At 71.9% G+C, this 55489-nt stretch carries 47 protein-coding genes, 1 tRNA gene and 1 pseudogene; 33 read left to right on the forward strand and 16 right to left on the reverse strand.

Annotation, left to right across the window (positions count from 1 at the left end; genetic code table 11):
• Window positions 1-356: 356 nt before the first annotated feature.
• Window positions 357-614: a cell division protein CrgA gene (crgA, locus tag AB0J21_RS09520; RefSeq protein WP_363145288.1), complete on the reverse strand. Its 258-nt coding sequence runs from the start codon at window positions 612-614 to the stop codon at window positions 357-359.
• Window positions 615-769: 155 nt separating this feature from the next.
• Between crgA and AB0J21_RS09525 the strand changes: the two genes are divergently transcribed.
• From AB0J21_RS09525 to AB0J21_RS09545, 5 genes are all read left to right on the forward strand, one after another.
• Window positions 770-1552 carry a DUF881 domain-containing protein gene (locus AB0J21_RS09525; RefSeq protein ID WP_363145289.1) on the forward strand — a complete coding sequence of 261 codons (783 nt, stop codon included), beginning with the start codon at window positions 770-772 and terminating at the stop codon, window positions 1550-1552.
• A 157-nt stretch (window positions 1553-1709) separates the two neighbouring features.
• On the forward strand, window positions 1710-1886 hold the full coding sequence (locus tag AB0J21_RS09530; protein WP_363145290.1) for a hypothetical protein: 177 nt from the start codon (window positions 1710-1712) through the stop codon (window positions 1884-1886).
• Entirely contained in the window at window positions 1883-2536 is a 654-nt protein-coding gene (locus AB0J21_RS09535; protein WP_363145291.1) for an aminodeoxychorismate/anthranilate synthase component II, read from the forward strand. Before AB0J21_RS09530 ends, AB0J21_RS09535 begins: the two co-directional genes overlap by 4 nt.
• Window positions 2533-3537, forward strand: coding sequence for a class E sortase (locus tag AB0J21_RS09540; protein ID WP_363145292.1), 1005 nt, complete (start codon window positions 2533-2535; stop codon window positions 3535-3537). The genes AB0J21_RS09535 and AB0J21_RS09540 overlap by 4 nt, the downstream gene beginning before the upstream one ends.
• 120 nt (window positions 3538-3657) lie before the next feature.
• Window positions 3658-4308, forward strand: a complete 651-nt coding sequence (locus AB0J21_RS09545; protein ID WP_363145724.1) for a class E sortase — start codon at window positions 3658-3660, stop codon at window positions 4306-4308.
• Between the two features lie 201 nt (window positions 4309-4509).
• Here AB0J21_RS09545 and pknB read toward each other — a convergent pair whose 3' ends face one another.
• The 6 genes from pknB to AB0J21_RS09575 form a co-directional block, all read right to left on the reverse strand.
• Window positions 4510-6486: a Stk1 family PASTA domain-containing Ser/Thr kinase gene (pknB, locus tag AB0J21_RS09550; RefSeq protein ID WP_363145293.1), complete on the reverse strand. Its 1977-nt coding sequence runs from the start codon at window positions 6484-6486 to the stop codon at window positions 4510-4512.
• 271 nt (window positions 6487-6757) lie between these two features.
• Entirely contained in the window at window positions 6758-8221 is a 1464-nt protein-coding gene (locus AB0J21_RS09555; protein ID WP_363145294.1) for a penicillin-binding protein 2, read from the reverse strand.
• Window positions 8218-9657: an FtsW/RodA/SpoVE family cell cycle protein gene (locus AB0J21_RS09560; RefSeq protein ID WP_363145295.1), complete on the reverse strand. Its 1440-nt coding sequence runs from the start codon at window positions 9655-9657 to the stop codon at window positions 8218-8220. Before AB0J21_RS09560 ends, AB0J21_RS09555 begins: the two co-directional genes overlap by 4 nt.
• 26 nt (window positions 9658-9683) lie before the next feature.
• Window positions 9684-11171 carry a protein phosphatase 2C domain-containing protein gene (locus AB0J21_RS09565; RefSeq protein ID WP_363145725.1) on the reverse strand — a complete coding sequence of 496 codons (1488 nt, stop codon included), beginning with the start codon at window positions 11169-11171 and terminating at the stop codon, window positions 9684-9686.
• 135 nt (window positions 11172-11306) lie between these two features.
• Window positions 11307-11825 carry an FHA domain-containing protein gene (locus AB0J21_RS09570; RefSeq protein WP_363145296.1) on the reverse strand — a complete coding sequence of 173 codons (519 nt, stop codon included), beginning with the start codon at window positions 11823-11825 and terminating at the stop codon, window positions 11307-11309.
• 10 nt (window positions 11826-11835) lie between these two features.
• Complete coding sequence (locus tag AB0J21_RS09575; RefSeq protein WP_363145297.1) at window positions 11836-12672, reverse strand: FhaA domain-containing protein; 837 nt, start codon at window positions 12670-12672, stop codon at window positions 11836-11838.
• Between the two features lie 472 nt (window positions 12673-13144).
• On the opposite strand from AB0J21_RS09575, the gene AB0J21_RS09580 reads away from it, so the two are divergent.
• Window positions 13145-13228, forward strand: a tRNA-Leu gene (locus AB0J21_RS09580).
• A gap of 336 nt (window positions 13229-13564) precedes the next feature.
• Here AB0J21_RS09580 and AB0J21_RS09585 read toward each other — a convergent pair.
• Window positions 13565-14212: an NAD(P)H-dependent oxidoreductase gene (locus AB0J21_RS09585; RefSeq protein ID WP_363145298.1), complete on the reverse strand. Its 648-nt coding sequence runs from the start codon at window positions 14210-14212 to the stop codon at window positions 13565-13567.
• A 132-nt stretch (window positions 14213-14344) separates the two neighbouring features.
• Here AB0J21_RS09585 and AB0J21_RS09590 point away from each other — a divergent pair, with 132 nt between their 5' ends.
• From AB0J21_RS09590 to AB0J21_RS09625, 8 genes and pseudogenes are all read left to right on the forward strand, one after another.
• Window positions 14345-14800 (forward strand): helix-turn-helix domain-containing protein, encoded by a 456-nt coding sequence (locus AB0J21_RS09590; RefSeq protein WP_363145299.1) that lies wholly within the window; start codon window positions 14345-14347, stop codon window positions 14798-14800.
• A 355-nt stretch (window positions 14801-15155) separates the two neighbouring features.
• The gene (locus tag AB0J21_RS09595) at window positions 15156-16544 is read left to right on the forward strand and encodes a DUF2252 domain-containing protein (protein WP_363145726.1); all 1389 of its coding nucleotides are present in this window, start codon (window positions 15156-15158) and stop codon (window positions 16542-16544) included.
• Window positions 16545-16650: 106 nt separating this feature from the next.
• On the forward strand, window positions 16651-17589 hold the full coding sequence (locus tag AB0J21_RS09600; protein WP_363145300.1) for a hypothetical protein: 939 nt from the start codon (window positions 16651-16653) through the stop codon (window positions 17587-17589).
• 66 nt (window positions 17590-17655) lie between these two features.
• Entirely contained in the window at window positions 17656-18000 is a 345-nt protein-coding gene (locus AB0J21_RS09605; RefSeq protein WP_363145301.1) for a rhodanese-like domain-containing protein, read from the forward strand.
• A 491-nt stretch (window positions 18001-18491) separates the two neighbouring features.
• A pseudogene (locus AB0J21_RS09610) lies at window positions 18492-19184 on the forward strand (DUF5819 family protein); the annotation flags it as partial.
• A gap of 128 nt (window positions 19185-19312) precedes the next feature.
• Complete coding sequence (locus AB0J21_RS09615) at window positions 19313-20539, forward strand: HTTM domain-containing protein (RefSeq protein ID WP_363145727.1); 1227 nt, start codon at window positions 19313-19315, stop codon at window positions 20537-20539.
• Window positions 20536-21345 carry a TrmH family RNA methyltransferase gene (locus AB0J21_RS09620; protein ID WP_363145302.1) on the forward strand — a complete coding sequence of 270 codons (810 nt, stop codon included), beginning with the start codon at window positions 20536-20538 and terminating at the stop codon, window positions 21343-21345. The genes AB0J21_RS09615 and AB0J21_RS09620 overlap by 4 nt, the downstream gene beginning before the upstream one ends.
• 187 nt (window positions 21346-21532) lie before the next feature.
• On the forward strand, window positions 21533-22174 hold the full coding sequence (locus AB0J21_RS09625; RefSeq protein WP_363145303.1) for a TetR/AcrR family transcriptional regulator: 642 nt from the start codon (window positions 21533-21535) through the stop codon (window positions 22172-22174).
• A 135-nt stretch (window positions 22175-22309) separates the two neighbouring features.
• Here the strand turns inward: AB0J21_RS09625 and AB0J21_RS09630 are convergent, their stop codons facing one another.
• On the reverse strand, window positions 22310-22771 hold the full coding sequence (locus AB0J21_RS09630; RefSeq protein WP_363145728.1) for an Lrp/AsnC family transcriptional regulator: 462 nt from the start codon (window positions 22769-22771) through the stop codon (window positions 22310-22312).
• A 600-nt stretch (window positions 22772-23371) separates the two neighbouring features.
• Here AB0J21_RS09630 and pdhA (AB0J21_RS09635) point away from each other — a divergent pair.
• The 9 genes from pdhA (AB0J21_RS09635) (at window position 23372) to AB0J21_RS09675 (ending at window position 33945) form a co-directional block, all read left to right on the forward strand.
• The gene (gene pdhA, locus AB0J21_RS09635; protein WP_363145729.1) at window positions 23372-24589 is read left to right on the forward strand and encodes a pyruvate dehydrogenase (acetyl-transferring) E1 component subunit alpha; all 1218 of its coding nucleotides are present in this window, start codon (window positions 23372-23374) and stop codon (window positions 24587-24589) included.
• Entirely contained in the window at window positions 24586-25620 is a 1035-nt protein-coding gene (locus tag AB0J21_RS09640) for an alpha-ketoacid dehydrogenase subunit beta (RefSeq protein ID WP_363145304.1), read from the forward strand. Before pdhA (AB0J21_RS09635) ends, AB0J21_RS09640 begins: the two co-directional genes overlap by 4 nt.
• Complete coding sequence (locus AB0J21_RS09645) at window positions 25620-27185, forward strand: dihydrolipoamide acetyltransferase family protein (protein ID WP_363145305.1); 1566 nt, start codon at window positions 25620-25622, stop codon at window positions 27183-27185. The genes AB0J21_RS09640 and AB0J21_RS09645 overlap by 1 nt, the downstream gene beginning before the upstream one ends.
• A gap of 322 nt (window positions 27186-27507) precedes the next feature.
• Window positions 27508-28371, forward strand: coding sequence for an NTP transferase domain-containing protein (locus AB0J21_RS09650; protein ID WP_363145306.1), 864 nt, complete (start codon window positions 27508-27510; stop codon window positions 28369-28371).
• Window positions 28368-29996 (forward strand): molybdopterin-binding protein, encoded by a 1629-nt coding sequence (locus AB0J21_RS09655; protein WP_363145307.1) that lies wholly within the window; start codon window positions 28368-28370, stop codon window positions 29994-29996. The genes AB0J21_RS09650 and AB0J21_RS09655 overlap by 4 nt, the downstream gene beginning before the upstream one ends.
• A gap of 142 nt (window positions 29997-30138) precedes the next feature.
• Complete coding sequence (locus AB0J21_RS09660; protein WP_363145308.1) at window positions 30139-31239, forward strand: potassium channel family protein; 1101 nt, start codon at window positions 30139-30141, stop codon at window positions 31237-31239.
• A 72-nt stretch (window positions 31240-31311) separates the two neighbouring features.
• Window positions 31312-32292 (forward strand): NAD(P)H-quinone oxidoreductase, encoded by a 981-nt coding sequence (locus tag AB0J21_RS09665; protein WP_363145309.1) that lies wholly within the window; start codon window positions 31312-31314, stop codon window positions 32290-32292.
• Window positions 32293-32552: 260 nt separating this feature from the next.
• Window positions 32553-33341: a hypothetical protein gene (locus AB0J21_RS09670; protein WP_363145310.1), complete on the forward strand. Its 789-nt coding sequence runs from the start codon at window positions 32553-32555 to the stop codon at window positions 33339-33341.
• A gap of 64 nt (window positions 33342-33405) precedes the next feature.
• On the forward strand, window positions 33406-33945 hold the full coding sequence (locus AB0J21_RS09675; RefSeq protein ID WP_363145311.1) for a bacterial proteasome activator family protein: 540 nt from the start codon (window positions 33406-33408) through the stop codon (window positions 33943-33945).
• Between the two features lie 119 nt (window positions 33946-34064).
• Here the strand turns inward: AB0J21_RS09675 and AB0J21_RS09680 are convergent, their stop codons facing one another.
• Window positions 34065-35693, reverse strand: a complete 1629-nt coding sequence (locus tag AB0J21_RS09680) for a protein kinase (RefSeq protein ID WP_363145312.1) — start codon at window positions 35691-35693, stop codon at window positions 34065-34067.
• Window positions 35694-36141: 448 nt separating this feature from the next.
• On the opposite strand from AB0J21_RS09680, the gene AB0J21_RS09685 reads away from it, so the two are divergent.
• From AB0J21_RS09685 to AB0J21_RS09705, 5 genes are all read left to right on the forward strand, one after another.
• Window positions 36142-37797, forward strand: a complete 1656-nt coding sequence (locus AB0J21_RS09685; protein ID WP_363145313.1) for a protein kinase — start codon at window positions 36142-36144, stop codon at window positions 37795-37797.
• Window positions 37798-38110: 313 nt separating this feature from the next.
• Window positions 38111-38716, forward strand: a complete 606-nt coding sequence (locus AB0J21_RS09690; RefSeq protein WP_363145314.1) for a dihydrofolate reductase family protein — start codon at window positions 38111-38113, stop codon at window positions 38714-38716.
• Between the two features lie 687 nt (window positions 38717-39403).
• Window positions 39404-40702: a pyruvate dehydrogenase (acetyl-transferring) E1 component subunit alpha gene (pdhA, locus tag AB0J21_RS09695; protein WP_363145315.1), complete on the forward strand. Its 1299-nt coding sequence runs from the start codon at window positions 39404-39406 to the stop codon at window positions 40700-40702.
• Window positions 40703-40704: 2 nt separating this feature from the next.
• Complete coding sequence (locus AB0J21_RS09700; protein ID WP_363145730.1) at window positions 40705-41685, forward strand: alpha-ketoacid dehydrogenase subunit beta; 981 nt, start codon at window positions 40705-40707, stop codon at window positions 41683-41685.
• A gap of 17 nt (window positions 41686-41702) precedes the next feature.
• A complete protein-coding gene (locus AB0J21_RS09705; RefSeq protein ID WP_363145316.1) occupies window positions 41703-43232 on the forward strand; it encodes a 2-oxo acid dehydrogenase subunit E2 in 1530 nt (509 codons plus the stop codon).
• A gap of 212 nt (window positions 43233-43444) precedes the next feature.
• Here the strand turns inward: AB0J21_RS09705 and AB0J21_RS09710 are convergent, their stop codons facing one another.
• On the reverse strand, window positions 43445-44374 hold the full coding sequence (locus tag AB0J21_RS09710; RefSeq protein ID WP_363145317.1) for a serine hydrolase: 930 nt from the start codon (window positions 44372-44374) through the stop codon (window positions 43445-43447).
• Window positions 44375-45031: 657 nt separating this feature from the next.
• Here AB0J21_RS09710 and AB0J21_RS09715 point away from each other — a divergent pair.
• Window positions 45032-46543 (forward strand): hypothetical protein, encoded by a 1512-nt coding sequence (locus tag AB0J21_RS09715; protein WP_363145318.1) that lies wholly within the window; start codon window positions 45032-45034, stop codon window positions 46541-46543.
• 283 nt (window positions 46544-46826) lie between these two features.
• Here the strand turns inward: AB0J21_RS09715 and AB0J21_RS09720 are convergent, their stop codons facing one another.
• Window positions 46827-47018, reverse strand: a complete 192-nt coding sequence (locus tag AB0J21_RS09720; protein WP_363145319.1) for a CsbD family protein — start codon at window positions 47016-47018, stop codon at window positions 46827-46829.
• Between the two features lie 239 nt (window positions 47019-47257).
• On the opposite strand from AB0J21_RS09720, the gene AB0J21_RS09725 reads away from it, so the two are divergent.
• Entirely contained in the window at window positions 47258-47911 is a 654-nt protein-coding gene (locus AB0J21_RS09725) for a GntR family transcriptional regulator (protein WP_363145320.1), read from the forward strand.
• Window positions 47908-49233 (forward strand): MFS transporter, encoded by a 1326-nt coding sequence (locus AB0J21_RS09730; RefSeq protein ID WP_363145321.1) that lies wholly within the window; start codon window positions 47908-47910, stop codon window positions 49231-49233. The genes AB0J21_RS09725 and AB0J21_RS09730 overlap by 4 nt, the downstream gene beginning before the upstream one ends.
• A gap of 147 nt (window positions 49234-49380) precedes the next feature.
• On the opposite strand, the gene AB0J21_RS09735 is transcribed toward AB0J21_RS09730, so the two are convergent.
• On the reverse strand, window positions 49381-50205 hold the full coding sequence (locus AB0J21_RS09735; protein WP_363145322.1) for a maleylpyruvate isomerase family mycothiol-dependent enzyme: 825 nt from the start codon (window positions 50203-50205) through the stop codon (window positions 49381-49383).
• Between the two features lie 326 nt (window positions 50206-50531).
• On the opposite strand from AB0J21_RS09735, the gene AB0J21_RS09740 reads away from it, so the two are divergent.
• On the forward strand, window positions 50532-50918 hold the full coding sequence (locus AB0J21_RS09740) for a VOC family protein (RefSeq protein WP_363145323.1): 387 nt from the start codon (window positions 50532-50534) through the stop codon (window positions 50916-50918).
• A gap of 68 nt (window positions 50919-50986) precedes the next feature.
• On the opposite strand, the gene AB0J21_RS09745 is transcribed toward AB0J21_RS09740, so the two are convergent.
• Window positions 50987-51481, reverse strand: a complete 495-nt coding sequence (locus AB0J21_RS09745) for an LURP-one-related family protein (RefSeq protein WP_363145324.1) — start codon at window positions 51479-51481, stop codon at window positions 50987-50989.
• 152 nt (window positions 51482-51633) lie between these two features.
• On the opposite strand from AB0J21_RS09745, the gene AB0J21_RS09750 reads away from it, so the two are divergent.
• Window positions 51634-53502 (forward strand): NHL domain-containing thioredoxin family protein, encoded by a 1869-nt coding sequence (locus AB0J21_RS09750; protein WP_363145325.1) that lies wholly within the window; start codon window positions 51634-51636, stop codon window positions 53500-53502.
• 209 nt (window positions 53503-53711) lie between these two features.
• Here AB0J21_RS09750 and AB0J21_RS09755 read toward each other — a convergent pair whose 3' ends face one another.
• Together AB0J21_RS09755 and AB0J21_RS09760 are read right to left on the reverse strand one after the other, a co-directional pair.
• Window positions 53712-53963 (reverse strand): DUF6458 family protein, encoded by a 252-nt coding sequence (locus AB0J21_RS09755; RefSeq protein WP_363145326.1) that lies wholly within the window; start codon window positions 53961-53963, stop codon window positions 53712-53714.
• Window positions 53964-54040: 77 nt separating this feature from the next.
• Window positions 54041-55336 carry a M18 family aminopeptidase gene (locus AB0J21_RS09760; RefSeq protein WP_363145327.1) on the reverse strand — a complete coding sequence of 432 codons (1296 nt, stop codon included), beginning with the start codon at window positions 55334-55336 and terminating at the stop codon, window positions 54041-54043.
• Window positions 55337-55489: the final 153 nt, after the last annotated feature.

The raw sequence follows: 55489 nt of genomic DNA on the forward strand, positions 1-55489 counted from the left end.
ATGAGCCGCGCAGGAGCGGCGGAGCGCGCCGCGGATATGCACAGGTGTTCGATTGGGGGCGGTAGTTGTCCACAGACTGCCCGGCCCTCGTCGCCCTCAGTGTCCGGGCGGCTGGGGAACAGCGCGACCCCTGCCGCTGACCTGCTGGTTTCGCAGGTGGACAGGGGTCGAACAAGGGTCCGCCTCCTGGGTGGGGGCCGGTCCTTCAGTCACACCGGCGTCAACCGCAGATGAGTTATCCACAGATCGTCTGACCTTTTCCCCAGTGTGGATAGCGCTGTGGATAACTCAGGGCAGGGCTTGCGTTCCGGCCGCACACGCCCCGGTCGCCGACGCTGCGCGCGCGGCGGGCAGGGCTACTTCCAGCGGGTGGAGACGGCGAAGCCCGCGGCGATGAAGCCGAAGCCGACGACGATGTTCCAGTTGTCGAAGGAGTCCACCGGGAGGCTGCCGTCCGTGACGTAGAAGACGACGATCCAGGCCAGACCGATCGCGAACATCGCGAGCATGAGCGGGGCGACCCAGCTGCTGTTGGTCAGCTTGATGTTCGCCGTCTGCTTCGCGGCCGGGGGCGGCGTGTAGTCGGCCTTCTTGCGGATACGGGACTTCGGCACGAGGGGGCTCTCCTGTCGATGCGCTGTTCGGTGCACTGCCGGTCGGCGGCACACAGAACGGGGCGGGGCGCCGGATGACGCTCGGGCGGACCCCGGGGCCCTCCGGGCGTCCGTTAGCGTAGTGCTTCCGCGGCGCCGAAGGAGATCAGGGTACGTTGAGCAATTCTGCCGACTCCCCCACGAACGGTTCCAGCCCTGACCGGCCCCGGTTTTCCTGGCGGCCCGTGCGACTGCTCACGCTGGCCGTCTTCGCCCTCGCCGGACTGATCTTCTTCACCAGCTTCAACACGGCCAAGGGGACCAATATCCGCACGGATGCCTCGATGCTGAAGCTGTCGGACCTGATCAAGGAGCGCAGCGACAAGAACGGCGAGGCCGAGAAGACCAACGGCGTCCTGCGCCGGAAGGTCGAGTCCTTCGCCGCCCGTGACGACGGGCGCACCGACGCCGAGGACGCGCAGCTCAAGAGCCTCGAACGGCAGGCCGGCACTCAGAAGGTGCGCGGAAAGGCGATCTCGGTGACCCTCACCGACGCGCCTCCCGGCGCCGGCCCGAAGCTGCCCGGCTATCCCGAGCCCCAGCCCAACGACCTCGTCATCCACCAGCAGGACCTCCAGGCCGTGGTCAACGCCCTGTGGAAGGGCGGTGCGAAGGGCATCGAGGTCATGGGGCAGCGGCTCATCTCCACGAGCGCCGTCCGCTGCGTCGGCAACACCCTGATCCTCCAGGGCCGCGTCTACTCCCCGCCCTACAAGGTCACCGCCGTGGGAGACCCCGACGACCTGCGCGACGCCCTGTCCAACTCGCCGGCGATCCAGAACTACATGCTGTACGTCAACGCCTACGGGCTCGGCTGGGACGTCGCCGACCAGGGCACGTACACGATGCCGGGCTACACCGGTACCGTCGACCTGCACTACGCGCGGCCCGCCGGCTGATCGCGGCGCCCGCGCCGCGCGAGGCCCCCCGGGGCACCCCCGCCGGGTAAAGAACAGCCGTGCGCCGCCCCAAGGCTTTGCGCGGGCGCGCCACGAACGACCCCCCGCCGCCTTTAGTCTGGAGCGGCACACTTCGGCAACGGCAAGTAGGGGCGGCATGTACGGGTGGATCTGGCGGCATCTGCCGGGGAACGTGTGGATCAAGGCCCTGCTCTCCCTGGTCCTCGCCTGCGCGGTGGTCTACCTCCTCTTCCAGTACGTCTTTCCCTGGGCGGAGCCGCTGCTCCCGTTCAACGACGTGACCGTCGACCAGGGGATGGGAGCCGTCCGATGAACAGCGCCACCCCCGCCCGCATCCTGGTCGTGGACAACTACGACAGCTTCGTCTTCAACCTCGTCCAGTACCTCTACCAGCTCGGCGCCGAGTGCGAGGTGCTCAGGAACGACGAGGTGAGCGTCGCCGACGCGCGCCGCGAGCGTTTCGGCGGGGTGCTGCTCTCCCCCGGCCCCGGCACCCCCGAGCGAGCCGGGGTCTGCGTGGACATGGTGCGGCACTGCGCCGACTCCGGGCTTCCGGTCTTCGGGGTCTGCCTCGGCATGCAGTCGATGGTCGTGGCGTACGGCGGAGTCGTCGACCGCGCCCCCGAGCTGCTGCACGGGAAGACCTCCGAGGTGCTCCACGAGGAGAAGGGCGTGTTCGCCGGCCTTCCCTCGCCGTTCACCGCCACGCGCTACCACTCGCTGGCCGCCGACCCGGCCGGGATCCCGGCCGCGCTGGAGGTCACCGCGCGTACCGGTGACGGGATCATCATGGGTGTCCGGCACCGTGATCTGCCGGTCGAGGGCGTCCAGTTCCACCCCGAGTCCGTGCTCACCGAGCACGGGCACCTCATGCTCGCCAACTGGCTCGCCGGCTGCGGGGACGACAGGGCGGTCGCACGCTCCGCGGGGCTCGCGCCGGTGGTGGGCAAGGCTACGGCGTGACCGCGCTGCGGCCCGAGCGTGACGCGGGCCAGGAAGTGCTGCCACTCCTCCCCGCCGACGACGAGACGGTGGCCCTGCGGACCGCGGACCTCCGCCGTGCGGTCGGCGGTACGGCGTCCGGCGCCGGGCCCCTCGTCCCCGGGCAGGGCCGTGCCGCCCGCCGCAAGGCCGCGCAGGGCCGGGGTGGCCGTCGAGGTGCCCGGGGCGGCTCGGGCGGGCGCAGAAGGGCCGCAGGGCGTCCCCGCGGGCCGGAGGAGGGCTCGTCCTCTCCGGAGACGGCCCAGACCCCGCTCAGCCGGGTCGAGGCGCGGCGGGCCGCGCGGGCCCGCAGGCCGAGCACCGGCGCACGGATCAGCGCGGTCCTCGGCGAGCTGTTCATCACGCTCGGGGTGGTGATGCTCCTCTTCGTCACCTACCAGCTGTGGTGGACGAACGTCCGGGCCCATCAGCAGGCCAACGGCGCGACCCACCACCTCCAGGACGAGTGGGCCGACGGGAAGCGCACCCCGGGGGCCTTCCGCCCCGGGCAGGGCTTCGCGATCATGACGCTGCCGACCCTCGACGTGGTCGTCCCGATCGCCGAGGGCATCGACAAGCACAGCGTCCTGGACAAGGGGATGGTCGGGCACTACGGGGAGGACGGCCTGAAGACCGCGATGCCCGAGGACAAGCTGGGGAACTTCGCCGTCGCCGGGCACCGCAACACCCACGGGGAGCCCTTCCGGTACATCAACCGGCTCAAACCGGGCGATCCGATCGTGGTCGAGACGCAGGACACCTACTACGTCTACCGGATGACCAGCATCCTTCCGCAGACTTCGCCCGCGAACACGGCGGTCCTGCGTCCGGTGCCGACCGGCTCGGGCTTCACGAAGCCGGGCCGCTACATCACGCTGACGACCTGCACCCCGGAATTCACCAGTACGTATCGAATGATCGTCTGGGGCAAGATGGTCGAGGAACGGCCGCGCAGCAAGGGAAAGCCGGATGCGCTGCTGTAGCGCACGGCGCGAAGGAACGGGGCACACACGGTGGTAGCGACCAGGGACCACGAAGACGAGACCGAGGTTCTTCCGTCGGGCGGCGGCCGTCCGTCCGGGCGCGGCAGGGTCGCCGGGTTCATCAGCTTCCTCGGCGAACTGCTCATCACCGCTGGTCTGGTCCTCGGCCTGTTCGTCGCCTACTCGCTGTGGTGGACCAACGTGATCGCCGACCGGGAGGCCGGAAAGCAGGGCGATCAGGTGCGGGACCACTGGGCCCAGGGGGAATCCGGTCCCGGCGCCCTCGACACCAAGGACGGCATCGGCTTCCTGCACGTCCCGGCCATGGACAACGGCGAGGTCCTGGTCAAGAAGGGCACGGAGACCAGCATCCTCAACAACGGGGTGGCCGGCTACTACACGGAACCCGTGAAATCGGCCCTGCCCCAGGACTCCTCGGGGAACTTCACGCTCGCCGCCCACCGTGACGGCCACGGCGCCAAGTTCCACAACATCGACAAGCTCAAGGACGGCGACCCGATCGTCTTCGAGGCCAAGGACCGCTGGTACGTCTACAAGGTCTTCGCGACCCTCCCCGAGACCTCGAAGTACAACGTCAAGGTCCTCGGCGCCGTCCCGACCGGCTCCGGTGTCAAGGCCAAGGGCCGCTACATCACCCTGACGACCTGCACCCCGGTGTACACCTCGACGTACCGCTACATCGTCTGGGGCAAGCTGGAGCGGATCGACAAGGTCGACAGCAAGCGCACCCCTCCGCCGGAACTGCGCTGAGCGTGCGCTGAGCCCGTAGGCCACGAGTCCCGATGTCGTATGTCCCGTATGCCGTGTGTCCCGATGTTTCACGTGAAACATCGGGACACACGGCATACGGGTATGTTTCACGTGAAACATGGAGGGGCCCGGTCACCGCAACGGTGACCGGGCCCCTCCATGTCGCTCAGGCGGGTGAGACGACCGGCTGTACCTCGCCGGTCAGCCGCCCATCAGCCCGCCCGGCAGGGTCTGGACGGTGACGGGGGTGTTCTTGTCCACCTCGCTGCCCGGGGCCGGGTCGGTGTTGATCACCTTGGCGTCCGGCTCCCCCGGCAGGCCGGGCTGGACGTTCACCTGGAGGCCGAGACCGCCGAGGATGCCCTGGACTTCCTGGAGCGTCTTGTTGCGGATGTCGTCCGGGATCTTGACCTTCTCAGGTTGTTCCTCGGGCTTCTTCGCCGTCTTCAGGTACACGACCGAACCCGGGTCGGCCTCCGTGTTCGGCTGCGGGGTCTGCGAGAAGACCAGGCCCTCGTCGACCGTGTCGTTCTCCTCCGGGGCGCAGTTCGCCTTCAGCCCGGCCGTCTCCAGCAGGGCCGTGGCGTCGTCGCAGTTCTTGTTGCTGACGTCAGGAACGGTCGACATCTGCTTGGGCTTGGCGATCGTCAGCGTGATCGTCTTGCCGATGGCGAGGTCGGTGTCGCCGGGCGGGTCCTGGTCGATGACATTGCCCGCCTTCTGCTCCGACTCGGCGGACTTCTGGTCCACCTTGAAGCCGAGCTTGGTGAGCTTGCTCTCGGCCTTGTCGAAGGACAGGCCCGTGACGTCCGGGACGGTCTCCTTCGGCGCCCCCGTCGACACCGTCAGGGTCACCGTGTCGTTCTTCTGCACCTCGGCGTCGGCCGCCGGGTCCTGCGAGCACACGCGGTTCCTCGGCTGGTCCTTGCAGGTGTCCTTGACGGTCTTGATCTTGAGGTCGACGTTGGTGGCCATCTCACGCGCCTGGTTCACCGTCTGGCCCACGAAGTTCGGCGCCTTGAGTGAGCTGTCGCCGCCGTTGTCGTTGCCGCCGAACATATGCATGCCCAGCACGACGGCGCCCACCAGGACGAGGATGCCGGCGACCACCAGCAGGATCGTCGAGGTGTGGTTGTTCTTCTGCGGCTGCCGGCGCCGGCCGCGCGGTTCGTCGTAGCCGTAGCCGCCGTCGTCCGCGTTGACGGGCGGGAGCATCGAGGTGGCTCCGCCGTTCTGCGCGCCCATCGCCGTCGTCGGCTGGTCCCCGCCGTAGCCGCCGCCGTATCCGCCCGGCGCGCCCATGCCGGCCATGCCCAGGGCGGCGGTCGCACCGACCGGGCGGCCGTCGAGCAGGGCCTCGATGTCGGCCCGCATCTCGTCCGCCGACTGGTAGCGGTAGTCGGGGTCCTTCACGAGCGCCTTCAGGACGATGGCGTCCATGTCGGGCGTGATCTCGGGGTCGAAGACGCTCGGTGACTGCGCCTCCTCCCGCACGTGCTGGTAGGCGACCGCGACCGGGGAGTCCCCCACGAAGGGCGGCCGTACCGTCAGCAGTTCGTACAGCAGGCAGCCGGTCGAGTACAGGTCGGAGCGGGCGTCGACGGTCTCGCCCTTGGCCTGCTCGGGGGACAGGTACTGCGCGGTGCCGATGACCGCGGCGGTCTGCGTCATCGTCATGCCGGAGTCGCCCATGGCGCGGGCGATGCCGAAGTCCATGACCTTGACCTGGCCGTTGCGGGTCAGCATGACGTTGGCCGGCTTGATGTCGCGGTGGACGATGCCCGCGCGGTGCGAGTACTCCAGGGCCTGGAGGATGCCGATGGTCATCTCCATCGACCGCTCGGGCAGCAGTTTGCGGCCGGAGTGCAGCAGCTCGCGCAGGGTCGAGCCGTCCACGTACTCCATCACGATGTACGGGATGGAGACACCGTCGACGTAGTCCTCGCCGGTGTCGTAGACGGCGACGATCGCCGGGTGGTTGAGTGAGGCGGCGGACTGGGCCTCACGACGGAAGCGGGCCTGGAACGACGGGTCACGAGCGAGATCGACCCGGAGCGTCTTGACCGCGACCGTGCGGCCCAGGCGGGTGTCGTGGGCCAGGTAGACCTCGGCCATGCCACCGCGGCCGAGCACGTGCCCCAGCTCGTACCGGCCGCCGAGGCGACGCGGCTCTTCCATAGCTAATCCAGCCCTCTCCGTCGATCCCGACCGCACCCGTGTGTGGTCCGGCGGTGTGCTGTCCGGCATACCGTACCCGTCCCGCCGTGCGGGCCCCGGCCCCGATCGTCAAGCTGATATCGGACCGGTACCGCCACGTGCGCGGTTACCGGGGACGGGTGACCGGGTTCACGTCCTGAGCGTCCGCATTGCCCCGACTTCCGTGCGCTTTGCGGCGATACGTTCGGTCATCCCTCGGCTACCGAACGGTCACCATCCGCTCATCGCCGCCTCACTTCTTGCCGAGCACGGCCTCCATGACGGACTTGGCGATCGGCGCGGCGAGACCGCCACCGGAGACGTCCTGGCGCGAGGTGGCCGCGTCGTCCTCGACCACGACGGCGACGGCGACCGGGGAGCCCTGGTCGGTCTTCGCGTAGCTGAGGTACCAGGCGTAGGGCTTCTCGCTGTTGTTCTCGCCGTGCTGCGCGGTACCGGTCTTGCCGCCCACTGTGACGCCGGGGATGCGGGCCGCGGTTCCGGTGCCCTTCTCGGTCACCGTCTCCATCATCGACTGGAGCTTCTGCGCGTTCTCCTCGCTCAGCGGCCGGCTCATCTCCTTCGGCTCGTGCTTCTCGATCGTGTCGAGGTTCGGCGCCTGGAGCTCGCGGACCATGTACGGCTCCATGAGCTTGCCGTCGTTGGCGACGGCCGAGGCGACCATGGCCATCTGGAGCGGGGTCGCCGCGGTGTTGAACTGGCCGATCGAGGACAGCGCGACCTGTGAGTCGTTCATGTCCTTGGAGAAGTTGGAGGCATTCGAGCGGACCGGGACGAACTGCTGCTGGTTGAAGCCGAACTTCTCGGCCTCCTCCACCATCTTGTCGTTGCCGAGGTCGGCACCGATCTTGCCGAAGACGGTGTTGCACGAGACCTGGAGAGCGACCCGCAGCGTCGCGTTCTTGCAAGGGATGGGCCCCTCGTTCGGCAGCGGCGTCTTGGTCCCCGGCATGATCCAGGGCAGCGGGGTGTCGGTGGGCGCGTCGATGTCGGTGTACTTGCCGCTCTCCAGCGCCGCCGCGGCCGTCACGATCTTGAACGTCGAACCGGGCGGGTAGGTCTCGCGCAGGGCGCGGTTCAGGAGGGGCTTGTCCTTGTCCTTGTCGAGCTTGGAGAAGGTGTTGCCGTCCTTGGTGGTGATGCCGGCGAAGGACGAGGGGTCGTAGGACGGCGTCGAGGCCAGCGCGAGGATCGCCCCCGTGGACGGGTCGATCGCGGCGACCGCGCCCTTGCCGCGCGCCTTCAGCCCGTCGTACGCGGCCTTCTGCGCGTCCGCGTTGATCGTGGTGACGACGTTGCCGCCCTGCTTCTTCTTCCCGGTCAGCATGTCGAGCGTGCGGCGGAAGAAGAGCCGGTCGTCGTTGCCTGTGAGGATGTCGTCCTCCAGGCTCTCGATCTGGGTCGTGCCGATCAGCTGGGAGGCGTACCCGGTGACCGGGGCCCACATGGGCCCGTCCTTCCACGTGCGCTTGTACTTGAGGTCGGTGCCATCCGTCGCGACGGAACCGGTGACCGGCTTCCCGTCGACGATGATGTCCCCGCGCGGCTGGGCGTAGCGGTCGATGGCGATCCGCGGGTTGGCGTCGTCCTTCTGGAGCGAGTCGGCCTGGACGTACTGAAGCCAGTTGTCGCGGATGAGCAGGGCCAGGACGAGGAGCCCGCAGAAGATGGCGATCCGGCGCAGCGGCTTGTTCACGGTCGGACCACCTGGGTCATCTCGGCGTCGGGGGAGGGCGCGGGCGCGGGTGCCGGGCGCCGGGCGGTGTCGCTGATCCGTAGCAGGATGCCGATGAGCGCCCAGTTCGCGATGACGGAGGAACCTCCGTACGCGAGGAAGGGCATCGTCATACCGGTCAGCGGGATGAGCCCCATGACGCCACCGGCGACGACGAAGACCTGGATCGCGAAGGCGCCGGAGAGCCCGGCCGCGAGCAGCTTGCCGAAGGGGTCGCGCGCGGCCAGTGCGGTACGCAGCCCCCGCTCCACGATCAGGCCGTAGATCAGCAGGATCGCCATGATGCCCGCGAGGCCCAGTTCCTCGCCGAAGGTGGCGAGGACGAAGTCTGAGTTGGCGGCGAACTTGATCAGGTCCGAGTTGCCCTGGCCGAGGCCCGTGCCGAGCACGCCGCCGGAGCCGAAGGACCACAGCGCCTGCATGGCCTGCTCGGAGTGCCCGCCCACGCCCTGGCGGCTGAGCGCGTACTCGTGCATCGGGTCGAGCCAGGCCTGGACCCGGCTCTCGACGTGCGGTTCGAAGGAGGCGACGCCGACCGCGCCGACCGCGGACATCAGCAGGCCGAAGACGATCCAGCTGGTGCGTTCGGTCGCGACGTACAGCATCACGACGAACATGCCGAAGAACAGCAGCGAGGTACCGAGGTCGGTCTCGAAGACAAGGATCAGGATCGACACGACCCAGACCACGATGATCGGGCCGAGGTCGCGGCCGCGCGGCAGGTACAGCCCCATGAACCGGCGGCTGGCCAGCGCCAGCGCGTCCCGCTTCACCATCAGGTAGCCGGCGAAGAAGATCGCGATGACGATCTTCGCGAACTCACCGGGCTGGATGGAGAAACCGCCGATGTGGATCCAGATCTTCGCGCCGAAGACGTTCATGCCCAGCCCCGGCACGAGCGGCAGCAGGAGGAGGACGAGGGAGCCCACCATCGAGATGTACGTGTAGCGCTGCAGGACGCGGTGGTCCTTGAGCAGCATCAGGACGCCGACGAACAGCGCGATGCCGATCGCCGAGTACATCAGCTGGTTGGGCGCCGAGGGGCTGAAGGAGCCGAACTGGAGCTTGGCGAGGTCCTGGAGCCGCTCCGACTGGTCCAGCCGCCAGATGATGACGAGCCCGAGGCCGTTGAGCAGCGTCGCGAGCGGAAGCATCAGCGGGTCGGCGTACGCGGCGTACCGGCGGACCACGAGGTGCGCGACGCCCGCGAGCAGTCCGAGGCCGAGGCCGTAGCCGAGCAGCCCCGTGGGCATCTTGCCGTCGATCGCCAGCCCCACGTTCGCGTAGGCGAACACGGGGATGACGACGGCGAAGACCAGGAGGGCGAGTTCGGTGTTGCGGCGGCTCGGGGCGCCGATCGAACCGATCGTGGACGTGTGTGTGGTGCTACTGCTCATGACGTGGAACGGCCCCCAACGGCTGCTTACTGCTTACCGCACAGCGGGACCAGCTTCTGCTCTTCCTCCGAGAGGCTGGGGCCGGGCGTAGGACTCGGTGTGGTCTTGGGCTTCGGGTTCGTGGCCCCGGAGGACTTGCCGGACGCGGCGGAGTCGTCGTCCTTCTTGCTCTTCTCGGCGGCCGCGTCGTTCTTCTCCTGCGCGGCGCGGCGCTGCTCGTCCTTCTGGCAGGCGTTGGCCTGAAGCTCCAGTTCGGCGATCTTCTTCTGGGCGGCGTCGCGGCTGCCCTCGGTGATCGTGTTCTCGACCTGCTTCTTCTGGTACGGCGGCAGGTACTTGAGTTCGATCTCGGGGTGGTTCTTCGAGACCTTCGAGAGGTCGATCCAGCCCAGGTCCTGGCTGATGCCCCGGTACAGCGCGACGTGCTCGTCCTGGACCCCGACGTAGTACTGGGTCTGGGTCCAGCGGTAACCGCCGTACAGACCGCCGCCGATGATCGCGAGGGCGAGCACGGTCCACAGGGACCGCCCGATCCACTTGCGGCCGGAGCGGGGCTTGTCGTAGCCGCCCTCGGCCCATTCGTCGTAGTCCCCCTCGGGGGCGTACGCGGGGGTCTCGCCGCTGCCGGGAGCGCCGAAGCCGCCCTGCGGCGGGACCGGCCGGCCGAGGCCCGAGGCGCGGCCCGCCGGGGTCTGCATGGCGCCGTCGTCGTGCTGCTGGTGCTGGTTCTCGGCGACCGCGCCGACCACGACCGGGGTGTCGTTGAGCGCCCCGGCGAGGGTGTCGGAATGGTCGACGTCCAGGACGTCGGCGATGATCACCGTGATGTTGTCGGGGCCGCCACCGCGCAGCGCGAGCTGGATCAGGTCCTGCACGGTCGCCTGCGGGCCCTGGTAGCTCGCGAGGGTCTCTTCCATCGTCTGGTGGCTGACGACGCCGGAGAGCCCGTCCGAGCAGATCAGGTACCGGTCGCCGGCCCGCACCTCGCGGATCGAGAGATCCGGTTCCACGTGGTCGCCACTGCCCAGCGCGCGCATCAGCAGGGAGCGCTGCGGGTGGGTGGTGGCCTCCTCCTCGGTGATCCGGCCCTCGTCCACGAGCCGCTGCACCCAGGTGTGGTCCTGGGTGATCTGGGTCAGGACGCCGTCGCGCAGCAGGTAGGCGCGGGAGTCGCCGACGTGGACGAGGCCGAGGCGCTGCCCGGTCCACAGCAGGGCGGTGAGCGTCGTGCCCATGCCCTCCAGTTGCGGGTCCTCCTCGACCATCACGCGCAACTGGTCGTTGGCGCGCTGCACGGCCGCGCCCAGCGAGGTGAGGATGTCGGAGCCGGGGATCTCGTCGTCGAGGTCCACGAGGGTCGAGATGACCTCGGAACTGGCGACCTCACCGGCGGCGGCGCCGCCCATGCCGTCAGCGATGGCGAGCAGGCGGGGGCCCGCGTAGCCCGAGTCCTCGTTGCCCGGGCGGATCATCCCCTTGTGCGATCCGGCGGCGAAGCGCAGGGACAGGCTCATACGCACCTCGCCCGTCGGCTGTTCCGGGGACAACCGATCCTGTCGAGCCACACTGCCCACCCTCCGGTCGGGAGCACGGACTGGTCCGAGTAGAGGACCGCCGCGGCTCGCTCGCTCCGCTCGCTCATTGTCGTACTACTTCCGCAGCTCGATCACGGTCTTGCCGATGCGGATCGGCGCGCCCAGGGGCACCGGGGTCGGTGCGGTGAGCCTGGTCCGGTCCAAGTACGTGCCGTTGGTGGAACCGAGGTCCTCGACGATCCACTGACCGTCGTGGTCCGGGTAGATCCTGGCATGCCTGCTGGAGGCGTAGTCGTCGTCCAGCACGATCGTGGAGTCGTGCGCCCTGCCGAGGCTGATGGTCTGGCCCTGGAGGGCGACCGTGGTGCCCGTCAAGGTGCCTTCGGAGACGATCAGTTTGGTGGGGGCGCCCCGCCGCTGGCGGCCTGCCTGCTGGCGCTGCGGGGGCGGGGTGGCGGCGGCCCGGGGCTGCTGGGCCCGGGTGTCGCCCCGCTGGGACCTGCGCTGCGATCCGCGCTGTGTGACACGTGTGCCGAACAGGTCGCTGCGGATGACCTGGACGGCCACGATGACGAACAGCCACAGAACAGCCAGGAAACCCAGCCGCATGACCGTCAGGGTCAGCTCTGACATTGCCCCCGCTTCACCCTTCGGCTTGCCGATAAACGATGGTCGTGTTGCCCACGACGATCCGCGAGCCGTCGCGGAGCGTAGCGCGGGTGGTGTGCTGCCCGTCCACCACGATGCCGTTGGTGGACCCGAGATCCTGGATCGTCGAGGGCGTTCCGGTCCGGATCTCGCAGTGCCGGCGGGAGACGCCGGGGTCGTCGATCCGCACGTCGGCTTCGGTGCTGCGGCCCAGCACCAGCGTCGGGCGGGTGATCTGGTGCCGATTGTTGTTGATCTCCACCCAGTGCCTGGTGCGGCCACCGGGCGGCGGAGCGGGGGTGGGACGGCCGGCGGGCGCCGCGTGCGGGCGACCGGGCGGCGGCCCCGCGGGCATCGGCGGTGCGGAGACGGGCTGCGGCGGGTAGCCGTACCCGCCGGGAGCCGCGCTCGGCGGGGGGCCCTGCGGGGCCTGGCCGCCCTGCGGGCCCTGGGAGGTGCTGGAGGCCAGGGTGCGGCTGCGGACCCGGTAGAGGCCGGTGTCCAGATCGTCGGCCTTCTCCAGATGGACCTTGATGGTCCCCATAAAGGTGTAGCGCTGCTGCTTGGCGTAGTCGCGGACCATACCGGCGAGCTCGTCGCTGAGCTGGCCGGAGTAGGGGCTCAGCCGCTCGAAGTCCGGGGTGCTCAGCTCGACGATGAAGTCGTTGGGGACCACGGTGCGGTCCCTGTTCCAGATCGTCGCGTTGTTGTCGCACTCGCGCTGCAGGGCGCCGGCGATCTCGACGGGCTGCACCTCGGACTTGAAGACCTTGGCGAAGGTGCCGTTGACCAGACCTTCGAGGCGCTGCTCGAACCGTTTCATGACTCCCATGAGGCACCTCCTTCTCCGCTGCCGTCCTGATACTGCTTACTGATCGTATCCACGCGCCGGGAAAACGGGTGGTTCCCCCTGGCGGCCGGAGCGACGAGTGTCGCCTCTCACAAGACGTCCCCGCGCGAAGCCCCGCCGAAGCCCGAATCCGTTGCCGCGCCCCCTGGTTGAGGGATCGCGTGCTCCGGGGACGGGGCCCCTGGAACTGGGATCGTAAGGCCGCTCTGAGCCCAGTGTCCCCCACCTGCGTGAGGACACACTCCTGCCGGTGCGGAGAGGGGGCCGGGAAGCGGCCGGGAGCGCCCCGGGAACCGCCGGGCGCCAGGTCGGGGGTGGCGGAGGGGCGCGGTCCCGGCTCCGGGTGCCCCGCCCTTAGCGAGGTGAATCCACCCGGCGCACCGTGCTAATCTTCAGATGTCGAAAGGCGCTCCCACCGCACAGCGGAGGGGGTCAACCCGGAGACAACACCCATGCGCGGGTGGCGGAATAGGCAGACGCGCTGGATTCAGGTTCCAGTGCCCGAAAGGGCGTGGGGGTTCAACTCCCCCCTCGCGCACAGCGGGACATCGCACGCGATGTCCGAACGCTTCGAAGAAGCGGGCCCACCGATCTCGGTGGGCCCGCTTTTTTCTTGCCCTCGGCCTTGTCCTGCCGTAGATCCGCTGCTCGTTGTGGGCGGCCCGGTCTCCGCCCTTCTCTCGCTCTCCCTTTCCCGGTCTCTTTCTCCTCGCGTCTTCCTCCTCGTCTTCGTGATCGCGGTGTGAGGAAGGTCTCACAGGTCCTACGCGTGTCCCGCCCCGGTTGTCCGTACCCCGAAGGCCCGCGCGATCCGGTCGCGCGGGCCTTCGGGGTACGGGTGGTGCGGTGGTTCAGGCGTTGAGGCCCGGGTGGGTCAGGCGCTGAGGCGGGCGGCCAGGGCGCGGGCCTTGGTGTCGGCGTCCTCGTGGGCCTTGACGCGGCTGGCCTCGGCGAGCGGGCGCAGGGCGGCCATCTCCTCCTTGACCGGGGCGAGGGTCAGCTCGGGGACGATGAAGTCGACCTCGGCGCCGAGCATTCCGGTGAGCACCGACTCCAGGTAGTTCTGCACGTACTCGAAGTTCTCGCGCGGGGTGCCGGGCGCGTAGGAGCCGCCGCGGCTGGCGACGACGGTGATCGGCAGGCCCTTGACGGTGCCGTTGTCCCCGCCGGTGCGGCCGACGACGATCACCTGGTCGAGCCATGCCTTGAGCGTCGAGGGGATCGTGAAGTTGTACATCGGGGCGCCCAGGAGCACCGCGTCGGCGGCCTCCAGCTCGGCGACCAGCTCCTCGCGTGCCGTGACGGCGGCGTTCTGCGCCTCGGTGCGCTCGGCCGGGGCCGTGAAGTCCGCGGAGATGGCGTTCCAGTCCAGGTGCGGGGCCGGGGTGGTGGCGAGGTCGCGGTAGACGACCGTGCCGTCGGGGTGGGCCTCCTGCCAGCTCTTGACGAAGGCGGCGGTGACCTCGCGGGACGCGGAGCCCTGCGGGAAGAGCGAGGAGTCGATGTGCAGAAGCGTGGCCATGGGGATCTCCAGAAAGGGGGACGTGGCACCGGCTGGGCGGCGTCGGTGTCGCGGTGGTTCCGTACGTAGCTATTGATAACACAGCTACTTACTTTTTTTCACCTACGACTTTGTGGGCAGTAGCCTGGAGGCATGGTCGGAATCGGGGAGTACTCGGACGAAGGCGTCGGCGGGGCGGGCACGCAGCCGTGCAGCCAGGTGGACCGGAGCATCACGCTGGTGTTCGGTCTGCTCGGCAAGCGCTGGTCCGGGCCGATCGTCTCCGTGCTCCTGCAGCAGCCCGTGCACTTCTCCGAGCTGCGGCGGGCCATCCCCGGCATCAGTGAGCGCATGCTCTCCGACCGGCTCAGCGAGCTGGCCTCGGCGGGCCTCGTCGTACGGGAAGTGGACGAGGGGCCGCCGCTGCGAGTCGTCTACCGGGCGACGGAGGCGGGCGTCGCTCTCGGTCCCGCGCTCCAGGAGCTGGCCCAGTGGGCCGAGGCGCATCTGCTGGACGACGAGGGCCGCAACCCCTGTACCGAGGCGAATGCGGCGACCAGGGCGGTGGCGGAGAACCGACGGCGTGCCGAAGGGGACGCCGTCTGCTGAGGGGGCGGCCTCCTCGCCCTCACCCCGCTCTTTCGAGGTCCATCAAGTGCCCCCATGTTTCACGTGAAACATGGGGGCACTGCCCAGCTCCGTGGCGTCCCGGAGGGCGTAGGGTGCGGCCGTTCGGAGCGAGGGGGCGTGGAACATGACTGAGGTGACGGGTTCGACGGTCGGCCGTCCGGTCGGCGGGACGGCGGTGCCGGGGGTCGGGGCGAGGGTCCGGACGGCTACCGGTGCGGGGGCGGGTACGGGTTCCGGTGTAGACGCGGGTACGGGTGCAAGTTCCGGGGCGGGCGCCGGTACCGGCACGGATTGCGGTGCGGGGGCGGGCGCTGTTACCGGGGCGTCCCCGCGCATACCCGAGGTGGCCGGGTTCGCCTCCCGGCCGTCCGGGCGGGGCGTCGGGGATTCCCCCAAGGTGTACGGCAAAGGGCTTCGCGAGGCGGTGCCGCGCGGCGCGCACGACCTGCTGACGATCGACGTGGGGCGGCCCGACGCGGTGGCGGCCATGGAGGAGTCCAACCGGGGGCGGCTGCCCGAGCTGACGCCGATACGCGCCGGGCGGATGGCCGCGAGCCCCTTCGCCTTTCTGCGGGGTGCCGCCGGACTCATGGCGTACGACCTGGCCCGCACCCCGGTCACCGGCGTGGGTGCGCAGATATGCGGGGACGCGCACGCCGGGAACTTCGGTCTGTACGGGGACGCGCGCGGCGGGCTGGTCATCGACCTCAACGACTTCGACGAGACCGTGCGCGGGCCCTGGGAGTGGGACGTGAAGCGGCTCGCCGCCTCGCTCGTCCTGGCGGGCCGGGAGGCCGGAGCCGGAGAGGACGTCTGCGCGGGGGCGGCGCGGGACGCGGTGGGCTCCTACCGGCGCACGATGCGGATGCTCGCGAAGCTTCCGGTGCTCGACGCGTGGCACGCGATCGCCGACGAGCGGCTCGTCTCGCACGCCGACGCGAAGGACGTCGTCGGCACCCTGCGCAAGGTCTCCGACAAGGCGCGGCGCAATACGAGTGCGCGCTTCGCCGCCAAGTCGACGGAGGCGCCGCCCGAGGGCGGACGTCGTTTCGTGGACGCCCTGCCGGTACTGCGCCGGGTGCCGGACGAGGAGGCGGCCGCCGTCGTGCTCGCCCTCGGCACGTACCTGGAGACCCTCCCCGAGGACCGGCTGCCGCTGCTGGCCCGCCACGCCGTGCACGATGTCGCCTTCCGCGTCGTCGGGACGGGAAGCGTCGGGACCCGCTCGTACGTCGCGCTGCTGCTCGACCACAGGGGCGAGCCGCTGGTGCTCCAGGTCAAGGAGGCCCGGCGGTCCGCGCTCGCTCCGCACCTCGCGGGCGTGGGGTTCGCTCCGGCCCCGGTGGAGCACGAGGGGCGGCGCGTGGTGTTCGGGCAGAAGCGGATGCAGGTGGTGAGCGACACCCTGCTCGGCTGGACGACGCTGGACGGCCGGCCCTTCCAGGTGCGGCAGTTCCGCAATCGCAAGGGCAGCGTGGATCCCGTCGCCCTGGCTCCCGGGCAGCTCGACGACTACGGGCGGATGACCGGGGCGCTGCTCGCGCGGGCCCACGCGCACAGCGCCGATCCCCGGGTGATCGCCGGGTACTGCGGGAAGAGCGAGCGCTTCGAGGAGGCCGTGGGACGTTTCGCCGTCGCCTACGCGGACCGTACCGAGGTGGACCACGCCCACCTTGTCGAGGCGGTGCGCCTCGGGAAGGTCGCGGCGGAGAGCGGCGTGTAGCGCGGCAGCCGGACGGCCGCGGGGCGGCGGAGGCCGGGGGCGCCGTGGGCCGGCCCCTCGGCCGTCGTCTTCCCGGCGAGGCCGGAGCGTGCCCTACGCTGGTCGGGTGACCATCCCGGAAGCCGATCCCACGCATTCCGCTCCTTCAGGTGACACGCCCTCCACGCCGTCGGGCGAGGCGCGGCCGGAGGACCGTCTCGAACGGGCGGTCCGCGTCGCCGAGCAGGCCCTCATCGAGTACGAGATCGCGGTCGAGACCTTCCGTGTGGAGGTCGAGAACTTCTCCCGGCTCCACCACCAGCGGCTCGGGCCCATGTACTCGCGGCTCGACGAACTCGACGCGCTCATCGCCGAGGCCCGCGCCGAGCGCTCCGGCGACGCCGAGGACCGCAGGCGGGCCGCGGAGGCGCGGGCCCAGGTCCTGCCGATGCCCGGGGTTGAGGAGCTGTTCCACGGGTGGATGGGCTCCGAGGGGCTGTGGCCGGAGGCCGCCGCGATGCTCACGGACCAGCCGGTGCGGCCGCCCGAGCGGGTACGGCCGAGCGAGGAGGCCCGCGCGCTGTACCGGGAACTCGTCCGCAAGGCGCACCCCGACCTGGTGCAGGACGAGAAGGAGCGGGCCCGGCGCGACGACTTCATCAGCCGGGTCACGACGGCCTACGCGCGCGGTGACGAGGCGCGGTTGCGTGAACTGTCCGCCGAGTGGGAGGCCGGTCCCGTCCCCGAGCAGGACCGTTTCGGGCGCAGCGAGGAGCTGTACGCACGGCTGGAGTGGCTGGCCCAGCGCAAGGAGATGCTGAGCGCGGTCGCCCGGGAGCTGGAGGAGGGGGCGATCGGTTCCATGCTCAAGCTGGCCCCCGACGACCCGGACCGGCTGCTGGACGAGGTGGCCGAACAACTGCTCGCGCAGGTCGCGGAGCGGGAACGGGAACTGGCCTCGCTCGTGTCCGCCGCCGTGGCCCCGGCCGGGGACGACGGTGGCGCGGGTGATCCGCAGGCCGACGCGCCAGGCGACGGGCACGGGGGAGAGGGCGGCGTGGTCTAGCGACCGCCCGGCCGGGCGCTGTTCCTCGGCCGGGGCCGGGGGTGGCCTTCGGGTAGCGTCTCACCCATGCATTTCGGATCTTTGCCCAGTGTCGGTGTCGGTGAGCTGTCGGACGACGATTTCCTGCTGGACGTCCGTGAGGACGACGAATGGCAGGCGGGTCACGCCGAGGGAGCGCTGCACATCCCGATGAGCGACTTCGTCGCGCGCTACGGCGAGCTGACGGAGGCGGCCCCGCAGGACGCCAAGGTCAACGTCATCTGCCGCTCCGGGGGCCGTTCCGCGCAGGTCACGATGTACCTCGCCCAGCAGGGCCTGGACGCCGTCAACGTCGAGGGCGGTATGCAGGCGTGGGAGGCGGCGGGCAAGCCGGTGGTGGACGACAAGGGCGGCGCCGGCTTCGTCATGTGAGCGCGGAGCCCGCCGTGGGGTGTCGCGCGTCGGCCCTCGGTGGGGGGCGTACGCGCCCTCCGGGACCCCGTCAGGCGACACGGGCTCTTGCGGCTCCTGCGGACGGGACGTGGGGGTGCCGTGTGCGGGTTCCCGCGAGAGCCGTTCCCGCCGCTCGTCCCGGCCCGGGGCCGTAAGGTGTCAGCCCGGTGACCGACGAGTTCAGCGCGGAGCGCGGGAGCGGGATGAACGCGTACGAGGGTGACGGCGGCGGGGCGAGCGAGACCGTGCCCGGGGCGCGTGAGGCGGCCGCGCCCTCATCGACGCCGGAGGCTTCGCCCGCGTCGCCCGCCTCGCCGTCCCAGCCGTCTCGTCCCTTCCGTCCGTCTCGTCCCTTCCGTCCGTCGAGCGCACCCGCCGCCTCGCACGAATCCGCCCGCGCTTCTGGTTCCCCGCCCGCGCCCCCTCCGGACCCGTCCCCGTCGCCGGCCTACCGCGAGGGGGGTCCCCGTCCCGGTGGTCTGGCCGCGCTGGCGCTTCCGTACCGCGTGCTGGGCGCGCTGGCCCTCGCGACGGCCGCCGTGTTCGCCCTCGTCCATCTCGGCATGGTGTTCCTGCACGTGGCGCCGCCCAACACCGTGAGCAAACGGCACGCGAAGACCATCGGGGCGTGGATGTACCCGGAGTTCGAGCAGAACTGGAAGCTGTTCGCGCCCAACCCCCTTCAGCAGAACGTCTCGGTGCAGGCGCGGGCCGAGGGGCGGCGGGCGGACGGGAGTTCGTTCCTGACGGGCTGGTACGACCTGTCCGCGCAGGACGGGGCCGCGATCGAGGGGAACCCCGTGCCGAGCCACACCCAGCAGAACGAACTGCGCAGGGCCTGGGACTTCTACGCCTCCTCGCACGATCTGAAGGAGCGGCCGAACGGACTGCGCGGTGAGCTGTCGGCCCGTTACCTGCTGCGCCTCGGGGTCCTGCGGCTGGACCGGGCCCGGGCCGGCGGGCGGGACGCCGTGGTGGAGCGGGTGCGGCTGCGCGCCCGTACGACCCCGGTCCCGCTCCCGAAGTGGAGCACCGAGACGGCCGTGATGCGGTCCGCCGTCCGTGAACTGCCCTGGTGGAACGTGTCGGTGGCGGACCGGCCGGGAGCCGGCCCCGCTCCGTCACCTTCCGCCTCCTATCCGGCGCCGGGGACTCCGCGATGAGCGCGCACGAGGGCGGGAGCGCGGAGGCCGGGACCGGCCGGCGGTACGACGGAGAGGCAGACGGAGAGGCAAGGGTGCGGGCGGGGCTCGGTGCGCGGAACCGGGCGGGGGCCGGGCTGCGGTTCCGGATGTGGCGGGCGGGGCTCGGCCGGGCCCTCGGCCAGGTCAGCGGCCGCGCCCTGGGGCCGTACCAGAGCGCCGTCGTCCGCATCGGTTTCTCGGCGACCTGGCTCGCCTTCCTGCTGCGTGAACTCCCGCACCGCGACGAGCTGTACGGACTGGGCAGTCCGTGGGGGCCGGACCTGGCCGCCCGGCTCCTGGCGAGCAACCACGCCTTCACGGTGCTGCCGTGGTTCGGCGGGCAGCTGTGGTTCGAGCTGGTCTACGGGCTCGCGATGCTGTCCGCCGCCCTGCTGCTGCTCGGGTGGCGCACGCGTACGGCCTCGGTGCTGTTCATGATCGGGGTGCTCTCGCTCCAGAACCGTTCCGTGTTCATGGGGGACGGCGGGGACAACGTCATCCATCTCATGGCGATCTACCTGGTGTTCACGCGGTGCGGCCAGGTGTGGTCGCTCGACGCGCGGCGCCGGGCGCGCGGGGGGCGGGATCGCGCCGGGCCGCCGCTGTGGGCCGTGTCCGGGCTCGTGCTCGCGCTCGCCTGCCTCGGTGGCCGTCTGACGGGTGGCTGGTCCCTCGCCCTGTGGGGGCTGTGGTCGGCGCTGGGCGTGTGGTGGCTGCTGGAGCGTCGCGCCGCCCGTCCCGTGGCCGGTTTTCACGTACGGCAACTGCGGGCGCTGGCCGATGTCGTGGGCAATGCCGCGCACAACGCGGGGCTGCTCGTCGTGATGGGCGAGGCCTGTCTGATCTACGCGACCGCGGGCTGGTACAAGATCCAGGGCAGCCGCTGGCAGGACGGTACGGCCGTGCACTACCCGCTGCGGCTGGAGTACTTCTCGCCGTGGCCCGCTCTGTCCGAGGCGCTCGCCGCGCACGGCACGCTGATCACGCTGGTCACGTACGGCACCGTCCTCGTCCAGGTGGCCTTCCCGTTCGCCCTGTTCAACCGGCGCGTCAAGAACGTGCTGCTGGTGGGGATGATGGCGGAGCACGTCGGTATCGCGGTGATCCTCGGACTGCCCTTCTTCTCGCTCGCCATGATCGCCGCCGACGCCGTGTTCCTGCCGACCGGTTTCCTGCGGCGGACCGGCGGCGTCGTGGGCGGCGTCCTCGGCCACCTGACCGCCCGCCCGCGCGGCGTACGGGGCGGTGCGGGGCGGTCCGTGGCGCTGCCAGGACCGCGTGCGGCGGAGCCGGGCGAGGAGGCCGGACGCTCCCCCGTAGGCTTCCGGCCATGAACGCGCGCCCTGTCCCGTCCGCCGCCCCCTCGCCCGTCCTCACGCGGTGGCACGAGTGGCGGGAGGCCGGTGGCACGGTGCTGCTCGACGGGTTCCACGCGCTCAAGCACGCGCTGCGTTTCGGCGCCGAGGTCCCGGTGGCCGTGGCCGCCGACCGGGACGCGGCGCTCGCACTCGCCGGGGAGCTGGCCCCTGACCTGGCCGGGGACCTCGGTCCGCTGCTGGCCGGGGTGGGCGAGCGGGAGTACCGCTCGCTGGTGGCGCGTCCGCATCCCACCGGCGTCGCCGCGCTCGCCGTCCGGCCGGAGCGCGCGGCGCAGCTCGCGGCGCTGCGCGCGCGGCCCCGCAGCAGCCCGCTGGTCCTGCTCGACCAGCCCCGCAACCTCGGCAACGCGGGCGCCGTCATCCGGCTCGCCGCCGGTTTCGGGGCCGGTGGCGTGATCACGACCGGGGACCTCGACCCGTGGCATCCCACCGTCGTACGCGGGGGCGCGGGTCTGCACTTCGCGACCGTCGTCGAGCGCATGGACCTCGCGGACCTCCCGGAGGGGCCGCTGTACGCGCTGGACCCTGAGGGGGAGGACGTCAGAGGGCTGGTCCTGCCGGACGACGCGCTCCTCGCCTTCGGCTCCGAACGGCACGGCATCTCGGCCGCTGTACGGGAGCGGGCGGACCGCCTGGTCTCGCTGCCGATGCGCCCGCAGGTCTCCAGCTACAACCTCGCCACCAGCGTGGGCATGGCGCTGTTCCACTGGTCCACGACCACGTCGACGCCGGTGAGCGCCCCCGGGGAGCACCAGGGGTAGGGGCCGCTGTCCGGGGTTGTTCGGGGCGGCGGTTCACGCCGGTGGGCAGGGCGGGCCGGCGGAGTTAGAGTTACCGAACGATCGGTCGGTACGAGGGAGTCCGCCGAAACCCCCTGGTTGACACGGGGCGCGTCCCGGGCCGGTTCCCGGCCGGCGTGCCCCGCCCCTGGAGAACGGTGGTCCTGCCATGGCGCCTGCGGCCAAACGCGACGCGTACACCCCGGAGTCGCTGCTGTCGGTGGCGGTCCGGGTGTTCAACGAGCGCGGATACGACGGCACCTCGATGGAGCACCTGTCGAAGGCGGCGGGCATCTCGAAGTCCTCGATCTACCACCACGTCGCGGGCAAGGAGGAGTTGCTGCGCCGGGCCGTGAGCCGGGCGCTGGACGGCCTCTTCGGTGTCCTGGACGAGGAGGACGCCGCGCACGGGGCGGCCATCGACCGGATGGAGCACGTGGTGCGCGGCACCGTGCGGGTCCTGGTCGCGGAGCTGCCGTACGTGACGCTGCTGCTGCGGGTGCGCGGGAACACCGACACGGAGCGCTGGGCGATGGAGCGCCGCAGGGACTTCGACCACCGTGTCGCCGACCTGTTCCAGGAGGCCGTGGCCGAGGGCGACCTGCGCGGCGACGTGGAGCCGCGACTGGCGACCCGGCTGCTCTACGGGATGATCAACTCCCTCGTGGAGTGGTACCGGCTGGACGGCGGGGACGGCACCGGCGGTACGGCCGCCGGTCCGGGCGGCGCCTCCGGGGAGAGTACGAGCGCGACCGAGCTGGCCGACGCGGTGGTGCGGCTGGCCTTCGAGGGACTGCGCGTCAAGAGCTGACGGTCGATCCGGGCCTGGTTCGCATGACCGCGTGACCGTGTAGCGGCGTGGTCCGGGCCCCGGTGAACGCGTCAGGCGGGCCCATGACGGGTACGGCGTCCCGGTCTGGTGACGGGTGCGGCGTCCCGGCCCGGCTCAGTAGTGGGCGCCCGGGTCGAGGTCGTCCTCCTCGAAGACCAGGAGGGTCCGGGTGCTCAGGATCTCGGGGATGGCCTGGAGGCGGGTGAGGACCAGTTCGCGCAGGGCCCGGTTGTCCGGGGAGTGCACGAGCAGCAATACGTCGAAATCCCCGCTGACGAGGGCGATGTGGGCGACGCCCGGCAGGGACCTGAGCTGTTGGCGTACGGTGCGCCAGGAGTTCTGCACGATCCGCAGGGTCAGGTACGCCGAGGCGCCCTGACCGGCGCGTTCGTGGTTCACTCTGGCTCCGAAGCCGCGGATCACCCCGTCCTCGATGAGCCGGTTGATGCGTGCGTAGGCGTTGGCCCGCGAGACGTGGACCTGTTCCGCCACCGACCGTATCGAGGCCCGGCCGTCCGCCTGGAGGATGCGCAGGATGTCCCGGTCCACGGAGTCGATCGGACGGGGCTCGGGCAGCGCGTCGAGGTCCGTGCCGGGGCCGCCGGGGCCGCCGGGGCCGGAACGGTGGGCACCGTGAGGCCCCTGTGCACCTTGTGTCCCCTGTGTCCCCTGTGTCCCCTGCGCTCTCTGGGGTGTGCGGGAACTGGGTGAACCCTGGGAGGCCTGCGATCCTTGGGGTTCGTGGGTGCTCTGGGGGCCGCGGGCCGGGCCGGGGGGTGTCACCCCGCCGGGTGCGGCCGCCGCGTGGTCGTGTGCGCCGCGCGCACCCGGTTCCTGGCGCGGGAGAGGTGTCCGGCGGGCGGGGCGCGGCGGTTCGGCGCCCGCTCCCCGCCCTGTTCCGGAGCCCTGCGCGGCGGCCGGGCGGGGCCCTGGAACGGAGCCGGGACCAGTGCTCTCGCCGGGCCGCGGTTCCGGTCTTCCGGCCATTCGTTCAGCAGCCACCTGCCGCCACCTCTCCCCTTTGGACGCCCGGTGGCCATTGCAGGCCGCCCTGAGCCGTTTGTCCACAGGCTGAGGGCGCCTGTAGCCAAATTTCGTCCGTACTCGCACCATCAAGGGGTGAGGCACGTCACTTTCGGCGTGCGTCTCGCGCCGTTCCACGAGGAGGTGCCGGACATGACGGTCGTCGAGGATCAGGGGCATGAGGGGGCGCACCGCCCGGCTGCGCCGCCCGACTGGCGGACCCGGGTGGAGCCGGGCCCGCTGCTGCCCGAGACCGAGCCGTACCGTGTCCTGGGCACCAAGGCCGTCGAGCGGGTGGACCCGGCGCTGCTGCGTCGGCTGTACGCCGAGCTGGTGCGCGGGCGCCGCTTCAACACGCAGGCCACCGCCCTCACCCGGCAGGGCCGGCTCGCGGTGTACCCGTCCACCACCGGCCAGGAGGCCGCCGAGATCGCCGCCGCTCTCGTGCTGGAGGAGCGGGACTGGCTCTTCCCGAGCTACCGCGACACGCTCGCCGTGATCGCCCGGGGTGTCGACCCGCTGGAGACCCTGACGCTGCTGCGCGGTGACCGGCACACCGGCTACGACCCGCTCGCGACCCGCGTCGCCCCGCTGTCGACCCCGCTCGCCACCCATCTGCCGCACGCCGTGGGCCTCGCGCACGCGGCGCGGCTGCGTGGCGACGACGTCGTGGCGCTCGCGATGTGCGGGGACGGCGGAACCAGCGAGGGCGACTTCCACGAGGCGCTCAACTTCGCCGCCGTGTGGCGGGCGCCCGTCGTCTTCCTCGTGCAGAACAACGGCTACGCGATCTCCGTACCGCTCGCCAAGCAGTCCGCGGCCCCCTCGCTGGCCCACAAGGCCGTCGGGTACGGGATGCCGGGCCGGCTGGTCGACGGCAACGACGCGGTCGCGATGCACGAGGTGCTGAGCGAGGCGGTGGAACGGGCCAGGGCGGGCGGCGGACCGACGCTCGTCGAGGCGGTCACGTACCGGATGGAGGCGCACACCAACGCGGACGACGCGACGCGCTACCGCGTTCCCGAGGAGGTCGAGGCGTGGCGCGCGCACGACCCGGTCGGGATCATGGAACGCGAACTGCTGGAGCACGGGGTGATCGACGAGGCGGTCGTCGCCGAGGCGAAGGAACGGGCCGAGGAGTTCGCGGCCGGTCTGCGGGCCGCCCTCAACGAGGACGCGACGCTGCACCCGGAGCGGCTGTTCGACCACGTCTTCGCCGAGCGCACCCCGCAGCTGACCGAGCAGGCCGACCTGCTGCGCGCGGAGATCGAGGCGGAGGCCGAGGCGGAGACCGGGTCCGCGGCCGGGCCCGTGGCGGGGTCCGCGGCCGGGACCTCCGGCACGGCTACGGGAGCGGGGAACGAACGATGAGCACGGCGACGGCGGCCCCGGCCGCGGCGAGCACGGGCGGCGCGAAGCCCGCGACGATGGCGCAGGCCCTGACCCGGGCCCTGCGCGACGCGATGACCGAGGACCCCGCGGTGCACGTCCTCGGGGAGGACGTCGGGACCCTCGGCGGGGTCTTCCGCATCACCGACGGCCTCGCCGCCGAGTTCGGCGACGACCGGTGCACCGACACCCCGCTGGCCGAGGCCGGCATCCTGGGCGCGGCCGTGGGCATGGCGATGTACGGGCTGCGGCCGGTGGTCGAGATGCAGTTCGACGCCTTCGCGTACCCGTCCTTCGAGCAGGTCGTCAGCCATGTGGCGAAGATGCGCAACCGCACCGGCGGCAAGCTGCCGCTGCCGCTGACCATCCGCGTCCCCTTCGGGGGCGGGATCGGCGGCGTCGAGCATCACAGCGACTCCTCCGAGATCTACTACATGGCGACCCCCGGCCTGCACGTCGTGACGCCCGCGACGGTGGAGGACGCCTACGGACTGCTGCGCGCCTCGATCGCCTCCGACGACCCGGTCGTCTTCATGGAGCCCAAGCGGCTGTACTGGTCGAAGGCGGTGTGGTCGCCCGAGGCACCCGCCGCGGTCGAGCCGATCGGCCGGGCCGTCGTCCGGCGCCCCGGGCGCGGCGCGACGCTCCTGACGTACGGCCCCTCGCTCCCGGTGTGCCTGGAGGCGGCCGAGGCCGCGGTCGCGGAGGGCTGGGACCTGGAGGTCGTGGACCTGCGCAGCCTCGTGCCCTTCGACGACGAGACGGTGGCGGCGTCGGTGCGGCGCACCGGCCGCGCGGTCGTCGTGCACGAGTCGCAGGGCTTCGCCGGTCCCGGCGGGGAGATCGCGGCCCGGGTCACCGAGCGCTGTTTCCACCACTTGGAGGCGCCCGTCCTGCGGGTGGCCGGTTTCGACGTCCCGTATCCGCCGCCGATGATCGAGCGGCACCACCTGCCGGGCGTGGACCGCGTACTGGACGCGGTGGCACGGCTTCAGTGGGAGGCTGAGCGCTGATGACGCAGGTCCTGGAGTTCGCACTGCCCGACCTCGGTGAGGGGCTCACCGAGGCGCTCATCGTGCGCTGGCTCGTGGAGGTCGGCGACGTCGTGGAGATCGACCAGCCCGTCGTGGAGGTGGAGACCGCCAAGGCGATGGTCGAGGTGCCCTGCCCGCACGGCGGGGTCGTGGCCACGCGCTTCGGCGAGGAGGGGACGGACCTGCCGGTGGGCGCGCCGCTGATCGCCGTCGCGGTCGAGGGCGCCGCCGCCACGGGTGCCGGTCCCGCCGCCGGTTGTTCCGGCGGTGCGGCGGCCTCCGGCGCGGAGTCGGGCGGTGCGGCGGTTTCCGGCGCCGAGTCGGGTGGTGCGGCGGCCGGGGCCAGCGGCTCCGGGAACGTGCTGGTCGGCTACGGCACGGTGGGGGCCACGGGCGCCCGTCGCCGCCGGGTGCGACGCGCTTCCCCCGCCCCGGTCGCGGCGTCCGGGCCGGGTGTGGACGGTGTGGACGGTGCGGTGGTGAACGGGGCCGGTGCGGGCGTCCCGGCTTCCGTCACCGTCGTCGCCCCGCCGCACTCCGCCGTCGACGGTTCGGCGTCCGGTGGAGCGCGCGGGGCCGGCGGGAGGGCCGCCGAAGGGCCCGTGCCCGTCATCTCCCCGCTCGTGCGGAAGCTGGCCAGGGACCACGGTGTGAACCTGCGCGGCGTCACCGGCTCGGGTCCCGAGGGGCTGATCCTGCGCACCGACGTCGAGTCCTTCGTACGGGACGGCGCGGCGGACGGCGCCGAGGCGCACCAGCCGGCCGGGGCCCGCACCGCCGGCGCCGTGGACGAGGCCACCGAGACCGCTGCGAACGGGGACACGACAGCCGTGCGGTCCGCCGCTCCGCTCGGCACGGAGGTCCGCATCCCCCTGCGCGGGATGCGCGCGGTCGCCGCCGACAAGCTCTCGCGCAGCCGCAGCGAGATCCCGGACGCCACGTGCTGGGTCGACGCGGACGCGACGGAACTGCTGCGGGCCCGCAAAGCCATGAACGCGGCGGGCGGACCGAAGATCTCGCTGCTCGCGGTGTTCGCCCGGATCACCACCGCCGCGCTCGCCCGCTTCCCCGAGCTGAACTCCCGCGTGGACACCGGGGCCAGGGAGATCGTGCGCCTTCCCGGTGTGCACCTGGGCTTCGCGGCGCAGACCGACCGGGGGCTGGTCGTCCCCGTCGTCCGGGACGCCCACGCGCGCGACGCCGAGTCCCTCTCCGCGGTGTTCGCCCGGCTGACGGAGTCGGCGCGGTCGGGACGGCTGAGCCCCGCCGAACTGACCGGCGGCACCTTCACGCTCAACAACTACGGCGTGTTCGGCGTGGACGGGTCGACCCCGATCATCAACCACCCCGAGGCCGCGATGCTCGGCATCGGCCGCATCACGCCCAAACCGTGGGTGTACGAAGGGGAGCTGGCGGTGCGGCAACTCGTGCAGCTCTCCCTCACCTTCGACCACCGGGTGTGCGACGGCGGGGTTGCGGGCGGGTTCCTGCGCTACGTCGCGGACTGTGTGGAGCAGCCGGCGGTGCTGCTGCGCACGCTCTGAGGCTGCGCACGCGCGGAGCCGCGCACGCCCCGAGGCGGCGGACAGCGGTACGACAGGGCGGGACGCCCCCGGCATACCGGGGGAGTTCCGCCCTGTTCCGTGTGCACGGGGTGCCATCGATCTTCGCAGTGGCCATACTTCAGGGCGCGCACCACCCACTCGGGTCACTCGGTGCACTCGGGGGCAGGGGCGCACCGCGGGATTTCGGGGCACGGGTAGGGCGCGGCGGGACTACGGGTAACGGCCACGGCGGGACTGCGGGCACGAGCGCCTCGCGGAGCCGGGGCACGACTCTGGCCGGGGCACATCTCAGGAGGCGAACGTGGTCGAGGCGAGGAGCGGGTACGACGCCGTGGTCCTGGCGGGCGGAGCGGCGAGGCGGCTGGGCGGGACGGACAAGCCCGCCGTCACGGTCGGGGGCCGGACCCTGATCGACCGGGTGCTGGCCGCGTGCGCGACAGCGGGGACCACGGTCGTCGTGTCCGGGCCCCGGTCCTGCGCCCGGCCCGTCGTGCGGGTCCGCGAGGAGCCGCCGGGCGGCGGTCCCGTCGCCGCGCTCGACGCCGGGCTGCGGCACACCGCCCAGGACCTGGTGCTGGTGCTGTCCGCCGATCTCCCCTTCCTCGACCGGCCCACGGTCGAGCGGCTCGTGACCGCGCTCGCCGCCGGGGCGGGCCCCGGCGGCGAGCAGGCGGACGGGGCGCTGCTCGTCGACGCGACGGGCCGTGACCAGACCCTGCTGGCCGTCTACCGCGCTTCCTCGCTGCGGGCCGCGCTCGACCGGCTGCGCGCGGAGCACGGCACGCTGCACGGGCTGCCGTTGCGGTCTCTCGTCTCGGCCTTCGCCCTCGTCCGTCTGCGCGACGACGGCAACGCCTCTTTCGACTGCGACACCTGGGAGGACGTCGCTGTCGCCCGGGACAGGATCAGGGAGCATGGGCACGTGTTGGATGAATGGATTTCCGCAGTCAAGGCCGAACTCGGCATCGATCTGGACGTCGACCTGCACGTCGTCCTCGACCTGGCCCGGGACGCGGCGCACGGCGTGGACCGGCCCGCCGCCCCCCTGACGACCTTCCTCGTCGGGTACGCGGCGGGCCGGGCGCAGGGCGGCCCGGAGGAGGTCGCCGCGCTCGCGCACAAGGCCGCCGAACTGGCGAACCGGTGGGCGGCTGAGGCGCAGTGAACCGGAGGAGCGGCGAGGACCCGGATCCCGGCGCCGACGCCTCAGCCGAGGCGCCCTTCGACGAAACGCCCTTCGACGAAACGCCTTTCGACGAGGCGCTGGCTCTGGTGCGCGCGGAGCCGGTCGAAGATCCGGCCGCCCCGGAAGCAGGGCCTCGCGCCGCTCGGGAGCGGCGGAACCCGCGGGAGCGCGATGAGCGACGAGCGCACGGTGAGGGGGGCGGGCGGCGGCCCAGTCCGGAGGAGGGCGCGCCGGACGAGGCGACGGACGGGCCCGCCGTCCCGCGTCGGGGAGCCGGTCCTGCCGCACCGCGTGCGGGGCGCGAGCGCTCCGTCCCGCGTCCGGCTCCGGCCCCTCCAGCCCCTTGTTCCGGTACCGCCGCCGCTTCGGAGACGCACGCGACCGCGTCGCCGCACCGGCCGGGTGTCCTTTCCTGGGAGGAGGCCAGGGCGGTGGCGCTGCGGGCCGGGGGCGAGGTCGTGGCACGGACGGCGCAGGTGCGTCCGGCTCCCCGGACGGCTCTCGACGCGGCCCTCGGTCTCGCCCTCGCGGAGCCCCTGAACGCGCTCACCGACCTGCCCTCCTTCGACACCTCGGCCATGGACGGCTGGGCCGTCGCGGGCCCCGGGCCCTGGCTGCTCGCGAAGGGCGGGGTGCTCGCCGGGCAGCATCAGCACGACGGGGTCGAGGACGGCAGCGCCGTCCCGATCGCGACCGGTGCGCCGGTCCCCTCCGGGGCCACCGCCGTCGTGCGCAGCGAGCACGGCGAGGTCGATCACTCCGGACGGCTGCATCCGCTGCGTGCCGTGCTCCAGGGGCAGGACATCCGCCCGCGCGGCCAGGAGTGCCGTACCCACGACCGGCTGCTGGACGCGGGCACGCTCATCACCCCCGTGGTTCTGGGGCTGGCCGCGGCCGCCGGCTACGACGCGGTGCGCGCCGTTCCCCGTCCCACGGTGGAGGTACTGGTCCTCGGCGACGAACTGCTGACCAGCGGGCTGCCCGAACAGGGCCGTATCCGGGACGCGCTCGGCCCCATGCTCCCGTCCTGGCTGCGCGCGCTCGGCGGCGAGGTCCGCGCGGTACGGCGGCTCGGGGACGAGAAGGAGAGCCTGCTCAAGGCCGTCGCGGGCAGCGAGGCCGACCTCATCCTCACGACGGGCGGCACGGCCGGGGGGCCCGTGGACCACGTTCACCCGGTGCTCGACCGGATCGGCGCCCGGCTTCTGGTCGACGGGGTCTCGGTCCGGCCCGGTCACCCCATGCTCCTGGCCGCGACCGCGTCCGGACAGCACCTCGTGGGCCTCCCTGGGAACCCGCTGGCCGCCGTGTCCGGGCTCCTGACCCTGGCCGCTCCCCTGCTGCGGGTCCTCGCGGGCCGTGCCGGAACACAGCCGTACGCCGTTCCCGTCGCCGAGGAGGTCCAGGGACATCCGCAGGACACCCGGCTGCTGCCGGTGCGGCTGCGCTCCGGGAGGGCCGAGGTAGTGCGCTTCAACGGGCCCGCGATGCTCCGGGGCATGGCGAGGGCCGAGGCCCTGGCGGTCGTACCGCCGGGCGGAGCCCGCCAGGGACAGCAGCTGGAACTTCTCGAACTGCCATGGGGCACGGGATGTTTCACGTGAAACGATGCCCCATGTTTCACGTGAAACATGGACAGGCCGCCGGTGGACACGCGGTCGGCAGTGAGGGGAAGGCCCGCCGTGCCGCGGTGGGTCACGGACGAGCAGGGTGCGTGGGGCCGTCGGCCCGCGCGGGAGGTTTCACGTGAAACTGCCCGGACAGGACGCCATCGCGCGTCAGGCCGGCGAGAAGCTTGTGGCCACGCGGGTCAAACTGCCGCGACGGATGGTCGAGCGGCCCTTCCGGCAGGTCGCCAAGCGCATCACCATGGCGCTCGCCGTCCTCGTGGGGACCGCGCTGCTCGTGTACCTGGGGCGCGACGGCTACGGCGACAACTCGGACCACCAGGTCGATCTGCTCGACGCCTTCTACTACGCGACCGTGACCCTCTCCACCACGGGTTACGGCGATATCGTGCCGGTCAGCGACACGGCCCGGCTCATCAATATCCTCGTCGTCACGCCACTGCGCGTGCTGTTCCTGATCATTCTGGTCGGCACCACCCTGGAGGTCCTCACCGAGAGGACCCGCGAGGAGTGGCGCCTGCACCGCTGGAGGAGTGCGTTGAGAGACCACACCGTCGTCGTCGGCTTCGGTACGAAGGGCCGTTCGGCGATCAAGACCGTGCTGGCCACGGGCTCGGTGACCCCGCAACAGGTGGTGGTCGTCGACCCCAACGAGAAGGTGATCGAACTCGCCACCTCGGAGGGCTTCGCGGGGGTGGTCGGTGACGCGACGCGCAGCGACGTACTGGCCCGTGCGGAGGTGGCCAAGTCCCGGCAGATCATCATCGCGACGCAGCGCGACGACACGGCGGTGCTCGTGGCGCTCACCGCCCGCCAGCTCAACCGGACCGCTCACATCGTGGCGGCGGTCCGCGAGGAGGAGAACGCGCCGTTGTTGCGCCAGTCCGGCGCGGACGCCGTGATCACGAGTGCGAGCGCGGCCGGACGGCTGCTCGGCCTCTCGGTGCTCAGCCCCAGCGCGGGCATGGTCCTGGAGGACCTCATCCAGCAGGGCACCGGTCTCGACCTGGTCGAGCGTCCGGTCATAAAGTCCGAGGTGGGGCGCGGACCGCGGGACACCGACGACCTGGTCATCAGCGTGGTCCGCGGGCACCGGGTACTCGGCTACGACGATCCGGCCGTCGGTACCCTCCAGTTGACCGACCGCCTCATCACCATCGTGCGCGCCGGTCCCGACCCCCATATGGCGCCGGACACGCGACCGCTGCCCAGTGCCTGAACCGTCCGCGCACCGGCCCCCGGGTCCGCGCCTTCTGCTCGCACCGGGGCCCGCGCGAGTAGCCTCGCGAGCATGTATGCGATCACGATTCCCGAACCCGGTGGCCCTGAGGCTCTCGTAGGGGCCGAGGTGCCCGATCCGGTCGCGGCGGCGGGTGAAGCGCTGGTCCAGGTCGTGGCGGCCGGGGTCAACCGCGCCGACGTCATGCAGCGCCAGGGCTTCTACCCCCCGCCGCCCGGCGCGCCCGTGTACCCCGGCCTGGAGGTGTCCGGCCGGATCCTCGCGCTCGGCGAGGGGGTGTCCGGATGGGCCGTCGGCGACGAGGTGTGCGGCCTGCTCGCGGGCGGCGGCTACGCCGAGAAGGTGGCCGTGCCGGTGGGGCAGTTGCTGCCCGTGCCGAAGGGGATCGACCTCGTGGACGCGGCCTCGCTGCCGGAGGTCACGGCGACGGTGTGGTCGAACGTCTTCATGGTCGCGGGGCTGCGCCCCGGGGAGACCCTGCTGGTGCACGGCGGTTCGAGTGGGATCGGCACCATGGCGATCCAGCTCGGCAAGGCGGTGGGCGCGCGCGTCGCGGTGACCGCGGGCACCCCGGAGAAGCTGGAGAGCTGCCGCGAACTGGGCGCCGACATCCTCATCAACTACCGCGAACAGGATTTCGTGGAGGAGCTGCGCGAGGCCACCGGCGGCCACGGCGCCGACGTCATCCTCGACAACATGGGCGCCAAGTACCTGGAACGCAATATCGACGCGCTCGCGGTCAACGGACGGCTCGTCATCATCGGGCTTCAGGGCGGCGTCAAGGCGGAGATCAACCTCAACACGCTGCTCCAGAAGCGGCTCGCGGTCGCCGCGACCTCCCTGCGCTCGCGGCCGGTGGAGGAGAAGGCGGCCATCGTGGCCGGCGTCAGGGAGCACGTGTGGCCGCTCCTTGAGTCGGGCACCGTGCGCACGGTCGTGCACCGTCGCCTGCCGCTGAGCGAGGTGTCCGCCGCGCACACGATCCTGGACGAGAGCAGCCACATCGGGAAGCTGATCCTGGTCACGCCCTGAGCGGAGTCCTCCTTCGCACCCGGCGCGGCCCGCACGCGCGCATCGCGCACACCCGCCGAAGGGCCAGTGCTGGCGCGCGGCCCGTACGCGCGCATCGCGCACACGGAAGCACGGGGAACAGGCCTCCGCGCGCGAGCGGCGCGTCTCCGGCACTTCCGGCGGGCGCGTCGTGGCTGAGGTGCCGTGCGTCCCGGCATGTGTGACGCTGGTCGCACTGTTCTGGCCGGGCGCAAGGGGCCGGGTACGAAGGGGGCGCCGGGATGACGTCAGTTTTTCGGCTACCGGTGTTCGCCGGCGCGGCGGTGTTCGCGGTGCTGGTGGTTCTGCTCCTGACCTGGCTGCCGACGGGATACGCCCGGGCCGGCGAGCCCGCGCTCGCCGCGACCACCGCGCCGACGACTCCTCGCGTACCGGAGACGGCGCCGCCCACGCGTTCCGGCGGGGGCGGGCCGGCCCCGGCCTCCGGCGCCACCAGCCCGGATCCCCCGGTCCGGGACGGCCACGGCGGGGCCCCGGACGAGGACGAGCAGCACGGGGGCCTGTTCCCGTGGTTTCCCGTGCGCATCCCCGGTGTGATCGGCTCCCGGCCAGGCGACGAGGCCCTACCGGGTGACGACGCCCAGTCCGGGAACGAGGCGCACACCGGACGGCCGGCGCGCCCGTCGGCCGTGTCCCCGACCCCGTCGACGCCCGCCTCGGCGGCGCCTTCGCCACGCACCTCGCGCACCGCTCCCCCGGGCACCCCCGCCGCCGAGGAGCGGCACAGCCGTACCGGCGGTGGGAACCCGTCGGCCGTGTCCTCCTCCGGGGCGGCGCTCTCCGTACCGCTCCCGCCGCCCGCTCCCCCTCCCGCGTCCGCCGAGGAGCGCACCCCCGACACCGCGACGAGTGACCCGGGCACTCCGGTTCCCGGGGCGCGCGACGCGCACCGCGCGGTCGCCTCGCGCGGTGGGGCGGCGTCCGGGCAGATGGCTCTGGGCGGCGGCCTGATCTGTGTCGGTCTGGGACTGGCCACGGCTTTTCTCGGGCTGCGTCTGCGCCGGGCCTGAGCCGTGCGGCCCCCTCATGGGGGCGCCATCCGGGTGGGAGCACGAGGTGCGAGACAATGAGCGCATGGAGATCCCGAGGAACGAACGGTCGCAGGAGCACCCGCAGGTCCTGGTCGTCGGACAGGACGGAATGGCGCTCGGCGGCGGTGGAGCGGACGACTCCACCGAGATCCCGGTGACCGAGATGGTCGCGCAGCCCGCGAAGGTCATGCGCATCGGCAGCATGATCAAGCAGCTGCTGGAGGAGGTCCGGGCGGCTCCTCTCGACGAGGCGAGCCGGGCCCGGCTGCGCGAGATCCACGCCAGCTCCGTGAAGGAGCTGGAGGACGGGCTGGCGCCGGAACTGGTGGAGGAGCTGGAACGGATCTCGCTGCCGTTCACCGATGACGTCACGCCGAGCGACGCCGAGCTGCGTATCGCGCAGGCCCAGCTGGTGGGCTGGCTGGAGGGGCTGTTCCACGGCATCCAGACCACGCTGTTCGCCCAGCAGATGGCGGCCCGCGCCCAGCTGGAGCAGATGCGCCGCGCGCTGCCGCCCGGGGCGGGCGGCGGGGAAGAGGGCGGTGACGCGTCCGGCGGCCGCACGGGCGGCCCCTACCTGTAGAGACCCCGTAGAGACCGATCCGTACCGCATACGGCTGGGGCCCGCCTCCCCACGGGGGGAGGCGGGCCCCAGCCGTTCGTCGGTTGCGTCACCGCACCCCGCGAGTCACCGGGCGCCGCTCACTCGGGGTTCCCGGTCGAGACGCTGAGCGTCATCGTCCCGCGCTCCTTCTCGTCCACGTTCGTGCGCGCCGCCGGCCACTGGTCGATGACGGAGCCCTCGCCGAAGGTGTTGTCGGGCACGAACTTCACCTTGAACTCCCAGCCGGCGGCCCGCAGACAGTCCTTGACCGAGTTCACGTACTTGTACTGGAAGTTGGGGACCTGGATCTTGTCCGGGTCGTTGTACGCCTCGTCGGGGTCCGTGCACTTCTTCGGGTCGATCGTCTTCGTCGTGTCCGGCCCCCGGTAGCCCGCCTGGTGCGAGGCCGACTCCTTGGCCTGCGGCTTGTCGTCGCCGGTGTCCTTCTCGCGCTGCGTCAGGACCGCGATCACGGCCACCACGGCCAGCACCGCCACCACGGCCGAGGCGACGAGCAGGCCGCGCCCCCGCCTGCCGCCGCCCGTCCGCCCGCTCGGCTGCGGACTCCCGTACGGAGTGGTCGGCGGCTGCTGGTACGGCGAGGGCGGCGGCGTCGCGTACCCCTGCTGCGGATAGCCGTAACCGGCCTGGACCGGGGGCTGGCCGGTCTGCGGCGTGCCGTACGCGGAGTGCGGCGCCGGGTGGGGGAGCTGGTACGGGCTCTGCGCCGCGTACGGCCCCTGTGGCGGCTGCGCGGTCTGGTCGACGGGCGGGAAGACGGCGGCGCCCACCCCTGTGCCGCTCTGCGAGGGGGCGGTGCGCACGACGCTCGGGGCGGCCCCGGACAGCGAGCGCGCCACCCGGTCGCACTCCTCGCGCATCGATTCCGCGGTGGGGAAGCGGTCGTTGGGGTTCTTGCGCAGGGCCCGGGCCACGAGCGCGTCGACGGCCGGCGGCAGCGACTGGTTGAGCGAGGAGGGCGGGACGGGCTCCTCCTGGACGTGCGCGTACGCGATGGCCAGCGGCGAGTCCGCGTCGAAGGGCAGCCGGCCGGTCAGCAGCTGGAAGAGCATGATGCCGACGGAGTAGATGTCGCTGCGCGCGTCGACGCCCCGGCCCAGTGCCTGTTCCGGGGAGAGGTACTGCGGGGTGCCCACGACCATGCCGGTCTGGGTCATCGAGGTGACCCCGGACTGGATGGCGCGGGCGATGCCGAAGTCCATGACCTTGACCACGCCGCGCTTGGTCAGCATGACGTTGCCCGGCTTGATGTCCCGGTGCACGAGGCCCATCTCGTGGCTGATCTCCAGCGCCGCGAGCACGTCCCCGGTGATCTTGAGGGCCTTGTCGGTGGGCATCGCCCCGAACCGCGCCACGTCCTGCTCGAAGACCGAGCCCAGGGGGAGGCCCTCGACGAACTCCATGACGATGTACGGGGTGGCGGTCCCGCCGAGATCGTCCTCGCCGGTGTCGAAGACCGAGACGATGTTGGTGTGCGTGAGCTTCGCCACGGCCTGCGCCTCGCGCCGGAAACGTTCCCGGAAGGCGGGCTCGCGGCCCAGCTCGGTGTGCAGGGTCTTGATCGCGACCTGCCGGTCGAGCACCGAATCGTAGGCGAGATGCACCGAGGCCATCCCGCCCTCACCGAGCAGTTCACGCAACTGGTACCGGCCTCCGGCCACGGAATCTCCCGCGTACCGGCCGTGCGCGCCGCCGTCCTGGCTCATGGTCCCCCGCCGTTCCGCCCGCACTCCGTACGGTGTGCGCCCTCGTGTCGCCGCCTGCCGTTCTGCCGGAACGCCGTGCCGTCGTTCGCCGGAATCCCGTTCCGCCGCAGCGCCCGGGCGACGAACTCACCGCGTCCGTGCCCGTGTTCCCGGTGCACTGGTCAGGGTGATCGCATGCGATGATCCGTGACCGGTCCCCGCCAAGTCTGCCGCAGGGCACCGACACGTCAAGCCAGGTGCCCGAGTCGTGACCGTACGCGCAAGAAGCTTCTCGAAAGCGTGACAGTGGGAACAGGGGTCCGCGGCGGGGATTTGCGTGCGGATGTCCCTGGCGGGTTTGATGGCCGGTCCTTCTCGGACCGTCGTGTCGTGCAAAGGCTGTAGCGTGGCGACGGAGGACCGTGAAAAGCACCGCGCGGACCGCGGACAGAAACGACGGCGAGGACCGATGGCACAGACGCAGCGCGCTCAGGGCCCGTCCGACCCCGAGGCGACTGGCGGCGGCATGTCAGACGCGCCGGAGTTGTGGGGCGACGGCGGACTGGTCGGTGACGGCCGTTACCGGCTCACGCACCGCCTGGGACGCGGTGGTATGGCGGAGGTCTTCGCGGCCGAGGACGTTCGGCTCGGCCGTACCGTCGCCGTCAAGCTGTTGCGCTCCGACCTCGCCGAGGACCCGACCTCCAAGGCCCGCTTCACCCGCGAGGCCCAGTCCGTCGCGGGCCTCAACCACCATGCCGTCGTGGCGGTCTACGACTCCGGCGAGGACGTCGTCGGGCGCAACGTCGTCCCCTACATGGTCATGGAGCTGGTCGAGGGCCGCACCATCCGTGAGCTGCTGCTGAGCGCCGAAGCCCCAGGCCCCGACCAGGCGTTGATCATCGTCTCCGGGGTGCTGGAGGCGCTGGCCTACTCGCACCAGCACGGGATCGTGCACCGCGACATCAAGCCCGCCAACGTGATCATCACCAACTCGGGCGCGGTCAAGGTCATGGACTTCGGCATCGCCCGCGCGCTGCACGGCGCGCAGTCCACGATGACCCAGACCGGCATGGTCATGGGCACCCCTCAGTACCTCTCCCCCGAGCAGGCCCTCGGCAAGGCCGTCGACCACCGCAGCGACCTCTACGCGACCGGTTGCCTGCTCTACGAACTTCTCGCCCTGCGGCCCCCGTTCACCGGGGAGACCCCGCTCTCCGTCGTCTACCAGCACGTCCAGGACCCGCCGGTGCCGCCCTCCCGGATGGCCGACGTCTGCCCGCCGGAGCTGGACGGGCTCGTGCTGCGGGCGCTGGCGAAGGACCCGGACGACCGTTTCCAGAGCGCCGAGGAGATGCGCGGCCTCGTCCAGTACGGCCTCCAGATGCTGCACGAGCAGGGCGGCTTCACGGGCGGTATGTGGAACACCGGGCAGATCGACGTCGCCTCCGCCGGGGCCCAGCCGATGAACGGCTCCGCGACGATGGCCTTCGGCAGCGGTACCGCGCAGATCCCGCAGCAGACGATGCTGCGCCCGCCGGGAGACGACGGCGGCTTCGAGGGGGGCGGTCCGGGGCCGCGCGGTCAGGGCCGAGGGCGTGGCCGGATGTGGCTCGTCGCGGCTCTCGCCGTCGTCGCTGTCGTCGTCGGTGTGGCCTTCGCCCTGAACTATGGCGGGGACGACAGCAAGGGCAAAACCCCCAAGGAGAGCCCGACGCCCTCGGTCACCCACTCGGAGACGCACAAGAAGGAGAAGCAGTCCAAGGAGCCCTCCGAGGAGACCGAGGACACAGGTACCGGCGTGGCCCCGGGCGACGGCTCCGACGGGACCGGCAGCGGCGACTCCGGCTGGCAGTCCAACCAGCCCCCGGGCACCGGTCAGCGGTCGAATCCGACGCCGAGCACGAGCGACGAGGCCCCCGAGGACCCGAACCCGACGCAGTCGCAGGGCGGCACCGGCGACAACGGGGGCAACGGTGGCGAGCAGCAGTCTCCGCCGCCCAGCCAGCCCACGGAGCCGACCACACCGACCGACCCGGGCGATGACACCGGCGGCGCGGGAGAAGACCCCGGCGGCGCTGACACCAACGGCGGAGTGCAGGGCCAGGGCGAAGGCCAGCAGTGAGGTGATGTTTCACGTGAAACATCACCCGAGGGGCCTATCGAGGGCCTGAGGAATGTTTCACGTGAAACACCGCGGGCGGCGTGTTTCACGTGAAACACGCCGGGCGGCGCGGAGGCGCGTGATCGTCGATGCGCGTGATCCGTGTGTTCCGCGTCGCTGAGGTGCGCGTTCCACGCTGGACCTCGTGGGAGCGGCTCAGCCGGGTACTGGCCGGGCGGGCAGTGGCGTGGCCGGTACGGCTGCCGGAAAGTGGTTTCTGACCCGGCCGTCTCCGTACGGTCGGCGGGCCACCCCCGACTCAGGAGGAAGCGCCGTGCGGGAGAGCGGAACGGGCGACGGGTGCGGGGCCGAGGGGACGCCGGCCGTCCGGCCCTCGCGAGGCCGGACGCTGTACTCGGCCTCGATGTCGCTGGACGGCTTCATCACCGGCCCCGGCGGCGACATGTCCTGGCTTGCCGACCACCTCGCGCCCAACCCCTGGCTGGACGCCTTCGTGCCCCGTATCGGGGCTCTACTCGTCGGGAGCCGGACCTTCGGGGGCGACGATCCCTACCGGGGCACGGAGGCCGAGGGGGAAGCCTTCGGCGGCGCGTGGAGCGGGCCGCAGTTCGTGCTCACTCATCGCGCCCCCGCCCGGCCGGTGCCGGGCGTGACCTTCGTCGGGGATCTCCGTGACGGGCTGGCGCAGGCCAAGGAGGCGGCCGGGGAGGGCTATGTGAACGTCCTCGGCGCCGCGACCGCCCGCCAGTGCCTGGAGGCGGGTCTGCTTGACGAGATCCTGGTGTGCGTCGTTCCCGTGCTGCTGGGGGACGGGGTACGGCTCTTCGAGCGGCCGGACGGCGAGCGGGTTCGCCTGGAGCGCCTGGCCCTCTCGGGAACGCCGGAGGCCACGAACCTCTGGCTGCGTGTGGTGCGCTGAACCCGGCGGCCGGGCTGACGTGGGCCGGGCCGACGCGGGCCGGGCGGCCCGGCCGTCCACTGGCCTGCCGGTCGTCCACCGGCTTGTCGGCCGTCCAGCCTCGCCCGGCGGCGCGGCCCGCGTCGACCCGACCGGCCCGACCGGCCCGACTGACCGGACCAGATGGCCAGCCCGCCCGGGCAGTCGGCCACCCGCCGGGCCAGGCCTTCGGTCGGTCGGCACCCCTGCCCGACCGCTCGACCGCTCGCCCGCGTCGCCCGCCCGCCCGCCCGGCCAGTCGCCACCGGCCGCCCGGATCGTCCCCATTCTGGCGATCCGTGTGCGCGCGCGGAGTCTCGGTCACGGACTCTTCCCGTGCCCGGGGTGGGCGGGATAACGTGCCGGTGTTCCGGCCCCCTGCGAGGCTGTGACCTGTAGGTGTTCCCGAATCTGCGTCCGCTCTCCCTCGGTTTACTTGGAAATCCAAGCAAAATTGCAGGTCAGAGGGGTTATGCGGATCTGTGGACCACTGGGTAACGTGCATCGTGCAGGGGCTCACCGGGGCACTTGTCACGCCTGTTCCCGGCCGAGCCGCACCCACCCCGTGCGCGGGAGGGAGCAGGCGAGCCTTCTCTTCCTGTCTCTCAGGGGCAGAGGGATGACCAGCTTCCGGAAGATCCCGGAGGCCGGACCGACGGAGGAACACACGTGACTGCCAAGAAGGCGCCGGTGAAAGCCGCCGCCCCGGCGCCGGCGAAGACCGACGCGAAGGCCCCCGCCCGCCGTACCACCGGCGCGAGGACGGCGGCCGCCCAGAACGCGAAGGCGAGCACCTCCCGCACCCGCAAGAGCGTGTCGGCGAAGAGCGGCCGGGCGAAGAGCGGATCGGCCCTGACGCCGGAGCCCGCCGTGGACCCGGACCAGCCGATCCAGCTGCTCACCCCCGAGGGCGAGCGGATCGCGAACCCCGAGTACGACCGGTTCGTCGAGGGCATCACGTCCGAGGAGCTGCGCGGGCTCTACCGCGACATGGTCCTGACCCGCCGTTTCGACTCGGAGGCGACCTCGTTGCAGCGCCAGGGCGAGCTGGGCCTGTGGCCCTCGCTGCTGGGCCAGGAGGCCGCGCAGATCGGCTCCGGGCGCGCGCTGCGCGAGGACGACTACGTCTTCCCGACCTACCGCGAGCACGGTGTCGCCTGGTGCCGCGGGGTCGACCCCACCCTGCTCCTGGGCATGTTCCGCGGCGTGAACAACGGCGGCTGGGACCCCAACAGCAACAACTTCCACCTCTACACGATCGTGATCGGCTCGCAGGCGCTGCACGCGACCGGGTACGCGATGGGGGTCGGCCTGGACGGCGCCGACTCGGCGGTCGTGGCCTACTTCGGGGACGGCGCCTCCAGCCAGGGCGACGTGGCGGAGGCGTTCACCTTCTCGGCGGTCTACAACGCGCCGACTCTCTTCTTCTGCCAGAACAACCAGTGGGCGATCTCGGAACCCACCGAGCGCCAGACCCGGGTGCCGCTGTACCAGCGCGCCCGCGGCTACGGCTTCCCCGGCGTCCGGGTGGACGGCAACGACGTCCTCGCGGTCCTCGCGGTCACCCGCGCCGCCCTGGAGCACATCCGCTCGGGCCAGGGCCCGATGCTGGTCGAGGCGTTCACGTACCGCATGGGCGCCCACACCACGTCCGACGACCCGACCAGGTACCGCGCCGACGACGAGCGGGCCTCCTGGGAGGCGAAGGACCCGATCGAGCGGCTGCGCACCCACCTGCTCGCCGGGGGCCACGCGGACGAGGGCTTCTTCTCCGACCTGGAGGAGGAGAGCGAGGCGATGGGGCGCCGGGTACGCGAGGCGATCCGCGCGATGCCGGACCCGGACCGGCTGGCGATCTTCGAGAACGCCTATGCGGACGGGCACGCCCTCGTGGACGAGGAGCGGGCGCAGTTCCAGGCGTATCAGGCGTCGTTCGCGGATGTTCCCGCCGGTGGAGAGGGCAAGTGACCATGGCAGTCGAGAAGCTGGCGCTGGCCAAGGCGATCAACGAGTCGCTGCGCACGGCGATGGAGGCGGACCCCAAGGTCCTCGTCATGGGCGAGGACGTGGGCAAGCTCGGCGGTGTCTTCCGGGTCACCGACGGGCTCCAGAAGGACTTCGGGGAGCGGCGGGTCATCGACACCCCGCTCGCCGAGTCGGGCATCGTCGGCACCGCGATCGGTCTGGCGCTGCGCGGCTACCGGCCGGTCGTGGAGATCCAGTTCGACGGGTTCGTCTTCCCGGCGTACGACCAGATCGTGACGCAGCTCGCGAAGATGCACGCGCGTGCCCTGGGCAAGATCAAGCTGCCCGTCGTCATCCGTATCCCCTACGGCGGCGGCATCGGCGCGGTCGAGCACCACAGTGAGTCCCCGGAGACGCTGTTCGCGCATGTCGCGGGCCTGAAGGTGGTCTCGCCCTCGAACGCCTCGGACGCGTACTGGATGATGCAGCAGGCCATCCAGAGCGACGACCCGGTGATCTTCTTCGAGCCGAAGCGGCGCTACTGGGACCGCTCCGAGGTCGACCGGGAGGCCATCCCGGCGCCGCTGCACAAGGCGCGGGTCGTACGCGAGGGCCGGGACGTGTCGCTCGTCGCGTACGGGCCGATGGTCAAGGTGTGCCTGGAGGCGGCGAAGGCGGCCGAGGAGGAGGGCACCTCGATCGAGGTCGTGGACCTGCGTTCGATGTCGCCCGTCGACTTCGACACCGTGCAGGTCTCGGCGGAGAAGACGGGCCGGCTGATCGTCGTGCACGAGGCGCCGGTGTTCCTCGGTACGGGTGCGGAGATCGCCGCGCGGATCACCGAGCGGTCCTTCTACCACCTGGAGGCGCCGGTTCTGCGGGTCGGCGGCTACCACGTGCCGTATCCGCCGGCGCGGCTGGAGGACGAGTACCTGCCGGGCCTGGACCGGGTGCTCGACGCCGTCGACCGCTCGCTGGCGTACTGAGAGACGGGAGAGGGGTCGTGACGACGATGACGCAGCAGTCGACTCGCTTCCGCGAGTTCAAGATGCCCGATGTGGGCGAGGGCCTGACCGAGGCCGAGATCCTCAAGTGGTACGTCCAGCCGGGCGACACGGTCGAGGACGGACAGGTCGTGTGCGAGGTGGAGACGGCGAAGGCGGCCGTCGAGCTGCCGATCCCCTTCGACGGGGTGGTGCGCGAGCTGCGCTTCCCGGAGAGCACGACGGTGGACGTCGGCCAGGTGATCATCACGGTCGACACCGGGGGCGGGGACGCCGGTGAGGAGCCGGAGCCGGTGGCCGCCGCCGAACCGGTGGCCGACGCCGTTCCTCTTCCGGGCAACGAGGACGGGGACGACGCGCCGAAGGTCCGGACGCCGGTCCTCGTGGGCTACGGGGTCGCCGAGTCCTCGACGAAGCGCAGGCCGCGCAAGGGTGCCGCACCGGCCGGGGCGGTGAACGGTACGCAGGCCGTCGCCGTCACCCTCACGCCGACGGAGCCGCAGGCCGTAACCGATCCGCAAGCCGTAACCGATCCGCAAGCCGTACCGGGGCCGCAGGACGAACCGGAGCCGCAGGCAGGGGCGGTGGCGGACGCCGGGCGTCCGCTGGCGAAGCCGCCGGTGCGCAAGCTCGCGAAGGACCTCGGCGTGGATCTCGCGCGGGTCGTGGCGAGCGGCGCGGACGGGATCATCACGCGTGCGGACGTGCACGCGGCGGCGGCCCCGGCCCCGTCCGTACCGGACTCCGCGCCGCCGGCGCAGCCCGCGCCCGAGGCCCCCGAGCCGTACGAGACGCCGCGGGCCGAGGCGTCCGCCCCGGCTGCGGGCGCGCGGGAGACCCGGATCCCGGTCAAGGGGGTGCGCAAGGCGACCGCGCAGGCCATGGTCGGTTCGGCGTTCACCGCCCCGCACGTCACCGAGTTCGTGACGGTGGACGTGACGCGCACGCTGAAGCTCGTCGAGGAGCTGAAGTCCGACAAGGACATGGCCGGTCTGCGGGTCAATCCGCTGCTGCTGATCGCGAAGGCGCTGCTGGTCGCGATCCGGCGGAACCCGGAGGTCAACGCGGCCTGGGACGAGGCGAACCAGGAGATCGTGCGCAAGCACTACGTGAACCTGGGCATCGCGGCGGCCACTCCGCGCGGTCTGCTGGTGCCGAACATCAAGGACGCCGACGCGATGACGCTGCCGCAGCTGTCGGCGGCGCTCGGCGAGCTGGTGTCCACGGCGCGGGAGGGGCGTACGTCTCCGGCGGCGATGCAGGGCGGCACGGTGACGATCACCAACGTCGGTGTCTTCGGCATCGACACGGGCACGCCGATCCTCAACCCGGGGGAGTCCGCGATCCTCGCGGTCGGCGCGATCAAGCCGCAGCCGTGGGTGCACAAGGGCAAGGTGAAACCGCGTCAGGTGACGACGCTCGCCCTGTCCTTCGATCACCGGCTGGTCGACGGTGAGCTGGGTTCGAAGGTGCTCGCGGACGTCGCCGCGATCCTGGAGCGGCCGAAGCGGCTGATCACCTGGGGCTGAGGCCGCCGGTCACCGAACGGGACGACGCAGGAGGCCGGTCACCGCGTGCGGCGGTGACCGGCCCCCTGTGCCCCTCCCCGGGGTGCGGGGTCGACTGACTGCTCCCTCCGACGTGACTGCTCCCTCCGGCGTGACTGCTCCTTCCGGCCTGACAGGTCAGCCGGTCAGCCGCTCAGCCCGTCCGGTCAGCCGGTCAGTGGTGCCGTGCGGGCTCAGTCGCGCTGCGCGGTCTTCGGGAGCGTCCGCAGCTGCATGCTCTTCGCGCTGGTCGACTTGAACGCGTAGTCCATGATCTTCGCGGCGTCCGCGTACCGGTTGGTGTCGTTGAGGATCACGCCGGCGACGGTCTTGCCGTCACGGGTCGCGGCGAACACGAGGCAGGGCCCGGCGGCGGTGCCCGTACCGGTCTTGATGCCGATGGCGCCCTTGTAGGAGCCGAGCAGCTTGTTCGTGTTGTACCAGGTGTACGTACGCGCCTTGCCGTTCGAGGCGGTGGCCTTCTGCTTGCTCGTCGTCGTCTTCACGACCGTCTTGAAGGTGCTGCTCTTCAGCGCGTGCTGAGCGAGCACCGAGGCGTCGCGCGGCGTCGTGTAGTTGTTGCCCTTCGAGGAGATCCCGTCGAAGGAGTCGTACTTGCTGTTCTTCATGCCGAGCGACACGGCCTTCGCGTTCATCTTCGAGATGAACGACTTGGTCCGGGCCGAGACGGTCGAGCCGGTGCCGAAGGTGTCGGCGAGCGCGTAGGCCGCGTCGCAGCCGGAGGGCAGCATCGTCGCGTACAGCAGCTGGCGCACGGTGAGTTTGTCGCCGGTGCGCAGATCGGCGGTGCTCGCGCCCTCCTTGGCGACGTAGTCGCGGTACGTCTGTTTGACGGTGACCTTCTTGTCGAGGTTCAGCCCCTTCGTGTCCAGGACGACGGCCACCGTCATCATCTTCGTCGTGCTGGCCATCTGGCGCTTCGTGTCGGCCGCCTTGCTGTACAGCGACTTGCCGGACTTGGTGTCCAGCAGGTACGCGCCCTTCGCGCTGACCGAGGGCGCGGTCGCCGCCTGCGCGGAACCGGCGAGCGGCGAGGCCACGAGGACGGCGCCGGTGGTGAGGGCGAGGGCCGCGGTACGGCGGGATCTGATACCGAGATTCACAGAACGCTCCGAAATGGGCGGAAAGATGCGGAAGGGCCGCCGGTTACCGGAACGGTACGGCTGCCCCTGACTGAGACTCATGAGCCGTTTGCGGAGTTGCACGGTAGACGCGGTGAGTTGTCGCCGGTGTCCCTGACGCGTCACGCCCACCGCGTGCCCGCCGAACGGGATTCCACGTCTCCCCGGTGTGAGGGCGTGGTGGGGATTCGAAGAGGGCGGCCGAACCGCGCTGTACCCGATGCGGGTTGGGCGCGGGCACGCCGAGACGGGCCGGTGCGAGGCGCGTTGAGTGAGGCACCGCACCGGTAGCGCACCGGGAGGAGTGTCCGCATGTCCGCTGTTCCGTACGAGAGGGCCGCCGTTTCATCCGAGCCGAAGCCGGGTCGTGAGCGGGCACCCAAGCCGGGTCCTGAGCGGGCACCCAAGCCGGGTCTTGAGCGGGCACCCAAGCCGGGTCCTGAGCCGGCGCCGAACCTCGGCCCCGAGCCGAAGCCACCGCGTCTCTCCGTCGAGGACCCGACCGGGTCGTCGTCAACGACCCGCCGCCCCTGCCCCGGCCCGGGCCGACCGCCGCCCCCACCCCGGCATCGACGGGTCGCGCACGGCCTTCACCGGGCGGGCCCCCGTTCCGCACAGTGCTTTGGCAGACTCCTGATCATGGTCATACGCCCGTTCACGCGCCGGTGGACCGCTGCGGCGGGGGCCGCCGTCCTGCTCTGGGGCGCCGGCCCCCTGCCCGCCCACGCCGCTGCTTCGCAGGACTCCGAGGTGCGGCTCGTACTAGAGGCGCCCCGGGAGTACGCCCTGTACAACGCGGAGGAGGGCGACAAGGCGGTGGACGACGCGCTGCTCGTCCGGGTCTCCCGCAAGGGAACCGCCCCCGCGCGGAACGTGCGGCTCACCGTCGACGCCCGTGCGCTGACCGGACTGGTCGGCCGGCTCGGCGACCACCACTGCCACAGCGGCGACACCCCCGGTGTCTTCACCTGCGTCTACGGCTCCGAGCTGAAGTGGACCACGAAGAAGGAACCGTTCTCCGTGCGCGGCAAGGACGGTGTGCGGCCCGGGGAGTCCGGCACCGTCCGCTACACGCTCACCGCCGACAACGCCCCGACCGTGCACGGCAGTACCCGGGTCAGGATCGCCGGTCCGGGCGTCGTGCAGAGCGAACGGCTCGACGTGCGCGACGTACGGCCGGGCGGGGACTTCCGGTTCACCCCCGCCTTCGCCAACCCCACCGGGCTCCGCTCCGACAAGGGGTTCGCGCTCGTTCTGCGCGGGGACGGCGACGCGCCCGCGCTGGCCCGCGAGCACAGCAACTGCTTCTACTCGAAGAGGGACCCGGCCGCCGCCTGGTGCGAGTTCCCCGGGCGGATCGCCCCGCACAGCGCGTACCGCACCTCCGTACCGTTCACCGCGAAGGCGGCCCGGGGCGCCGCCGCCCAGACGCTCTCGTACGCGATCAGCTACCAGGACCGCACCAGCCGGACCGTCTTCGAGGAGATGGGCGTCGAGTTCACCGAACGCGGGCACGGGGCGCCGCTGACCTTGGAGCACACGGGCGCCGACACGCTCCCCGCACCGCACGGCGCCCGCACCGAGATCCGCGTGCGCACCACCGCGCAGGTCGACTACGCCGCCGTCGGCGGGACCGTGCGCGGCAGGGTCGGGGACACCGTCGAGGTACCGCTCGGGGTGCTGGACAAGGGGCCCGGGCAGATTCCGGGGGACGGCAGGGAGGGCCGCTACGAGGTCACGGCGCCCGAGGGGACGACCGTCACCTCCGTCCCGTACGAGATCGACGGCGACCGCGCCGACTGGGGCTGCGACCGGGCCGGGAAGTCCGGCGACGCCCCACGAACGTACGTCTGCCGCCTGAACCGCGCCCAGTTCGGGCCCCTCGCCCCCGGCGAACGCGCCCTCAACACCTTCCGGTTCCGCATCGACCGGGCCGTGCCGGGTGCGCGTGGATCGGTGCGGGCCTTCGGGGCGTACGACCGCACCCCCGGCAACGACAAGGCCCCCGTCGCCGTGGAGGTGACGGGGGAGCACGGGGGCGGAGACGGCGGTACGCCCTGGGCGCCACTCACGGGGGCGGCGGCGCTCGTGGTGCTCGCCGGGCTCGCGGGCTACGTCCTGGTGCGCCGCCGCCGGGCCCGCCGCACCTGAGCGGCGGCGCGGACGCGGGACGGCCGACGGGCCGCGCTCAGGGCGCAGGCCGTCGGCCGTCGTGAGCGGATGCGCGCCGGGACCCGAGGGGGGCGAGGTCCCGGCGGCACCCCGTATGAGGGGGAGGGCGCTGCGGTCACTACCGGTGCCGTCCGGTGATCAGCTGACCCGCTGATCCATGGACCCGCTGATCCACGAGGTGGAGGCGTCAACGACGCCATCCGCGGTCAGCGTGTGACGGCCGGCGTTCGAAGGTCAGCGTGCGAAGGCCAGCCTGCGACGGTCAGCGTTTGAAGGCGTCCTTCGCCTTCTCCTTCGACTGCTTCATGTCGCCCTTGGCGCGCTCGGCGCTGCCCTCGGCCTCCATGCGCTCGTTGCCGACCGCACGGCCGACCGTCTCCTTGGCCGCACCCTTGATCTGGTCGCCCTTGGCCGACGTCTTCTTCTCGGCGCCGTGCGTGTGCTTCGCGGTCATGGTCGCGCTCCTTCGCTTCTCGCTCGGTACCCCGGAGACCGTTGCCTCTGGGCTCCCGGAGGCGGTGCTTCCGGGGTCTCGCTGTGAGCCGTTTCCTTGACGACGATCGAGTGCCCGGGCCCGTCGGCCTCACACGTCACGTACGCGAGAAATCCGCGGCCCGGTGATTCCGGTCACTCGCGGCGCCCGCTGCCGCCGTAGCGGCCTTCCGGTCGAACTGTTGTATCTATGCTGTACGCATGCCTGCCGCCGCTCTCAAGCAGCCCCCTGCTGCCGACCGTGTCTACAGCCACGTCAAACAACGCGTCCTGGACCGCACCTACGCCGGCGGGACGCTGCTGACCGAGGGTGAACTCGCCGAGGCCACGGGGGTGTCGCGCACCCCGGTGCGCGAGGCGCTGCTGCGGCTGGAGGTCGAGGGGCTGCTGAAGCTGTATCCCAAGAAGGGCGTCATGGTGCTGCCGGTCTCCGCGCAGGAGATCGAGGACGTGGTGGAGACCCGGCTCATCGTCGAACAGCACGCGGCCCGCCGGGCGGTGCCCGCCGCCCCGGCCCTGCTGACCCGGCTGGAGGAGCTGATCGAGCAGCACCGGCGGCAGGCCGACGCGGGCGACTTCGACGCGGCGGCGGCCAGCGACCGGTGTTTCCACGCCGAGATCGTGCGCAGCCTGGGCAACGAGATCCTGTCCCGCATCTACGACCAACTGCGCGACCGGCAACTGCGGATGGGCGTCGCGGTCATGTACTCCCATCCGGACCGCACCGCGAAGAGCATCGCCGAGCACCGCGAGATCCTCGCCGCCCTGCGCGAGGGCGACGCGGAGAGCGCCGTCGCCGCCGTCGACCGGCACGTCGGCTGGTTCCACACGCTGGCCCGCGGGGAGGTGCGATGAGCTCCGCCTCCTCCTCGTCCGTCGCCCCTCCCTCGCTGCCGGGGGACCCGCCGGGCGGCCGGCGCGCCATGTTCGTGTGGGGCGTCGGCGTCTCCGTCTACTTCGTGGCGATCATCTTCCGCACCTCGCTCGGGGTGGCCGGACTCGACGCCGCCGACCGTTTCCACGTCAACGCGTCCGCGCTGTCCACCTTCTCCATCCTCCAGCTGCTCGTGTACGCGGGGATGCAGATACCCGTCGGCCTCATGGTCGACCGCCTCGGCACCAAGAAGGTGCTGACGATGGGCGCCGTGCTGTTCACCCTCGGCCAGCTCGGTTTCGCCTTCTCCCCCTCGTACGGCACGGCACTGCTCTCGCGCGCCCTGCTCGGCTGCGGGGACGCGATGACCTTCATCAGCGTGCTGCGGCTGGGCGGCCGCTGGTTCCCGGCGCGGCGCGGCCCCTTCGTCGGTCAGATGGCCGGGCTCGTGGGCATGGCGGGCAACCTCGTCTCGACGCTCGTCATCGCCCGGCTGCTGCACGGGGTCGGCTGGACCTGGGCCTTCGCGGGCAGCTCGATGGCCGGGGTGCTCGTGCTCGTCGTCATGCTCGTCTTCCTGAAGGACCACCCCCAGGGCCACGAGCCGCCGCCGCTGCCCGCCTCGCACCGGGGCGCCGCCTTCGTGCGCCGGCAGATCGCCGAGACCTGGCGGGAACCGGGCAGCCGGCTCGGGATGTGGGTGCACTTCACGACGCAGTTCCCGGCGCAGGTCTTCCTGCTGCTGTGGGGCATGCCGTTCCTCGTCGAGGCGCAGGGGCTGTCCCGTGGCACCGCCGGGGAGATCCTGACGCTCGTCGTGCTCTCCAACATGGCGGTCGGCCTCGTCTACGGGCAGATCATCGCCCGCCACCACGCGGCCCGCATCCCGCTCGTGCTGGGTACCGTCCTGGCCGCCGCGCTGCTGTGGGGCCTGACGCTGTCCTGGCCGGCGGAGCACACGCCGATGGCGGTGCTGTGCGCCCTCGCCGTCGTCCTCGGCGCCTGCGGGCCCGCCTCCATGGTCGGCTTCGACTTCGCGCGGCCCGCCAACCCGCCCGCGCGCCAGGGCACCGCCTCCGGCATCGTCAACATGGGCGGCTTCACCGCCTCCATGACGGCGCTGTTCGCGGTCGGCGTCCTCCTCGACGCGACCGGTGACAACTACCGCGTCGCCTTCTGCGTGATCTTCGCGCTCCAGGCGCTCGGCGTCTCCCAGATCCTGCGGCTGCGTGCCCGCACCGCCCGCCGCGAACGCGAACGGCACGTCGCCAGCCCGGTGAAGACGGTGCACGTACCGGTGTGAGCCGGCAGGAGGTGGCCTCCGGGGGCCACGGGCCACTCGTCGCACCATCAGTACGAGTACGAGTACGAGTACGAGTACGAGTACGAGTACGAGTACGAGTACGAGTGCGGGTGCGGGTCGGGCCGTGCGGGGCCGTACCGCCCCAGCTCAGGGGGTGATCGCGAAGTTGGCCACGATGGCCTCGGCGAGTTCCAGGTCGCCCTCGGTCTTGACCCGGTCCGCCGCCTGGGCGGCGCTGATCCGCCCGCAGGCCAGCCGGAAGTAGGTGTCCCAGTCGGTGCTGATCGTGGCGACCGGGCCGAGCGAGGGCGAACCGTCCACCGTGCCCCGCCCCTCCGCGTCGGTGCGCACGGTGCGCAGGAACTCCACCGGCCCGCTCACGTCGAAGACGACCGCCGAACCGGCGGGCGCCGAGGCCCGCTTGGCGACGACCTTCGGCAGCCCCTCCAGGAGCATGTCCCGCGTCACGTAGGCGCCGGGCGAGTCGAGGTTGCCGGGCGCGCGCAGCGCCGTCCGCAGGTCCTGCTCGTGCACCCACACGTCGAAGGCCCGCATGCGCATGGCCTCTTCGAGGGTCCACTCCGTGCCGAGCGGCCCGCGCAGCTTCGCCGAGGGCTCCCGGTTCTCGTTCCGCAGCTGCCGGTTGCGCCGGATGACCGTGTACTCCAGCTCCGAGGTCATCTCCGGACCCGTGTGGTGCCTGCGGACGTCGACCTGCATCTCCATGTACCGCTGGTGCTCGGTCTGTACGTGGTAGAGGTCGCGCGGCAGCGTGTGGATGGGGCGCGGGTCGCCGAGCAGTTCGCAGTCCAGCCCGATCACATGGGAGACGACGTCCCGCACCGACCAGCTCGGGCAGGGCGTCACCCGGTTCCACTCCCCCTCGACGAGTGGCTGCACCAGCTCTGATATCGCTTCCACGGAGTCAGTCCAGGCATCGGCATAGGTCTGAAGGCTGGGATGGAGGCTCACGGGACCCCTCGTGCGGTCGGTACGTCGCGGCGGGCTGCCACGCTCGGACATCAGGACGGCTGGAACGGTCAGGGCGGCCGGTCGCACGGCGTCGGTCGGTGCGAGACGTGCTCCGGGGGCCGGGGAATCCCCGGAAGAGCACAGTACGCCGCCCGGTGTCGCCCTGGCAGTGCTTTCGAATGACGATGGTAGGCCCGAGTTGACGTCCCGAAAGCCAGGACGGTGGTACTGTGCGCGCCCACCGGCCGCCCCGCCCCACCGTACTGCCGTGAAGTGCGGTCGCGGCTGGGCCACTTCCCGGCCCACTGCCTCTACTCTCGGTTGGCATGGTGCAGGTACTGAGCAGCAGGATTCTGCTGCGACCCACGGACCCGGAACGTTCACGAGCCTTCTACGGCGAGACGCTGGGCCTCGCGGTCTACCGGGAGTTCGGCACCGGGCCCGAGCGCGGCACGGTGTACTTCCTCGGCGGCGGCTTCCTCGAACTCTCCGGCCGCTCCGACGAGGCCCCGTCCCCCGCGCTCGGCCTGTGGCTCCAGGTTCCCGACGCGGCGGCCGCCCACGAGGAGCTGCGCCGGGCCGGGGCCGAGATCCTCCGGGAGCCGAAGAAGGAGCCCTGGGGCCTCGTCGAGATGTGGGTCGCCGACCCGGACGGCGTGCGGATCGGGGTGATCGAGGTTCCTCAGGACCATCCGCTGCGGTACCGCCCTTGAGGCCGTGAGCCGTACGGCGTCCGGCCTCAGGCGTCGACACCCGTGACCGTGGCCGTAGCCGTAGCCCCTCAGCCCCCGTCCCGCTCCTTCTCCGCGAGGGTGATCACGCAGACGGCCACCGCGATGACGAGCGAGGGGTCCATGTCCTCACGGACGACGTCCACGCCGTAGGTGTCGCGGACGGTGAGCCAGCGGCGGGAGATCTGCGCCAGCAACTCCCCGTCGTAGTCGATCGCGAACTCGCGGTCGAGGATCTTGCCGCTCACGTCCAGCTCGGTCCCGTCCACGAGGCTGACCCGGTAGTGGTTGCGCAGCAGGGAGAGGCGTTTGCGCTTGACCCGGGCCAGTGGCTCGCCGTTCCGCTCGATGAGCATGGTGTCCCGCAGACTCAGCATCTTCTCGCGGATGTCGACGAGGACATGGCCCTGCGGGTCCTTCAACTCGAAGGTCTGGCGCAGGCGCATCGCCTTCCCGTCCACGAGGAAGACCTTGCGGCCCGTCTCGTCCTCGATCCAGTAGTCGTCACCGATGGCGAACATCCGCTCACGCACGAGGAATCTCATGGAAGGACTCGTACCCGGTTTCACGTGAAACGTCCGGCCGGCGCTGCCTTTGTTTCACGTGAAACAACGCTCCGTGGTCGTGATGTTTCACGTGAAACAACGGGGGCGGCTCGGTCGAGGTCGGCCCCCGCCGAAGTGGCACCCTTGATCCCATGAACGACGCAGCTCCCGTGAACGCCGACGCAGCTCCCGCGCCCCGCAGCCGTGCCCGTGTCCGCGCCCCCGAACTGGTCGGCAAGGGCGGCTGGCTCAACACCGGCGACACCTCGTACACCCTGGCCGATCTGCGGGGACGCATCGTGGTCCTCGACTTCTGGACCTTCTGCTGCATCAACTGCCTGCACGTCCTCGACGAGCTGCGGGAGCTGGAGGAGCGGCACCGGGACACCGTCGTCATCATCGGTGTGCACTCGCCGAAGTTCGTCCACGAGGCGGAGCACGGGGCGGTCGTCGACGCCGTCGAGCGGTACGGCGTCGAGCACCCGGTGCTGGACGATCCCGAGCTGGCCACGTGGAAGCAGTACGCGGTCCGCGCCTGGCCGACGCTCGTCGTGATCGACCCCGAGGGCTATGTCGTCGCCCAGCACGCGGGCGAGGGCCACGCGCACGCCATCGAGGCGCTGGTCGAGGAGCTGGAGGCGGAGCACGAGGCCAAGGGGACGCTGCGGCGCGGGGACGGGCCTTATGTCGCCCCCGAGCCCGTCGCGACGGATCTGCGCTTCCCCGGAAAGGCGCTCAGGCTGCCCTCCGGTTCCTTCCTCGTCAGCGACACGACCCGGCACGCCCTGGTCGAGCTGGCGGCGGACGGCGAGACCGTCCTGCGCCGCATCGGCAGCGGTGAGCGGGGTTTCGTGGACGGGGCCGGGGCGGACGGCGGGCAGGCCCGCGCGCGCTTCAACGAGCCGCAGGGGCTCGCGCTGCTGCCGGACGGTTCCGTGGTGGTCGCCGACACCGTGAACCACGCGCTGCGCCGTTTCGATCCGCGGAGCGGGGAGGTCACGACGCTCGCCGGGACCGGTGCGCAGTGGTGGCAGGGGTCGCCGACCTCGGGGCCCGCCCGTGAGGTGGCGCTGTCCTCCCCGTGGGACGTGGCCGTGTTCGGGGACCGGGTGTGGATCGCCATGGCCGGCGTCCACCAGCTGTGGACGTACGACCCGGCGACGGAGACCGTGGCGGTCGCGGCGGGGACGACGAACGAGGGACTGGTCGACGGGCCCGCCGCCGAGGCGTGGTTCGCGCAGCCCTCGGGGCTCGCCGTGAGCGCGGACGGGGAACGGCTGTGGATCGCGGACGCGGAGTCGAGCGCGGTGCGCTGGATCGACCGTGAGGGGATCGTGCGCACGGCGGTCGGCACCGGGCTGTTCGACTTCGGGCACCGGGACGGGGACGCCGGGCAGGCGCTGTTCCAGCATCCGCTGGGCGTCACGGCGCTGCCGGACGGTTCGGTCGCGGTCTCGGACACGTACAACCACGCGCTGCGCCGCTTCGACCCGGCGAGCGGTCAGGTGACGACGCTCGCGACGGATCTGCGGGAGCCCAGCGCCGCCGTCCTGGACGGGGACGAGGTCGTGGTCGTCGAATCGGCGCGGCACCGGCTGACGCGGCTGCGGCTGCCGGAGGAGGCGGTACGCGTGGAGGCGGTCGCGCACCGCACGCGTCGCGAGGCGACCGAGGTCGCTCCCGGGAAGCTCCAGCTCGACGTGGTCTTCGAGGCGCCCGCCGGGCAGAAGCTCGACACGCGGTACGGGCCCTCGACCCGGCTGCTGGTGTCGGCGACGCCGCCGGAGCTGCTGGTGGCGGGAGAGGGCGCGGGCACGGATCTGGCGCGGGTCGTGGAGCTGAACCCCGCCGTGACCGAGGGCGTGCTCCACGTGTCGGCCATGGCGGCGTCCTGCGACGACGACCCGGCCAATGATTACCCGGCCTGCCATGTGCATCAGCAGGACTGGGGGGTGCCGGTGGTTGTCTCCGGCGGCGGGGCGGAGCGCTTGGCGCTGGTGCTGGCCGGGCTGGACGCCTGAGCCGACAGGGCCGAGGCCCCCGCGGTCGGCTCACCGGTGTTCTCGAACGCCGGACGGACGGGCTGTGGGGCCCGGTCCTTGGCGGCGTGTGCGCGACCCCCGTTGTCCGGCCCGCCGTGCGGGGCCGGCTGTCGCGGGTTCGCGGGTCGCGGGCCGGCTGTCGCGGGTCGCGGGGGTGGGACAGCCGTGTCGGTCCGACTGTCCCACCGTCAGTAGCCGCCGTGTTCGCGACGGATGCGCTGTTCCTCCGTCTCGTACGTCGGCTGGGTGACCACGGGCTGGGCCGTGGCCACCATGCGCCGCTTGCGGGCGATGCTCGTGAAGGTCGCCACGCCGATGATGCCGACGACCATGAGGATCACCCCGACGACGTCGAGGTTCACCCCCTGCATGTCCCAGTCCGTCGCGAAGGTGAGAATCGCTCCCGCCGCGATGAGGATGATGCATCCGCCCAGACCCATGATGTCGCGCCTCCTGGTAGCCGTCCGTGGCGCTCGGGTACCCGGCGGACGCCCCGTCACACAGGGGGTGGAGGTGCTCATCCCTCCAGGAAGGCGACCAGCGTGTTGGCCAGCAGGTGCGGGTCGTCCGCTCCGCACAGTTCGCGGGCGCTGTGCATCGAGAGGATCGCCACGCCGATGTCGACGGTGCGGATTCCGTGCCGGGCGGCGGTGATCGGGCCGATCGTCGTGCCGCAGGGCATCGAGTTGTTCGACACGAAGGACTGGAAGGGCACCCCGGCCCGCTCGGCCGCCGCCGCGAACTCCGCGCGGCCCGCGCCGTCGGTCGCGTACCGGTTGTTGACGTTGACCTTGAGGATGGGGCCGCCGTTGACGCGCGGGTGGTGGGTCGGGTCGTGCCGTTCCGCGTAGTTGGGGTGCACGGCGTGGCCGGTGTCGGAGGACAGGCACACGGAGCCGGCCAGCGCGCGGGCCCGGTCCTCGAAGGAGCCGCCCCGGGCGAACACCGAGCGCTCCAGCACGGTGCCGAGCAGCGGCCCGTCGGCGCCGGTGTCGGACTGCGAGCCGGTCTCCTCGTGGTCGAAGGCGGCCAGGACGGGGATGTACGACAGGTGCTCGCCCCGCGCGGCGGCGATCAGCGCGGCCGTCCCGGAGTGCACCGACAGCAGGTTGTCCATGCGGGGACCGGCCAGCAGCTCGCGGTCCGCGCCGAGGTAGGCCGGGGGCTCGACGGGGTGGGCCATCAGGTCCCAGCCGGTGACCGAGCCCTCGTCGAGGCCGGCCTCCCGCTCGGCGAAGCGGATCAGGTCCCCGTCGTGCGCCTCGCCCAGGCCCCACACGGGCTGGAGGTGGCGCTGCTTGTCGAGCTTGAGGGCGTCGTTCACGGAGCGGTCGAGGTGGATCGCGAGCTGCGGTACGCGCAGCAGCGGCCGGTCCACGCTCAGCAGCCGGGTGGAGCCGTCGCGCAGGCTCAGCCGGCCCGAGAGCCCGAGGTCGCGGTCGAGCCACGAGTTCAGCAGCGGACCGCCGTAGATCTCGACGGCGACCTGACGCCAGCCCTGCGCGGAGAAGTCCGGCTGCGGCTTGACCCGCAGGCTCGGCGAGTCGGTGTGCGCGCCGACGATGCGGAAGGGGGTGTGCGCCTCGGCGCCCTCCGGCACGAACCAGGCGATGACGGCGCCCCCGCGCAGCACGTACTTGCCGCCGCTGGTCGCGTCCCAGGCGTCCGCCTCGGCGACCTGCTGGAAGCCCGCCTCCCGGAGGCGGCGGGCGGCCTGGTCCACGGCGTGGTACGGCGTGGGGGAGGCCGCGAGGAAGGACATCAGGTCGTCGGTGTGGCCGCGATCGAAGCGGGCTGCGGTGCTGGTGGTCATGGCGGCCAGCCTAGCGAGGGCCCTTTCCGGGTGCTTCGGCCGCGTGCGGTGGCCTGCCGGTCCGGGTGGCGTGGCGTCTACCCCGGGCCGGGGGGCCTCGGCGGAGGGTGCGGGTGTGGCGGAGGGCGGCGCCGCCGCGATCGCGGCGGCGCC

This window comes from Streptomyces sp. NPDC049954, assembly GCF_040656295.1.
GTDB lineage: Bacteria > Actinomycetota > Actinomycetes > Streptomycetales > Streptomycetaceae > Streptomyces.

Excerpts from the sequence above, each read along its gene's own strand:
- AB0J21_RS09560 (WP_363145295.1), bottom strand. The coding sequence starts at position 9,657 with ATGAGCAGTAGCACCACACACACGTCCACGATCGGTTCGATCGGCGCC.
- AB0J21_RS09645 (WP_363145305.1), top strand. The coding sequence starts at position 25,620 with ATGACGCAGGTCCTGGAGTTCGCACTGCCCGACCTCGGTGAGGGGCTC.
- AB0J21_RS09745 (WP_363145324.1), bottom strand. The coding sequence starts at position 51,481 with ATGAGATTCCTCGTGCGTGAGCGGATGTTCGCCATCGGTGACGACTAC.
- AB0J21_RS09530 (WP_363145290.1), top strand. The coding sequence starts at position 1,710 with ATGTACGGGTGGATCTGGCGGCATCTGCCGGGGAACGTGTGGATCAAG.
- AB0J21_RS09760 (WP_363145327.1), bottom strand. The coding sequence starts at position 55,336 with ATGACCACCAGCACCGCAGCCCGCTTCGATCGCGGCCACACCGACGAC.
- pdhA (WP_363145729.1), top strand. The coding sequence starts at position 23,372 with ATGACGGTCGTCGAGGATCAGGGGCATGAGGGGGCGCACCGCCCGGCT.
- AB0J21_RS09620 (WP_363145302.1), top strand. The coding sequence starts at position 20,536 with ATGAACGCGCGCCCTGTCCCGTCCGCCGCCCCCTCGCCCGTCCTCACG.
- AB0J21_RS09730 (WP_363145321.1), top strand. The coding sequence starts at position 47,908 with ATGAGCTCCGCCTCCTCCTCGTCCGTCGCCCCTCCCTCGCTGCCGGGG.
- AB0J21_RS09585 (WP_363145298.1), bottom strand. The coding sequence starts at position 14,212 with ATGGCCACGCTTCTGCACATCGACTCCTCGCTCTTCCCGCAGGGCTCC.
- AB0J21_RS09750 (WP_363145325.1), top strand. The coding sequence starts at position 51,634 with ATGAACGACGCAGCTCCCGTGAACGCCGACGCAGCTCCCGCGCCCCGC.
- AB0J21_RS09625 (WP_363145303.1), top strand. The coding sequence starts at position 21,533 with ATGGCGCCTGCGGCCAAACGCGACGCGTACACCCCGGAGTCGCTGCTG.
- AB0J21_RS09640 (WP_363145304.1), top strand. The coding sequence starts at position 24,586 with ATGAGCACGGCGACGGCGGCCCCGGCCGCGGCGAGCACGGGCGGCGCG.
- AB0J21_RS09670 (WP_363145310.1), top strand. The coding sequence starts at position 32,553 with ATGACGTCAGTTTTTCGGCTACCGGTGTTCGCCGGCGCGGCGGTGTTC.
- AB0J21_RS09535 (WP_363145291.1), top strand. The coding sequence starts at position 1,883 with ATGAACAGCGCCACCCCCGCCCGCATCCTGGTCGTGGACAACTACGAC.
- AB0J21_RS09575 (WP_363145297.1), bottom strand. The coding sequence starts at position 12,672 with ATGGGAGTCATGAAACGGTTCGAGCAGCGCCTCGAAGGTCTGGTCAAC.
- AB0J21_RS09665 (WP_363145309.1), top strand. The coding sequence starts at position 31,312 with ATGTATGCGATCACGATTCCCGAACCCGGTGGCCCTGAGGCTCTCGTA.
- AB0J21_RS09615 (WP_363145727.1), top strand. The coding sequence starts at position 19,313 with ATGTGGCGGGCGGGGCTCGGCCGGGCCCTCGGCCAGGTCAGCGGCCGC.
- AB0J21_RS09715 (WP_363145318.1), top strand. The coding sequence starts at position 45,032 with ATGGTCATACGCCCGTTCACGCGCCGGTGGACCGCTGCGGCGGGGGCC.
- AB0J21_RS09720 (WP_363145319.1), bottom strand. The coding sequence starts at position 47,018 with ATGACCGCGAAGCACACGCACGGCGCCGAGAAGAAGACGTCGGCCAAG.
- AB0J21_RS09570 (WP_363145296.1), bottom strand. The coding sequence starts at position 11,825 with ATGTCAGAGCTGACCCTGACGGTCATGCGGCTGGGTTTCCTGGCTGTT.
- AB0J21_RS09565 (WP_363145725.1), bottom strand. The coding sequence starts at position 11,171 with ATGAGCCTGTCCCTGCGCTTCGCCGCCGGATCGCACAAGGGGATGATC.
- AB0J21_RS09680 (WP_363145312.1), bottom strand. The coding sequence starts at position 35,693 with ATGAGCCAGGACGGCGGCGCGCACGGCCGGTACGCGGGAGATTCCGTG.
- AB0J21_RS09605 (WP_363145301.1), top strand. The coding sequence starts at position 17,656 with ATGCATTTCGGATCTTTGCCCAGTGTCGGTGTCGGTGAGCTGTCGGAC.
- AB0J21_RS09725 (WP_363145320.1), top strand. The coding sequence starts at position 47,258 with ATGCCTGCCGCCGCTCTCAAGCAGCCCCCTGCTGCCGACCGTGTCTAC.
- AB0J21_RS09740 (WP_363145323.1), top strand. The coding sequence starts at position 50,532 with ATGGTGCAGGTACTGAGCAGCAGGATTCTGCTGCGACCCACGGACCCG.
- AB0J21_RS09685 (WP_363145313.1), top strand. The coding sequence starts at position 36,142 with ATGGCACAGACGCAGCGCGCTCAGGGCCCGTCCGACCCCGAGGCGACT.
- AB0J21_RS09590 (WP_363145299.1), top strand. The coding sequence starts at position 14,345 with ATGGTCGGAATCGGGGAGTACTCGGACGAAGGCGTCGGCGGGGCGGGC.
- pknB (WP_363145293.1), bottom strand. The coding sequence starts at position 6,486 with ATGGAAGAGCCGCGTCGCCTCGGCGGCCGGTACGAGCTGGGGCACGTG.
- AB0J21_RS09755 (WP_363145326.1), bottom strand. The coding sequence starts at position 53,963 with ATGGGTCTGGGCGGATGCATCATCCTCATCGCGGCGGGAGCGATTCTC.
- AB0J21_RS09700 (WP_363145730.1), top strand. The coding sequence starts at position 40,705 with ATGGCAGTCGAGAAGCTGGCGCTGGCCAAGGCGATCAACGAGTCGCTG.
- AB0J21_RS09675 (WP_363145311.1), top strand. The coding sequence starts at position 33,406 with ATGGAGATCCCGAGGAACGAACGGTCGCAGGAGCACCCGCAGGTCCTG.